Raw genomic sequence first — 54,675 nt, 5'->3', positions numbered from 1 at the left:
TGCAGATCACCAGGGGCAGCAAGAGGGGGAGCGCACCGAGTACGTGCGCCCGGTGCTCCAGCCACAGGAAGAGTCCCGCGATAAAGAGAAAGACGCACAGGGTCAGGACGGCGGGGCTGCGCCAACCGCCTCGCTTCCGATCAGGAATTTCGCTCATCTCGATGCTCCAGGACGCCAGTTAAGAATGGACGGGACAATTGGCGAAGATGCGTCCTGAGCGTAGAAAGGCGTCGCTGTCGGGTCAGTTACGCGTCGATTACATTCATGTAATCACCACGTCATCGCGTGGCAGATGGCGGCTTGCAATGTAGGCAGCAAGCATCCTGGCTTACCGACCTGGTCGGGTCGGCGCTCGAAGCCGTTGTGGAGATTGGACGCGATGAAGCAGCACGTTGTCGATCGGAGGGACGTGCTGAGCGGCATCCTGCTCCTAGCGCTCGGCCTCCTCACCATGGGAACTGCGGTGTTCTTCCTAGTGTTGCGCCCCGCGCTTCTGCCCGAGGATATCCGGCACACCGGTATCGATCCGGGCACGTTGGCTCACGGCGTTCCTGGAATGGCTCGGCACCGTGTTCCGCGCTTGGGGCGCTTCATTGCCGGATTGGGCGTCCTGCTGCTGGGGAGTGGAGGCTTCCTGCTCTCCGGCCGGGCGCGATTGCCTGTACTGGGCCACGGCAATAGGCGCCCTCGTCGCGTTTGGGCGCTTCCTGTTCAGCAATATCCTCCTGGATTCGGATTTCCTCTGGTTCATTTCGGCCCTGTTCGCGTTGGCCGCCGCAACCGCGATCAGCCTGCTGCTGAGGCGCGGACGCTGACGCGATTGTTTGGCATTCACTCGTTCAAGGCCGCTCCGGCCCAAATGGTGACGAAATGATTACCAATATGTAATCTTTGCGTCATCCTTATGGCAGCTTCGCCTCGATAGATTCCAGTGACCCATCATGATCCATCCGTCGTGGCGGGGGCCGGAAGCACGAACGAGTGCGGGCATAGGGCTGACATGAAACTTCTGGTTGTCGAAGACGAGCACAAGACGGCGGACTACGTCCGTCAAGGACTGATGGAGGCCGGGTTCGTCGTCGACTTGGCGCGCGATGGGCCCGACGGCCTGCATATGGCCACGACCGAGCATTACGACCTGATCGTGCTCGACGTCATGTTGCCGGGCATGGATGGGCGGAAAATCCTGCAAACCATCCGGGCGGCCGGCAACCAGGTGCCGGTGCTGTTCCTGACCGCTCGCAGCAGCGTCGACGATCGCGTCCAGGGATTGGAGTTGGGCGCCGACGACTACTTGGTCAAGCCGTTCGTGTTCTCGGAACTGCTCGCACGCGTCCGGACGTTGTTGCGCAGAGGGGGTTCGCCTATTCCGCACGATCGCATCCAGATTGCGGATCTGGAGTTGGATCTGGCGCGCCGTCGTGCCACGAGGGCCGGGCAGCGTATCAACCTGACCAGCAAGGAGTTCGCCTTGCTCGAACTGCTGGCGCGTCGCCAAGGCGAAGTGCTGCCGCGTTCGCTGATCGCCTCGCAGGTCTGGGACATGAATTTCGACAGCGACACCAACGTCATCGACGTCGCGATCCGACGGCTGCGCGCCAAAATCGACGACAGCTTCGAGCCCAAGCTCATCCAGACCGTACGTGGCATGGGCTACACGCTGGACCTGCCGGATGCCTGACCGGTTTGCCTTTCTGCGGCGTCCGGCGTCGCTCTCCGCACGGGTCACCGGCCTCGTCGGCATCGCGATGATGGTGGTGCTCCTTCTGTTCAGTTGGGTCAGCGTGGGATCCCTCGACCGGCATTTCGCCGAAATGGATGAGGAAGAGTTGGGCGTGATCGCCAGTTCGGTCATCCGGGCACTGGGCGAGGTGCAGGACGGAAGCGATACGCAGGCCTTGCGCCGTGCGGTTCGGGGGCATCACGGGGTCTACTACTATGTCGCTGATGCCGGCGGAAAGACGCTGTACGCGCCGAAGGACGGTCCGGACCTGGCGAGCTTCGCCCGGCGCACACCTCCCGTCCCTCTGGCGGACAGGCAAAGCATGACGATATGGGAAGAGAACGGGAAGTCCTATCGAGGTGGCGTCATCCAGGTCGGGGGCGACACCAGTCTGAGCGGTACCTACACGATCGCCGTGGCGATGAACATCGGCGGCCATCTCGAATTCATCCGGAGCTTCAAGCGCATCCAGTGGTGGACCATCTGCGTGGTCATGTGCATCGCGATCCTTGTCGCCTGGTTCGCGGTTCGCTGGGGGCACATTCCGATCCACAGGGCGAACGAGAAGATTCGCGCGATCACCTCGTCCAAGCTGTATCTGCGATTGGATCCCAAGGCTGTACCGGTCGAGCTGGAAGAAACCATCGCGTCCTTCAACGACATGCTCGGGCGCATCGAGGATGGGTTCGAGCAACTGGCGAACTTCTCGGCCGACATCGCCCACGAGTTGCGCACGCCGGTCACGAACCTGACCACGCAGACGGAAGTGGCGCTCGGTCAGGCCCGCTCGGCCGACGAGTATCGGGAGATTCTCTATTCCAACCTGGAAGAGTTCGGGCGCCTGAACCGCATGATCAACGACATGCTGTTCCTGGCTCAGACCGAGAACGATCCGGGCAATCTGAATCTGGAGAGCGTGGTCCTTGAGGACGCCGTCCGGGGGCTGTTCGAGTACTTCGAGGCCTTGGTGGAAGAGCGAGGCGTGAAGCTCGAACTTCGCGGCCGCACGACACCGATCCGCGGTGATCGGGAAATGCTTCGCCGGGCGCTCAGCAATCTGATCTCCAATGCGATCCGGTACACGCCCAGTGGCGAAACCATCACCGTGAGGTTCTCGCAGAAGGATCGGGACGTCATCATCAGCGTGGAGAATCCCGGCGAGAAGATTCCACCCGAGGAGCTCTCGCGCATCTTCAACCGCTTCTACCGGGTGGGGCACGCCGCCCACCGAAAGGGCGAAGGCGCCGGGCTGGGACTGGCCATCGTCAAATCCATCGTCGAGGCGCATGGCGGGTCGGTCAGCGCGCTGTCCGACGAGAAGCTGACCAAGTTCTACATCCTCTTGCCGTTGACCGAGAGCTGAAAACACGTTCTTCATCGCCGCGCGCAGGCGGGTGATGGGGCATCGAGAGCTGCGGACTTCTGCCGTGCCGCGAGGTTCAGGGACGGGGACAATCGGGGGAGCCAGCGCCGCGCTGGGGCCAGAGCCGTGAAAGGCTGAGCGTCAGCATGAGCGAAGCCGCGGCCAGCCCCCAGGCAACGACAAACTGCCCATCCGTGCTGATGGCGGCGACGGCGATCGGCGCCAGAATCGGCCCGATGCTGGTCGCCGATTGCTGCGGACCGAGCCTCGATGCAGAAGGCGTGCCTTCACCGCCGATCCACAGGCTGGCGACCAGCCTGCCATCGCAACGAGAACCGCCAGAGTGATCGGGCTCCTTGCCAGCGGAAACAGGAGCATAGGCGTGCCGAACAGCATCAGCATCAGGAAGGCGAGCATCGCCGGTCGCGCAATCAGCCAGGGAAGATAGATGTGGAAGAGCTGAGCGGCGAGCATCGCAAAGCCGCACAGGGCGAGGGTGAATCTACGTATCTCTCCACGCATCGTGGCGGCGTCAGTGGGTTCTGAACAATTTCCTTGATATGGGATTGCTAACATAAGCGCAAACTGGACCGGCCAGCCTTTCGTAGACATCCGGTTGCCATAATTGATGGCAATGACCGAGGTGTTTATGAGCAACAGCAAGCAGTACACGGATGAGTTCCGGGCCGAAGCGGTGAAGCAGGTGATCGAGCGTGGCTTCACGGTGGTGGACGTCGCCTCCCGGATCGGGATTCCCAAGCACACGTTGTATGGCTGGGTGCAGGCGGCCAAGAAGACGATGCCGGCCGCTGGAGCCACGGTTGCGCCGAGCGACTCAGCCGAGATCCGCCGGCTCAAGGCCGAGCTACGGCGGGTGACCGAGGAGCGCGACATCCTAAAAAAAGCCGCGGTGAGTTCAACCCGTCGACGCAACGGCTTGGCTCAGCTTAGCGGCTGGCGTCTGGAAGCCCAAGGTCTTACGAGGTCTTTCGTTGAGACGTCTGGCGATCTTGTTCAAGAATGCCTGCGAATGGCGGGATAGATCCGTGCCGTCGGGGAAGTACTGCCGCAGAAGGCCATTGGTGTTTTCGTTCGAACCGCGCTGCCAAGGGCTTTGCGGATCGCAGAAGTAGACCTGCGTGTCGGTCGCCACGGTGAAGTTCTTGTGGCTGGCCATCTCACCGCCTCGATCCCACGTCAGCGATTTTCGCAGCGCGGTTGGCAGTGTTTTCACTTGCCGGCTCAGCGCCGAGACGACGCTGTTGGTGTCCTTACCCTTCACTTTCACCAGCATCACGAAGCGCGAGTGCCGTTCCACAAGCGTCGCGATGTGGGAATTGTTGCTGCCCGTGATCAGATCACCCTCCCAATGCCCTGGCACGGCGCGATCTTCGACCTCCGCCGGACGCTCCCGAATCGATACCGCGTCGATGATCCCGCCGCGAGGCATCGCGGTGGCCAGCTTTGAGTGGCGCATACGACGACGCGTGCGCAGGTGCGCCAGGAGTTCCTTCTTGAGCAGGCCGCGCGCCTGGATGAACAAGCTCCGGTAGATCGTTTCGTGCGACACCTGCAGTGCCTGGTTGAGCGGGAACCTCAGCTTAAGCCAGCCGGCGATCTGTTCCGGCGACCACTGCTGGCCCAGCTTGCAAGCCACCAACCAGCGCAGACGAGGGTTATCGGCCAACCGGCAAGACTGTGGCCTCCGGGCTGCCTCCCAAGCGGCCTCATCGGCATGTGCGGCCCGATATCGGTCACGGTCACCATGCCGTGCCACTTCCCGGCTAATCGTCGAGGTAGGCCGCCCTAGGCTGAGCGCAATCTGGCGAAACGACTGGCCAGAAGCTAGGCATCGAGATATCTCTTCGCGGTCCATTAAGCTCAGCGACCGGGCGGATCGGCGACGTTCCCTCGGCGCGATCCCGCCTTGCGCGGCCAGAACCCCGAAAATCGAACCCGGATTCTTGTCAAAGAAGCGGGCAATGTCGCTGAGCGACTGGCCGCCCTTCCATCGTCGCCATAGATCTCGCTTCTGGGCTCGAGACATGCCGGGCCGTCCCATCCTTGCCATATCGTTCGCTCCTATCAGTGCAACTGTTGATCATGTTGCATTGACGGGTTGAACTCACCGCCGCGTACTTTGCCAAGGGGTAAGGGCGAAGTACGCGTTCATGCGTGCGCACGCCCGGGAGTTCCGCTTGGTGGCGATGTGCCGGGTGCTTGGCGTGCAGCGCAGCGGCTACTACGCTTGGCTGCGCCATGGCGCCAGCGCTCGTGAGCGCGAAGATCAGCGCCTGCTGGGGCTGATCAAGCACCACTGGCTGACCAGCGGCACGGTGTATGGCTACCGCAAGATCACCCTGGACCTGCGCGAGGCCGGCGAGCGCTGCAGCCGGCACCGCGTCCTTAGGCTGATGAAGGCAGAAGGCCTGCGTGCCCAAGTCGGCTACGGCCGCAAGCCACGTCATCGCGGAGGTCCCGTGGGCGTGGTGACCAATGTGCTCAACCGGAACTTCGCGCCACCGGCGCCGAACACGGTCTGGGTGACGGACATCACCTACATCCGGACCTACGAGGGCTGGCTGTTCCTGGCAGCGGTGATGGACCTGTACTCGCGGCAGATCGTCGGCTGGGCGACGGCGCCGACGATGACCAGCGATCTGGTGCTGCAGGCGCTGGTGGCAGCGGCTTGGCGGCGCAAGCCGGGCCCAGGCGTGCTGGTGCATTCGGATCAGGGCTGTCAGTTCACCAGCAGCGATTGGCAGTCGTTCCTGAAAGCGCACCGGATGGTGCCGAGCATGAGCCGACGCGGGAACTGCCACGACAATGCCGTGGCCGAGAGCTTCTTCAGCGTGCTGAAGAAAGAGCGGATCAAGCGGCGGATCTACCCGACACGCGCGATGGCAGCATCGGACGTGTTCGACTACATCGAGATGTTCTACAACCCGATCCGCCGGCATGGTTCCGCTGGCGGACTGTCACCGGTAGAGTTTGAAAGGCGCTACGCGCAGAGCGGCGACTGAGTGTCTACAGAACTCTGGCCGGTCCAGTCCGCTTTTGGCCGATAGTAAAAAAACGCTACACAGTTACACCTCAAAACTTTGCGTTGGCTGACGTAGCGTCGAAAGAATCGTGCACTCGGCCCGCTGTCCCCCGTGGCAACTGATGATGACACGCTCAAGTTCATCGGCCATCCGGCGAAGATCTTCCTGGCGCGCACGAATATCGGTCAGATGTGTACGCGCCAGGCGATCGACGTCGTCGCAGGACAAACGCTCATCGCTGGCCAGTTGCAGGAGGCTGCGGATCTCTTCCAGACTGAAGCCCAGATCCCGCCCTCGCGCGATGAACCGCAGGCGCTCGATATCGGCGCTCGTATAAGCCCTATAACCACTGTCCGTGCGAGTGGGGTGGGGCAGCAGCCCGATCTTCTCGTAGTAGCGGATGGTTTCAAGGTGGCATCCGCTGGCTTCGGCAGCCTGACTGATCTTCATGGAAGGATCGCTTGACTCTGTAGTTACTACAGACTTTACGCTAGCCGGGCCCAAACTGTGATTTTCCGGTTGCAGGAGTGGCCCCTCAACGGAGCGCGTGATGTCTGAATGCTGTGGCTGCGGCAAGGTAGTCGATGTAGCGGGTATGCAAGCCAAGCAGCGCAAGGTGCTGGTGATCGTGCTGCTGATCAACCTGGCGACCTTCGTCATGATGGCCCTCGCCGCGTGGCACTCCCACTCTTCGTCCCTGTTGTCCGGAAGCCTGGACAACCTCGGGGATGCGCTGACCTATGCGGTGAGCCTGGCGGTGGTGGGCGCATCGGCACACCTGAAGGGCCGGGTGGCCCTGCTCAAAGGCTTCTTGATCCTAGGGGCCGCGATCGCGGTAGGCGTACAGATCGTCTGGCGCTTGGCCCATCCGGGTGTTCCGATCTTTGAGAGCATGGGGGTGGCTGCGTTGCTTAACTTGGCGGCCAATGCGGTCTGCCTGTGGTTGCTGAACCCCTATCGCGCCGGCGATATCAACATGGCCTCGGCGTGGGAGTGTTCGCGCAATGATATCTACGAGGGCGTCGCCGTCATCCTGGCCGCGGCGCTGGTGTGGGCCTTCGGCGCGGGGTGGCCCGACCTAGTGATTGCTGCAGCGTTGCTGGTTCTGTTCCTGCGCTCGGCGGTGCGCGTGTTGCGGGCTGCGTGGCGCGAAAGTCGACCAAGCGCGCAGCCCAGTGCCACGATCTAGCAGGAGTGATCGTCCTCGGAAGGGGACGAGGCGGGTTTGGCTACGGCGCTCGTACCAATGCTACGGTGATGGCGTATGTCCAGATACAGGCTATACGCGGCGGTGAAGGCCGGCAGCAGGTTCTGCACGACGCCCACGGCATCCTGCTTGGACGAGAACAGGAAGTAGCTCAAAGCCATCAGGCTGCCGCACAAACTCATGTACCAGAACAGGCGCGGGATCACCGGCCGGCCGGCGCGTTTGGACGCCACGAACTGGATCAGCCAGCGCACGCCGAAGAAGGCCGCACCGGTCAGGCCAATGAGCTTCCAGGGCGTTGTATGTAGGCCCGTCCAGCTCAACCATAGGATTTCCTGATCCATTACGTTCATGACTTGGAGCCAGCACTGAGCTCGCTGGTGGCGGTTACATGGCTGCGCTGGATCAGCCAGGCCACGCCCATCAGGTCGCGGATGCCCACCAGCGCACGGCCCAGGTTGGTGTACTTGGACTGGCCCGATCCCCGCGGTCGGTGGGAGACCGGCACACTGAGTGTCTTCCAGCCGGCGCGCTGCATCAGTGCCGGCAGGTAGCGGTGCATGTGATCGAAATAGGGTAGGTCCAAGAATGCAGCGCGGTCGAACAGCTTGATGCCACAGCCGGTATCGGGCGTGTCATCCCGCAACAGTGATTGCCGGATGCGATTGGCCCAGCGCGAGGCCCAGCGCTTGCTGGCCGTGTCCTTGCGCTCGGTGCGCCAGCCAGCGAACAGGCGTATCTGCGGCGAAGCCGCTTGGCGAGCGGTCAGTAGTTTCAGGATGTCGGCCGGATCGTTCTGGCCGTCGCCATCGAGCGTGGCGATCCAGGGCGAGAGCGCGTGCTTGACGCCATTGCGGATGGCGGTGCTTTGCCCACTGCGTTGATGGTGCAGCAACACCCGCAGTTCGGGCACCTCGGCTTTGAGCCAGACGAGTACCTCACGCGTGTCATCGTCGGAGCGATCGTCCACACAGATGATGTCGAAGGCGATCTTGCCGCGCAGGTGATGCACCACCTCCTGCACGAGCGGCCCGATGTTGCCGCGTTCGTTGAAGACGGGAATGACGACTGACAGACTGGGCATCCGGGGCAGGGACGGGCTTTGCATGGCGAAGGACTCAGCAGAAGGGCGTGCGGGAAAGGAGAAGGATGACTCAGTCTTCGCTGACATCGGCTGACCACGTGGCCGGGACTTCGCAGTCCAGAATCCAGGCCGTACCCGGTGCCAGAATCCAGGCGCGTCGATTGGAGGCGCCGATGTCGATGACCTGCATTGGATCCAGGCAAGGCCCAATGGCTTCCTTGCGCAGGAACAGCCAGCGTCGCGTCGGGTCCTGCAGCAGCCAGGTGTGCGCCTGCTGCCACTGCTCCACCCAGGGCTTCTTGAAACCGAACTCGGTAACCGGCCGGTCGGCCTGGAGCAGATGCTGTTCGCGCCAGCCGAGCATGGCCAGTTCCGCATCCAGATCGATGGTGGCCTCCACGCGTTGCATCAGCGCTTTGGCAGAACTGTCAGGACTGAGCGCCGGCATGAATCCCACGCCATAGGCGATCCACAGCGAGGCGGTGACCGCCACCAGCGCAAACACCACCCTCCGGCGTGCGGCGACCATCACGACCAGGCTCACGACGGTGAAGGCCAGCAGCCAGCCACTGACCTGCTTGACGGTGCTCATGTCCATGCCGCGTCCTTCGAGCAGGCCTTGCACGCGTTCGGGCGAGGCGGTCAGTAACCACAGGCCCAAGGCGCCCGTCAGGGTGATCACCACCGACAGGTACGACCACAGCACCGCGCGTACGCCACGCCGGCGCAGCAAGCCGGCCAACAACGGCGATGCGGCGAGCGCCAGGGCAGGCAGCATCGGGAAGATGTAGACCTCGCGCTTGCCCGGGCTGGCACTGAAGAAGACCAGCACCAGCAGCGCCCAACCGAGCAGTAGCGCGTAACGCGGGTCCACGCGACGCACACGCCGCCACCACGCCGGCAGCAACCACGGCGCGAGCAGCACGCCTGGCAGCCACAGCGTGAGCATGGTCTGTAGGTAGTACCAAGCGGGTTTTACGTGGTGCCAGGCATTGGCGTAGCGGGTGCCGGTCTGCTTGAACAGCATTTCCCGCGCGTAGGTGTGCAGGGCCGGATCCGATGAGGCCGCCACCGTGGCCAGCATCGGTACCAGCCACACACCCGCGCCCAGCACAAAACCCGCAATGCCGGCCAGCACATGCACCCCTCGGTGCGAGGGCAGGAGGTGGGGCGACTTCCACCGCACCCACAGCCAAGGCACGAACACCAACAACGGCAGAAAGCCCACGCCCTTGGTGACCGTGCCCAAGCCAGCGGCGAAGGTGCCCACCATCAGCAGCCAGGGGCTGGGCTTTTCAAGCAGGTAGCGCACCAGCGCCCATAGCGAGAGCGTGGTCATGCCCACCAGCACCATGTCGATCTGCGCGCGCTTGGCTTGCAGCACGAACTGCAGGCAGACGAACAGGCCCAACACGGTGTAGTCGGTCGTGCGCTTTCCCCACAGGCGCCGAGCAAGATCGCCGGTCAGCCACAGCGTCAGCAGCGCGGCCAGCAAGGACGGCAGCAGGAATGCCACATCCCAACTGCGCACCAGCACATAACTGGCCGCCTGCAGCCACATGAAGGTGGGCGGCTTCTCGGCGTAGAGCTCAATCCCGCGCTGCGGGAACAGCCATTGGCTGGTCTCCACCATGGTCTTGGCCGCCAGTACGAAGCGCGGCTCGTCTGCGGGCATCGGCTCGCGTAAGCCCAGGCCGGCCAGCAACGCCGCGATGACCAGCAGGATCAGCAGCCACGTCTGGCGAGGGGAGAGGTCGCTAAGGGAATGACGCATCGGCGTATCGCTCGTGCAAACAGAGGAAGAGAACGGGAAACCTTCGGTGCGGGATCGCGCGATCTAGAAGCGGCGTCGACGCTTTCGTCCGCCGTGCGGCGGCGGCCCGGACGGCCCTTTGCGCAAAGGCGGCGACGTCCCGTCCGGTGGGGACGGCCGGTTCTGATGGCGGGGAAAGGGATTGCCGAAGCTCTCGATCACCGGCGATGACAGGGCGCGTGCCTGCTCGATCGAAGCTCTGAATTTGGCCGCCGACACCCAGGCCGCGATCGCTGCCAGGGCCGACGTCACCCCCAACCACGGCGCGGCGCCCTGCATGCCCGTGCGGGTGGCGACAGCCGACTGCAGGACCGCGGTGATGGTGAACAGGGCGCCGTAGATCACGCTCAGCACAATGCCCGTGCGCCGCCGGCGCACGGGTATGGCCTGCAGGGGTCTGGCCATCAGCGCCGACGCGATGGCGAGCGCGTAGAACGGCGCCTCCAGGGCGGCGACCACGGTGCCGGCGGTGCCCACGGATCGATAGGCGATGAGCAAGCCGAGCAACATCACCGGCGCGGCCACCAGCAACTCACGCAGGCGTGGCCGCATCGCGGCCGCGAACTCGGACAGATACCGGCGATCGTCGCGCTTGAACGCCACCAGCAGATCCAGCGCGTGCAGGGTGACCACCACCCAGAACAGCGCGCCCGTCAGCACCACGGTGCTGCTGAGAATCACGGTGAGGCCATCGGGGTGGGGAATCGACATCGCCGACTTCAGTCCCCAGCCCAGGGCAATCACCAGTGCGGCTAACAGTACGTATGCCATATCACGCTCCAAAGGCGTCGCATCAGCTGGCCAAGATGGCCAGCCATGTCAGCGCCGCCATGGCCAAAGTCAGGAAGACGGCGGCCGAACCCATGTCCTTGGCGCGACCGGCCAGTTCGTGGTGTTCGGGGCCGTAGCGCTCGATCACTGCCTCGATGGCCGAGTTGAGAAGCTCCACGGGCAGTACCAGCAGGACGGAGATCGCCAGCAAGGCGCGCTCCACACCGTTCTCACCCAGCAGCAGTCCCAGCGGTGCCATCACAAGGGCGATTACCACTTCAAGTCGGAAGGAGGATTCATGCAGCCAAGCGGCGCGCAGTCCTTGAAAAGACCAGCACGTGGCCATCATCAAACGCTTGGGACCACGCGGCAGGTGGCCATACCCATCAGCCATGGGACGTTCCTCGAGAAAGAGTGAGTGCGCGCTTCGATCGCAATCTCGCGCAAAGCATCGGAAGGCCCGGCGATGTTCGCCGGGCAGAGGTGGGAGTACAGTCGGAAGGCCTCATGGCGAGGCTCCCGCCGTGGCCTGACATCCGAAGAACACATCCAGCGTCGGCTCGTAGGCCTCGGTCTTGACCTGCATCAATGCCAGGACGGAATGGAACAGGTTGTCGTGGCTGATCGGCTGGCTTGCCCGACTGCGCACGCACGCGGTGTTGACGCCCTTACCGCCGGCCATGCCCGGTGAAAGCCAGGCCACCATCGGCACCTTGATCTGGGTGTCCGGCGCAATGGAGTAGGGCAAGCCGTGCAGATAGACGTTGCCTTCGCCCAGCGACTCGCCGTGATCGGAGACATAGATCATCGCCGTGTCGTGCGTGGTGTCTTGCGAGAGCATCTGGATCGTCTTGGACAGGAAGTCATCCGTTTCCAGGATGGCGTTGTCGTAGGCGTTGACGATCTCTTGCCGCGTGCAGCTGCCCAGATCCGAGGAACGACAGTCAGGCCGAAACTGACGGAGTGCTTCCGGATAGCGTTTGAAGTACGCCGGCCCGTGATTGCCCAGTTGATGCAGAACCACCACCGTGTCGCCGGGGTTGTCATCGATCACATCGTGCAAACCTTGCAGCATCACCGCATCACGGCAGGCCTGGTCATCGCACAGCGAGCTCTCCGGCGGCTTGCGGTAGGACTCGAAGGACAAACCATCGCAGACGCCCTTGCAGCCGGTCTGGTTGTCCCGCCACAACGTCTTGACGCCGGCCCGCTCCAGCACGTGTAGCAGCGACTCGGAACCCACGATGTTCTCGCGGTCGTAGTTGCGCCGGCCAGCAAGGGAGAACATGCAGGGCACGGAGACTTCCGTGTTGGACCCGCACGCAGTGACGTCGCTGAAGTTGATGACGTTCAACTTCGACAGCTGAGGCGTGGTCTGCCGTTCGTAGCCGTTTAAGCCCCAGTTCTGGGCGCGCACGGTCTCGCCAACCACGACCACCAACAGGTGGGACTTGGTCGAGGGCGCGTGCGCCTGCTGCCGGGCATCGGCCGCCACGACCTGGCGCGGCAGCTTTGGGCTCCCGGCCTCTTGGCTGAGCACGCGCGTGATGGACGCCAGGTAGTTGCCCGGCGCGATCAGGTAGCGCAGCGCTTTGTCATTGCGCATCAGCGAGGACACGTCCTGGAAGGTGGCCATCACCCCCACGCACGTGAGTAACAACATCGCACCCAGGAACAGCATCCGGCGTAGCAGGGCCTGCTTGAGCGTGAAGCGCGGCAAGTGCACCAGCCACAAAGCGGCCGCCGGCAGCACGCCCATCAGCGAGACCGTGCCCACCATGTCCCAGGTCAACAGCTCACGGGCCTCTGCCACATCGGTCCGGATCACGTTGCGGACCATGCTCGGATCCAGATAGACCGCGTACGTGCTGGCGAAGTAAGCCGCCGAGGCGGTGGTCACCAGCAGGATCGCCAGAACAGGTCGGGCAATCCAGCGGTTGAGCACCAAGCCGAACAGCAACGCATGCAAGCCAACCAGGGCAGCGGTCACCCCGATGTAGAAACGCAGTTCTCTCGCCCCGCTTAGGACGTCTGACTCTTTGACACTGGCCCAGAAGGCGCCGTTTGCGGTGAACGCAAAGAAGACGGCAACCGTCAGGATGACCAGCTCCAGGCTCAGCGCCACCCGCCAACGCGGACGGTGTGCGCTTGTTGAACCTCGGAGCGATGTGTCTTGGAATCGGGCGAAAACCTTGCGGAAACTCGCTCGATTCCGGTCAGGCATGGCCCACCTCGCTTTTGCACGAAGTGCGTTCCACCTGCAAAGTCACGTCGTGGATATCGAACTGCTGCTCGATCACCCGGGTGAGCTCGACTTGGATCGTGTCCGGATCGGGCACTCCCGCCGCCAGTACGATGTGAGCCGTCAGCACGACCTGCCCAATCCCCAACGACCACACATGAAGATCATGGACCTCTTGCACGGCCGGCATCTCGATCAGCCGCTTGCGGATGGCCGCCACATCCATGCCTTCCGGCACACCCTGCATCAGGATATGGCCCGCCTGCTTGAGCAGGGTCCAGGTACGGGGTAGCACCCACAGGCCGATCAACACCGCAATGATCGGATCGACCAGCGTCCAACCCGTGACCTTGATGACGATCGCGCCAATGATGACGCCCACCGACCCGAGCATATCGCTCCAAACCTCCAGGTAGGCACCCTTCACATTCAAGCTGGTGCCGCTGCCAGCGCGTAGCAGGCGCATGGAGATCAGGTTGACGATCAAACCCAGCATGGCGATGACCAACATGCCCGTGGACGCAACTTCCGGCGGCTCACGAAAACGTCCCACCGCCTCCCACAGGATGTAGCCGGCGACCACGAACAACAGACCGCCGTTGATGATCGCGCCGATGGCTTCCATACGGGCATAGCCATAGGTGCGGCGAGCATCAGCCGGACGTCGACTCATACGCACCGCGATCAACGACACGGTGAGGGCGATGACATCGGTCATCATGTGCGCCGCATCGGATAGCAGCGCCAAACTATTTGTTACCAGACCGCCGATTATCTCGGCGATGAGGAACGTGGAAGTCAGGCCGAGCGCCCACCATAGGGGCTTCTCGTACCGGATCTCGGACGTTCCATGATCATGCCCTGTGCTCATGCGTGTTCTCCTGGGAACAGATGCAAAAGAGCGGCTAGGAACGGGGTAGGGCGGCGGTGCGTACACCGCCGCCGTGCCCTGTCACGATTTCATGTGCGCCGGGGTGCGATTGAAGCGGGTGTGCACCCATCGGTAGAACACCGGTAGTACCACCAGCGTCAGCAACGTGGAGGAGATGATTCCGCCAATGACCACGGTGGCCAGCGGACGCTGCACTTCCGAGCCCGCACCGACATTCAGGGCCATCGGCACGAAGCCAAGCGAGGCCACCAACGCCGTCATCAGGACCGGTCGCAGACGCGTGAGCGCACCTTCGCGGATGGCTTCGGCCATCGGCTGACCGCTCTCGCGGAGGCTTCGGATGAAGCTGATCATCACCAGGCCGTTGAGCACCGCCACACCTGAGAGCGCGATAAAGCCCACGCCCGCCGAGATCGACAGAGGAATCCCGCGCAGCGCCAACGCCAGCACGCCACCGGTCAAGGCCAGCGGAACACCGCTGAAGACGATGAGCGCGTCCTTGGCCGAACCAAAGGCCATGAATAGCAGGGCAAAGATCAGCACCAGGGTCACCGGCACCACGATGGACAGACGCTTACTGGCCGAGATCAGCTGCTCGAAGCTGCCGCCGTACTCGATCCAGTAGCCGGTAGGCACCGTCACCTGTTGATCGATGGTGGACTGCAGTTCGGAGACGAAGCTGCCCAGATCGCGGTCACGGACATTGGCGGTCACGATGATGCGCCGCTTGCCGTTCTCACGATTGATCTGGTTGGCTCCCTCGGAGATCTCCACGCGTGCCACCGAACTCAGCGGTACGACCTGCGCCTGAGCGGCGTTGGCCTGTGTACCCACCGACTCATCAGCCTGGTTGGCCGCGATGGCCGCCGTCAGCGAGATGGGCAATGCTGAGAGCGCAGTGGGATCCAGTCGCTGCTGTTCTGGCAAACGGACCACGATGTCGAAGCGTCGATCACCCTCAAACAGCTGGCCGGCGACTTCACCCCCGATGGCCGTGGCCACGTTGCGCTGCACGTCAGCCGGATTCAGGCCATAGCGTGCCAAGGCATCCCGATCGGGCAGCACCGAGAGCATGGGCAGGCCAGCAGCCTGTTCCAGGCGAACGTCAGCTGCACCGGGTACCTTGCGGGCGGCGGCCTCGATCTTCTGGCCCACTTCCAGCAACGTATCCAGGTCATCGCCGTACAGGTTGATCGCCACGTCCGCGCGCACGCCCGAAATCAGCTCGTTGGTACGCATTTGGATCGGCTGGGTGAACTCGTAGTTGTTGCCGGGGATCTTCTTCATCTCCGCCTCAACTTCCGCCACCAGGTCCGCCTTGAGCTTGCGCGGGTTGGGCCACTGATCACGCGGCTTGACCATCACGAAGGTGTCAGCCACCGACGGCGGCATCGGGTCGGAGGCGACCTCAGCCGTACCAATCTTCGACCACACTCGCTCCACTTCTGGGAACTGCAGCAAACGTTCTTCCACGATGCGTTGCATGCCCAAGGACTGGGTCATGCTGGTGCCGGGAATACGCATGGCCTGAAGCGCGAAGTCGCCCTCATCCAAGCTGGGAACAAACTCGCTACCCATGCGAGAGGCGAGCAGCCCACTGCCAACCAGCAGGGCGATCGCACCGATGGCCACCAGCTTGCCGCTACGCAGGCTCAGATCCAGCAAAGGTTCGTAGCGCCCACGGAACCAGCGCATCAGCCAGTTCTCTTTCTCTTCGACCTTGCCACCGAGCAACATCGCCACGGCAGCGGGCACGAAGGTCAGGGACAGGATCATCGCGCCCGTCAGCGCCAGCACCACGGTGATGGCCATCGGGTGGAACATCTTTCCTTCCACACCGGTCAGGGCAAAGATCGGCAGGTAGACGGCGGTGATGATGCCCAGACCGAACAAGCTCGGTCGGATCACTTCGGCCGATGCGCTGGAGGCCACTTCAAAACGCTCTTCCAGCGTCATCTCACGCCCGAGTTCATGCTGACGTTCGCCAAAGCGACGCAGGCAGTTCTCGATGATGATGACCGCGCCGTCGACGATCAGACCGAAGTCCAGTGCGCCCAGGCTCATCAGGTTGGCCGACACGCCACCGCGCTCCATACCGGTCAAGGTGAACAGCATCGACAGTGGAATCACCGCAGCCGTGATCAGAGCAGCTCGGAAGTTGCCTAGCAGCAGGAACAGGATGACGATGACCAGCAACGCGCCTTCGATCAGGTTCTTGGCGACCGTGGTAATCGTGCGATCCACCAGCGAGGTACGGTCGTACACCGGCGTGGCAGTAACGCCCTTGGGCAGACTCTTGGCCGCTTCCTGAAGCTTGGCGGCCGCGGCTTGGGAGACGTCACGGCTGTTGGAGCCCACGAGCATGACCACCGAGCCGAGCACGACCTCGTGGCCGTTCTGGGTTGCCGCACCAGTACGCAGTTCTTCACCGTCGGCCACATTGGCCAGATCACGAACCCGAATGGGCACACCGTCACGACGGGTGACGACGATCTTCTGAATGGCAGGAATGTCCGAGACCTGTGCCGGCACACGCACCAGGAACTGCTGGCCGTTACGTTCGATGTAGCCGGCGCCCACGTTCTGGTTGTTGGCCTGCAGGGCCGTCACTACATCTTCAAAGGTCAGGTCCAGCGAGCGCAGCTTGGCAGGATCAGGCGTGACGTGAACCTCACGCTTGAAGCCGCCCATGGTGTTGACTTCGGTCACACCCGGAACGTTGCGTAGTTGCGGACGAATCACCCAGTCTTGCAGCGTACGCAGATCGGTGGCGGTGTAGGGCGTGCCATCGGGTTTGCGGGCTTTGGGATCGGCATCGATGGTGTAGGAGAAGATCTCGCCCATACCGGTGGCAATCGGACCCAGGGTGGGTTCGATACCTTCGGGCATTTGCGCCTTCACTTGCGCCACGCGCTCGGAGACCTGCTGACGCGCAAAGTAAATGTCCGTCCCGTCCTTGAACACGACGGTGACCTGGGACAGCCCGTAGCGGGAGATCGAGCGGAAGTACTCCATCTTCGGCAGACCGGCCATGGCCGTCTCGATGGGGAACGTGACGCGTTGCTCGGCCTCCAGTGGCGAGTAACCGGCCGCTTCGGTGTTGATCTGAACCTGGACGTTGGTGATGTCGGGGGTGACATCGATAGGGATCTGACGGGCACTCCAGATGCCGATGGCGATCAAGGCCACCGTCAACGTCATGACCAGCCAGCGATGATTAATCGCGACTTTTATGATTTTTTCGAGCATGACGGTCTCCTTTAGTGCGCGTGTGTCGCGCCGGACTTTTCGATGTCCGCCTTGACCAGGTAGCTCTGGGTCACCACGATGTCCTCGCCGGCCTTCACGCCTTCCAGCACGGCCACTTGCGTGGAGTCACGATCACCCAGCTTCACCGGCCGCGCCGTGTAGGTATCGCCGTCACGCACAAACACCACGTCCTTGCCGTCCATGCTCTGGATGGCCGACTGCGGAATCACGACGCCCGCATCGCTGGTGGACATCGTGATTTGCGCCTTGACCGCGGTGCCTGGACGCCAGAAGCCATCCTCGTTGGGCAGTGCGGCACGGGCGACCAGGCTCTGGCTCGCCGTTGACGTGCTGGGCAGCACGCGTTCGATGGTCGTCGTAGCGCTGACGTTGTCGTACAGGCGACTGACCGTGACGGCCACGCCCGGACGCAGGTACTGCGCATCGGCCCCGAACACATGCAGGTCGACCCACACCTTGGACAGATCGCCGATCTCAAACAGCGGCTGGCCTTCGGCGGCTACGCCACCGACACTTCCTTGTCGACTGAGGACGACGCCGCTGATCGGTGCGGTGATGGTGTAGGTGGTGAGGCTCAGATTGCTGTGCACCACGGCCAGCGCCTGGCCTTGACGCACGGTATCGCCCACATTGGCGCGCAGGGTACGCACCACGCCGGGGTAGCGCGCAGTGACCTGGGCCACGCCGCCTTCCATCGGCGTCAGCACGCCTTGGACTTCCAGTTCGTTCTTGATGGCACCCTCACTGACTTTGGCCACTTTCACGCCACTCTTGTCAGCTTCTTCCTGCGGGATCGTGGTCTTCTCGGCACCTTCTTCTTCATGACCGCCGGCTTCCTCACCGTGGCCAGCTTCCCCTTCCTCGTGCCCGGCTTCGCCTTCGGCGCCGTGATCGTCACCCTCAGCGCTGGCCTCTTTGGCAGGCGCCGTTTTCTCTTCCGTGGCGTCCTTGGAACCACCGCAAGCGGCCAGCATCAGGACAGCGCCCAGCAGCAACGTCGGAGCTGCAATCTTTGCAACGTTCTTCATGTGGAAATCCTTATGGAGTGGTGGTGCCGCTGGCGACGATCGGCTGCCCGGTCAGGCGCTGGATCTCGATCAGGGCAGCTTGTGCATCGACGGCCACTTGCAGCTGGCGCACGCTGGCTTCCACGCGTTGCGCCTGCAGCTGCGACCACTCCAGATAGCTGATCGCACCGGCTTTCCACGCGTACTCGGCGGCCTTCTCAGCCTTCTCCAAGCGCGGGATCACGTCGGTACGCAGGCGACCGACTTCCAACCGTGCCGTGGAGTAATTGCCGTAGGCGTTGGTGAGCGCGGAGTACAGATCGATACGCAGGGACTCGCGTTCGATCGGCGTCATGGCCAGTTCGGCTTCAGCCGCCCGGATGCCCGGTGCGGCACGGCGTGCCGACCCCAGCGGAATGCTGATGCCGGCCATGAACCCCACATCACTCGTAGATCGGTTGTAGCGTCCACCGGCCTGCCACTGCAGATCAGGCGTAGCTTGCGTACGAGCCAGACGTAGCTGGGCCTCACGCACACGCTCCACGCCCGCCAACTCAGCAAGCTCGGGCGTGTTCTGCAGGTAGTCACTCAGTGCATTGAAGCTCTGCAGTTCCGGCAGCACCAAAGGATTGCCCGCGGCCACGGTGAAGCTGGGCGTGCGCTCATTCCACAGGGCCGCCAGGTTCTGGCGCGTGGCCGCTTCATCGGCAATGGCACGATCCCGATCCAGCTCGGCCGTGGCCAAGGCCGCCTGTGCGGTGAGCACGACGGACTCAGGTGACGCACCTGCGGTCAGGCGGGTACGTGCTGCATCGACAGCGCGCCTACGTTGAACAATGTCCAACTCGGCGATGCTCTTGCGCTTGGTCGCCGCGGTGACCGCCAGATAACGCTGCGCCGTCTCGGCCAGCAGGTCCAGCCTTGCCATCTCACGCTGCGGCGCCAACGTATCAATGTTAGCCAGCGCCAGGGCTTGCCGGGCGTTGAGCTTGCCGCCGCGCTCGATCACCCCAGCCAGGGTGACCGTGAGCTCGGCCTCGCTGAAACCGCGATAGTTGCCGGTGCCGAGCGTGTTTTCGATGGTTGCGCCGAGGGTCATCGGGGGCTTGAGGGCCGCCGATGCCAAGTTGGCATCCAGGACCTGACGACGTCCGTCGAAGATGCGCAGGTCAGGGTGTGTCGTGGCAACGCGCGCAATGGCGTCGTCCAACGAAAGGGTAGAAGAGGGCGCCGTCCCCGTCTGCGCGTACGCAACGGGCACGACCAAAAAGGCAGCGCACGCTGCCAGTCGCAACCACATGAGGTATCTCCGATTAGGCGAAAGAACGATGCACCGGCAAGCCGGCGTGCAGCGTTAGGCCGTAATCGGGGGACGGGTTAGGGACAGCGGCTGCAGGGAATCCAGCGGCTGGATCTCGTGCACAGGCGCGATCGCCTGAGGAGCGAGCGGATCGACCACAAGGGCGGGCGAGGGAATAGCCACCGGGTGGCCGCACGCATGGGCGCCATGGACCAGCGCGTGCAGCAGATCGCCGGCCGAACCCTCGTCCTGATCGCCGGCATCCTGATCAACCACCGCGCTGGTGGCGTCATCGCTGACATCGCAGTGCTCCGGATCGGCATGATCGGCCACGGCCTGGGCCGACTCGTGGATATCGCCCACGGCCGCCAGCACCGGATTGGCCACCACCGCGAACAACAGCAGTGCCAGCGCCGGCAGGCGCAGGAATCGGCTGAGTTGGCGTAGGGCACGCGTCATGGTGCGCGCATGGTAGTCAGTCCCTTGCGCGTTAGACAATCACGCAATTCAGGAAACTGTCATCGCGCTGCAGCGTTAGGGTGTAACAGCGCTTGGCGTGCGCGACCGGGTTGGGTATCGTCGGGCCATTCGTGCAGCCCGGGACCTCCGCGTGCGCCTTCTGACCGCCCATCCCCGATCCTGGCTCGCCTTGGGCGCGCTGTGGCTGGTCGTGGCGGCGGTGCTGGCCCATCCGGTCCTGACCCAGCTCGGGCAGCTGCATGGTCTGGAGCACAGCGTACCGCACCTGCGCGCAGCCGCGCATGCGCACGATGCCAAGGGCGAGGTGCCCGATGAGCACGCCAAGGGGGCGCACAGCCTGTTCCATCACTCGGACGTGTGCGCACACGCGGTGATCCTGCCGGACTTCCCGGCCCCTGGGCCGCTCATCCCCGGCCAGGCCTATACGCCCATCGCCGCGGTCTTGGCGCTGGCCCAGCGCTCTACGCATCCCTTACGCCCACCCATCGCGTGATCGCGCCGGCGCACGCCGCCTTGGCGTAGCCGCTGCTTCGGGATCGCGTGCGCCGGTCGCAACGACCGTGCTGTCGCGTGGCACTCACTTGCGCTGTGGACACTCAGGTTCATCTGCGCAGCACTGACGAGATCGATATGGATACCTCCCTTGGCAAGTTGCGCCTGGACATTCCCGTTGTGCTTCCCCACGTGCGAGATGCCGCCGATGCGTGCATCGAGCGCCTGCAGAGCGAACTGCTCGCACGCCCCGGTGTGGATCGCGTCCACATTCGACCTGCCGAAGGGGAGGGGCTGGGCCAGCTATGCGTGCACTTCGATCCGCAGGTGATGTCGCTGGCCCGCATTCGCGAGCTGACACAGGCCGCGGGCGCACGCGTCACCGAAAGCTTCGGTCACCTCACCTGGACGGTCACCGGCATCGGACATGAGCGACGCGCCCGCACTGTGGCCGAACAGATGAGCTCGGTGTTCGGCGTGCTGGAAGCCCGCGCCAGCTCGGCCGGCACGGTGTACCTGGAGTTCGAGCGCGAGAAGATCGACGAGAGCGGGTTGGAGGCCTCTCTCAAGCGCATGGGCGTTACACGCGTGGTGACGGGCAAGCCGTCCCAGCACGAGGATCATGCCGGTCATGCGCATGACGGCAAACAAGGGGAGCACGGAGAGGAGAAGCACGACCACGACCACACCGGCGGCCTGCTCGGCCCCAACACCGAGCTGATCTTCGCCCTGACCTGTGGTGCGTTGCTGCTGGTGGGCTTTCTGATCGAGAAGTTCGCCGCTTCATTGCCGGGGTGGTTGCCCACAGCCTGCTATATCGGTGCGTATGTCTTTGGCGGCGCCTACACGCTGCGCGAGGCCTACGACAACCTCAAGCTCAAGCGCTTTGAAATCGACACCTTGATGCTGGTCGCCGCCGCCGGCGCCGCCGCGCTGGGCTCCTGGGCCGAAGGTGCGTTGCTGCTATTCCTTTTCAGCTTGGGTCATGCGCTGGAGCACTACGCGATGGGACGCGCCAAGCGCGCCATCGAGGCGCTGGCCGAGCTCGCGCCGGATACGGCGATCGTCATCCGCGGCGAGTCCACCACCGAGATTCCGGTCGGCGACCTCCAGCTCGGTGATCGGGTACTGGTGCGTCCCAACGAGCGCCTGCCGGCCGATGGATTCCTGCTGAAGGGCAACTCTAGCATCAACCAGGCACCGGTGACCGGCGAGTCCATCCCGGTGGACAAGCGGCCGGTGGAAGATGCCGCGCTGGCACGAAGCAGGCCCGACAGCGTCGATGCGGCCAGTCGGGTCTTCGCAGGCACCATCAATGGGGCCGGTGCGATCGAAGTGGAAGTGACCAAGCGCGCCGAGGACTCCGCGCTGGCGCGGGTGGTGAAGATGGTGAGCGAGGCCGAGACACGCAAGTCGGCCACCCAGCGCTTCACCGATCGCTTCGAGCGGATCTTCGTACCTGCGGTACTGGCGCTGGCGTTCCTGCTGCTGTTTGCCTGGGTGGTGGTGGATGAGCCGTTCCGCGACAGCTTCTATCGCGCCATGGCCGTGCTGGTGGCCGCCAGTCCGTGCGCGTTGGCCATCGCCACCCCGAGCGCGGTCCTGTCCGGTATCGCCCGCGCGGCGCGTGGGGGCGTGCTGATCAAGGGCGGCGCGCCGCTGGAGGATCTGGGTTCGTTGAAGGCGATGGCCTTCGACAAGACCGGCACCCTGACCGAAGGGCGCCCGCGCATCACCGATGTGGTGGCGGTTGACGGGGCGTCGGAGACCGAGCTGCTGCAGGTAGCGGTCGCGGTGGAGTCGCTGAGCGATCATCCGTTGGCCGCCGCGATCGCGCGTGATGGTCGCAGCCGATTGGATAGAGGCAAGTTGCCAACGGCCTCGGACTTGGAAAACCTGATCGGCCGCGGCGTCAAAGCCCGTCTGGGCGATCAGCCGGTATGGATCGGCAAGGCCGAGATGTTCGGCGCGGACGGGGTTCCCGCCCTGGGTGCCGCCGCGGCAGCGGCCATCGCCGCGTTGCGCGAGCAGGGCAGGACGACCATGGTCGTGCGGTTGGGCGATCGGGAGCTCGGCGCGATCGGCTTGATGGACACGCCACGCGAGGCGGCCAAGCAGGCGCTGATGCGCCTGAAGGCCATGGGCATCGAGCGCATGATCATGATCTCCGGCGATCACCAGAAGGTGGCCCAGGCCGTGGCCAAGGAGGTCGGCCTGGACGAGGCGTGGGGCGACCTGATGCCCGAAGACAAGGTCGAGGCGATCCGCAAGCTGCGCGATCAGGACAAGGTCGCCATGGTTGGCGACGGCGTCAACGATGCGCCTGCGATGGCCAATGCCACCGTCGGCATCGCCATGGGCGCGGCCGGCTCGGACGTGGCCCTGGAAACGGCCGATGTGGCATTGATGGCCGATGACCTGAAGCACCTGCCATTCGCCGTGGGTTTAAGTCGTCACACGCGCGGCATCATCCGGCAGAACGTCTTCGTCAGCCTCGGCATCGTCGCCTTCCTGGTGCCGGCCACAATTTTCGGGCTCGGCATCGGTCCGGCGGTGGCCGTGCACGAAGGCTCCACACTCTTGGTGGTCTTCAACGCACTGCGTCTGTTGGCCTATAAGGACAGGTCCTAGCGCCACAGCCTCAAGCTGATGACATCACGGTCGCGGCGGTGCCACATCGTGATCCTTCGCCGCGTCGTCATGGCCTGCCGAGTACCTCGGCAGGCCGCGCCAAGATCAGGGCTTCTTTCGGGTGCGCTGGAGCTCGGCTGCCACGAGCGCGCTCAATTGCTGAGGACCCAGTTCGGATAGCAGCTTGCCGTTGACGAAGAACGTTGGCGTGCCACGAATGTCGGCCGCTTCCACAGCGGCCACATCGCGTTTGATCAGGGTCTCGACCGCCCCGGTCGCCAGATAACGCTGTGCACGCGCACGGTCCAAACCGACGGCGACAGCAAACTCCCATACCTTTTTCGGATCCGGCGCGCCATGGCTGGCCCACACAGGCTGGTTTCTCATCAAGGTCTCCAGCACCGGCTCGAACTTCTTCTGTTCCCGGGCCGCTTCCAGCACACCAATGGCTTCCTTGGAGACCTGTCCATGGAAGGGCACATAGCGGATCACCAGACGCACGTCCTTAGGATGGGCGGCCAGCAGTTGCTTCACGTGGGGATACATCGCACGGCAGGAGTCGCAGAACTCCACGATCGTGCCTGGCGCAGTCACCGGCCCCATGGGCGGTGCGCCGGCAGGCCAGTAGAAAGAGCGCGCGGAATCAATCAAGGATACCGGCCGCACCCCGGCTTTACATAAGCGACGTTATGCGAAGTAAGTTATTGATTATATTAGTTTAAGTTGGAATTCGCAAGATCCGTAACTGCGCCGTGCGCTGGCTGGCCACAGACGCGATAAGCTAAGCATTCCTTAGTTTTAGTCATTCTTGATGCCATGACGATGCCATCTGAGCGCACCCGCAATGTGCTGCAGGCAGGCGCGTTCCTCAGGCAGCTAGCCGCCAGCCAAGCCGTGCCCAAAGAGGTGCGGCAAGAGGCATACCGACTGCTGCGGCACTATCCAACGGTCAGCGACATTGAGGCGATTGCTGAGCACGAAGAGCGGCTGCGAGCGCTGACCCAGTCGGCCTTCGTACGACCCTACTTGAGCACCGAGATCGAGGCGGACTGGTTCTCCGGATACCCGCTTGGCCCTCATCGCATCTGACCATGAAGCAACCGAGCAGGCCGCGTGGAAGAGGGACTACGTCTGCGGAGGCAGCGCTGGAGGCTTCCTTTGAACGGGCCCGCGACAGCGCAGCCGAGGAACGCGCATTCTTCAAGCGACTGATGGATGCGATCGTGTACGTGCATGCGCCCGTCTCGGACGACGCGCGGACACTGCGGCTAGTCCAGTTCCGCCATCCTGACGGTTTCGACGCGATCCCTTTCTTTACCTCGCTCGACAAGGCGCAGGCGGCCAGCTCGGCTGCTGTCAGAATTCTGGGAGTTTCAGGCCGTGAGCTGCTAACCGGTACTCGCGGCGCGACGTTGATGCTCAATCCCAACGACGGCGGCGTTGTCCTGTACCCGGAAGAGGTTGCGACATTGTTGGATACGGGCTTTCTGGCCAGGGTAGAACGGCTGTCGCCGGCTGAGTTCGCGGTAAGACCTGCCCCGGCGGCACCGGCTTGGCTCGCTCCGGCCATCAGCGCCAGCCTTGAGCACGCCGACTTCGTCTCGTCGGCTTATCTCCTGGAAACTCACTCGTCAGGAGGCGTCGAACAGCCTCCCGGTCTGTTGATCTGGCTGGTGGTCGACCTGGCTTTCGCCGAGCGGGCCGCTCGTCTGGTGACCACCGCCATACAGCCCTTATGCTCAAATTTGGACGTCATCATCGACTTGGCGGTCCACGACGTATCGCAGCCTTTGCCGGCGGGCCTGGATGATCCCCAGATCCTGCCCATATTCACGAGAATCAAGTCAACTTGAGCGCAGCTCATCGGCCTATGAGCCCTGAAGACAAGCTACTAGCACTCCTTCCGGAATTGACCGAGGAAGAGAAAGATCGGCGAACGCGCAAGGGTATGGCCGACGTCGACGCTGGACGTACGATCCCGCACGAGGAACTGCTGCAATGGATCAGGCGACGGTCGGAGCCTTCTTGAGTGTTTTCGTTGGGTCAGGAGCGTGGAAACTCTTGAATCCAATATTCAAGAAGGGCACGCGTGCCTGAGCAGTACTCCAGGAATGCCTGTGTCACACGGTTTCTGGTTCGATCAAGCCTAGTTCTGTAATCCACGAACTGCCTGACGTCGAGGGGTGTTTCCTCGTTGAATCATGGTGTTAGAGCCGATTCGGCTGTTTTTCTCACGAATCCCTGCCGACCCTCTTCATTGCCTGCGCTGCCGGCGTGATCACGTTGGTGGCTTACGGCGCACTCGCCTGCTGGTCAATCATCGCGGACTACCACTACACCCAGCGCCGCGCGCATGCCGCGTTCGTTCGCGAAGTGGTGCGCCAGCATCAGCGTGCACGCGAAGCCCGCGAGGCCACAGAACGTGCGTGACGGCTACTTCATCGAAGAGGTTGGCGGACTCGGCATGGTGGCCGCATACGGCACCGATGAGCCAGGCGCCGTATCCAACTGCCGTTGGTACAACTTCCTTACCCGTGGCCGTCGCGTGTTCCGCGTCGTGCTGCGCGTCGCCGATCACGTGGCGGTGATCCATGGCTGACGGGACCGGGACGGGACTCCCCGCGTCTAACAGGGGAGTCAGTGAATTCAGGAAGTCCGCGCGGCCTATCTCGGTCGGAATCGACTGGCTTGCCGCCTCTGTCGATCTGAGCGCGGTGCTTGATGAGCAGGGCTACGAAGGCAACCGAGGCGACTTGTGCGCCGATCTGGCAGGGGAGGGCGTGCAGGCCCGGGCCGTTGCCGAGATGGTGGCGTGTCACTTCTTCGCCGGGTGCGGCATCCGCGTCGCTGACGTGGCAGGGAAGGGCAGGTTCTACAAGCAGCGCGTGAGCCTGCGCGATGCTGACGACAACCATGTCGGCCTGATCGAAATGGGTGGGCCTCACACGATCCGGCAAGACGGCATCTACACCGCACGCATTGAGCTAACCGGTGACGGCTGCCGACTGTACGTAGGCGCGGCGGGCTCCGGCCATGCGAAGCGGTGGCTGGAGCTTCGAGCAAAGCTCGAAAGCTGCGCCGGAAGATTGACCCGTGTGGACGTTGCTGCCGACGACCTCGACGGGGAGTTCCCGCTCACCTGGGCGATGCAGATTTGGGAAGCGGGCGAGTTCGACAACCGGGGCCAGCGTCCCAAAGCACGCCACATCAACGACTTCGGCAGTGGCGACGGCCAGACCTTCTACGTGGGATCGGTGTCCAGTGAAAAGCAGATGCGCGTGTATGAGAAGGGCAAAGAACAGGGCGACCCAGAAAGCCCGTGGGTCCGCTACGAGGCTCAGTTTAGCGCTAGCCGGCGTAAGGAATTGCCCCTCGACATGCTGCGCGATCCTGCGGGCTATTTGCTCGGAGCGTACCCCGTTCTCCGATTCATCAACGCGCTCGCGTCGCGCATTGATGTGACCGATGCCGCAATGGCTGCGACGTGGAAGAGCGCACGCCGTCACCTGCGTCGCCAGTACGGCGCAACGCTGACCTTCATCTGCAAGAACACACCCAGCGACGAAGCATTGGCGCGGGTTATCCGAACACTCACGTCGCCAAAGCTGCCGGCGTGGGCGAGTAAGCAAGCAGCTGAATCATGGCCCGAGATAGTGGCCATCAACGCAGGAGCAGAGCAATGAGCGGAATCAAGGTGACGGTACTGGAAGAAACGCCCATCGAGCGCAGCGGAACGTTCGACGGTCGCGATGGCGAGCAGATCAGCTACACCACGCGCAAGCAGAAGGCCAAGCTGGAAGCCGGTGGCTTCGCGTATCCGCTGGATGTGCGGCTTGAAGAGGGCCAGAAGGCGTATCCCAAGGGCGATTACACCCTCGACCTCGAAGCGATGATCACTGTCAACAAAGGCGTGATCAACCTGAGCAAGTTCACCGCGCTCAAATCGCTCGCCTCGGCGAAGGTCTGACGCATGGCCCTGTGCGTAGCCCTTGCCTCGGACGGGACGCTGGTTCCCACGGGCCAGCCTGTCGCCGAGTGCACGGGCTACGTGCTGATCAGCGGTACCGAACACGCCGTTTACGGCCTCATCAATCAGGTATTCGCCACACCCACCCCCGAGCAAGCCGCCGGGTGGTTCGTGGGTTCAGCGGGTGCCGTCATGTTCTGGTTCGTCGTCGCGCACATCGCCGGCCGCGTCGCGAACTTCTTCAACCAATAGTCGGCGAAACAACTCAGGAGTAATGCAATGGATTTCTCGGGCATCTTGACCGGCCTGTCCGGTGCCACCGCCACCGAAGCCATGATCGGCGCCGCTGCGATCATCGCCCTGGTCGGCTTCGCCGGCTGGGCATCGAAGAAGGTCGCGAACTTCTTCAGCCGTTGATGTACGTGGGGGCGGTGCACCGCCCCCTTTCTATTTCCGGGGTGAGCCATGAACTTCGATTCGATCATCAGCACGATCAACGCGCTTGGGCCTGCTGCCGCGATTCTCGGCGCTGCCGCGCTGGTCGTGCTGGGTAGCTTCGTGCAATGGCTCGCTCCCAAGGTTGCACGATTCTTCGTGATGCGGGGGCGGTGATGATCCTGTGCCTGTTCTGTGGCTTTCTCGGCATGACCTGCGGCTTTGCTGCCGTCAAGGGGCTGGCGAAATGATGCGTCGCATCGTCGCGTGCTGCTGCATTCTTGCGCTCGCTGTGATCGTGATGGCGGACGTTCGTGCCCAGGACTATTCACAGTGCAATGTGCCTACAGCGACCAACGCACTGTGTCCTGATCGCGGCGCTGCCGTAGCGGCTGCCAAGGCGTCCGCGCAGCACTATTGCAGTCAACTTTCAAACTGCAACGGGCTTGATGACACCATCGAGACGTTCAACGGTTCGGACACGTGGAGCTATCGCACACGCTACCGATACGGTGAAGCGAACAACGGGTCCTTCGGTGTCTACAAGCGCACAATGATCAGCTGTCCAGCTGGGCACACGTGGAACGCTGCAACGATGACGTGCGACTCGGGCTGTAATTCCAAGCCGCCCATGACGAACGTGCGTTTTCAGGTCGCCGGCGGGATTGCCGGTTCTGCGTGTTCTGGTGGGTGTGAGTACATCGTCGATCTGCAATCCGGTAGTGGTCCCGCAGGCCTGACGACTATCGGCGGCGTTCAGTTCTACCGTGCCCCTTCGATGGTGCCCAGCGGTTCAACCTGCACGAATGGCAACCAGCCAATCACAAATGACAGTGAAGCGTGTGCCACGCAGGGGAATCTCACCCAATGCGTTAAGCCGGATGGTCAGCATTGCGCCACCGCGTCCAGTGGCAAGCAGTTCTGCTGGCAACCGGGCGAGAACGGCATCAAGGCGTCCGGCAATGATGCCGCCACCAAGTCTCCTGACGGCACGACACCCAAGCCGCCGCCACTGCCACCAAACAACGGTGGTGAATGGACACAGACGGGCCAAAGCACCGTCACCACGACGATCAACGACACCACGCAGACGAGTAACGTCACGGGATGGCAGTCCAGCTACGGGTCGCAAGGGCAGGGTGCTAACGGCAATGGTGCAAGCGGGGAGGGCAACAGCGGCAGTGGTTCCGGCTCTGGCCTCGGCAACGGCAATGGCAACGGTGATGACGAAGGCGACGATGACGGCCCCGGTAGCCCAGGTGCGGGCGTGGATGATCTGTACACGCCCACTGACAAAACCATTGCCAGCGTGTTCGCTGCCTTCAAGGCGCGCGTGGGTGAGTCGCCCCTCGTTGACGCTATCGATGGCTTCTTCACCGTCAACGCCAGCGGTGGGTGCGCCACATGGACAGTTCCCGCGTCCGAGTATTGGGACTCGATGACGTGGGATAAGCACTGCTCGGGCGACATGCTCAGCAGCTTGCAGGCCATCGGTTTCGTGCTGATGGCGATTGCTGCCTTCCTCGCAGCCATATGGGCGCTGTCGTGATGCTCCTGCGCGCGGGGTGGCTGCAGGATCTGACCAACTGGCTACGCGGGCTGGTACAGAAGCTGTGGGAGGCCATCGAGCAGTTCTTTACCGACCTGATCATTCTCGCCATTGAAAAGCTGCTTGATCTGGTCGCTACGGCCTTTGAATCGCTGCCCGTTCCGGAGTTCATCGCACAGAACAGCATCGGCTCTCTGCTGGCCAGTGCCGGGCCGACCGTGGGCTGGATCGTTCAGACCTTCAAGATTTCCGAGTGCATGGCCTTCTTCTCCGCGGCTGCCGTGTTCCGTATCAGCCGCAAGATTCTCACGCTAGGGAAGTGGTGACATGCTCGTTTTCAACGAAGGCGTGCCGCGTGCCGGCAAGAGCTACGACGCGGTAAAGAATCACGTTCTGCCGACCCTCAGGAAGGGCCGGCGCGTGTTCGCCCGACTCAACGGGCTGGATCACGTCAAGATTGCTGAACACCTGAAAATGTCGCTTGCCGACGTACAGGCGCTGTTGGTCGTGGTGGACACCAACGACGTGCGCAAGCTGTTTGCCTGTTACCAGGACGGCAGCGGAAAGTGGTGCATTCCCGACGACTTTAAGGATGCGCTGATCGTCGTAGATGAAGTCCACGAGTTCTACGTCAAGCAGCGACTGCCGCTGCCCGATGCGGAAGAAAACTTCTGGGCGCTGCTGGGTCAGAACGGCGGTGACGCGGTGATCATGACGCAGTGGATCAACCGTGTGCATCAGGCCCTTGTCGCGCGCATCGAGCGCAAGAACGTATTTCAGAAGCTGACGGCGGTCGGGCTTAAGAACCGCTACCGGGTGACGTATTACCACAGCACGTCACCGGGCAAGTTCGAGAAGGTGGGCGGCAAGACGGAAAAGTACGATCCGGCGATATACCCGCTGTACCACGGCTATGCGCCGGGCTCGGATAACACAGAGGTGTACGAGGAGGGCGGCACGACGGTCTGGAAAGCCATGGTCGTCAAGGGCGCACTGTTCGGCGTTGCTGGCCTTGTGGGTGCCTATTTCTTTCTGAGCTTCTTCTTCTCTGCTGGCGGCACGGAGGATGCGCCGCCGCAAGGGGAAGCGACGCAGGTGTTCGACACGGATGGCAGGTTCCTGCGGACTGAGCTCGATGCTCAGAGTACGGCTGCATCGCTGAAGGAGCCGCCTAAAGATGAGTTCGCCGACCTGTCGCCGGATCAGCGCTTCGTCGCCAAGTTGTCCGATCTTGGCCGTGCGCGCCTTGCTGCCCGCGCGGAAGTAGGGGGGCGCATTCGCGGCTGGGTAGAGTGGGTGAACGATTCTGGCGAGACGATGGAACAGATCGAGGTCGCGGCCATCGAGGCGTTGGGCTACACGGCCACCTGGGCGAATTACGGCGTCAAGCTCGTGGCAGGGGATCACGTCATCATCGCCACGCCGTGGCCTCGTGAGATTCGCGTCCGGGAGTCAGACCATACGCTTTACAACCTCAGCTCGCGCGACGGCGCTGCCGGCCTTGCGAGCGGCGCGAGTGAGGCCGGCAGCGCCGACCGCGCAGGCGTCACGATCGACTATGCCCCCGGCCAACGCCCAGACGTGTTCCCACGCAGCCCCGGCTACCAAGCGACGCAAACGTACACTGGTCCGGTATCGTCGCTTTGAAAGTAAGTGGCTGGTGATATCAGTCTAGAAACTCATACGGGTGAGATTCGTCTGTGAGCGCAAATCTGTGCGGAATCGTTGCCTGTAAACGTAGCCCATCGAGCATAGCGCTTAGTGACTCGTCCGATGATATCGAGCGCCCAGAGCCCATGTATGGGTATTCCGAGTGCTTAAAAACATGCACAGCCCCGCTGTAGCTATGCTTCAAACTCTCGCCTGAGTGTCTGTCAGGAAGATCGCTGAAGACCACCACCGCCGGGGGGAGGGCAGCGTGTTCTGGAAGGCGGGAGATATGGTCTATAGATTTTGTTGCGGCACGCAGGCGGCGTACAAGTTCCTCTTGGCTAGCCGCCGGGGCAAGATTGAGGTCTATACAGACAACTCGTGTCCCACCAACCCGTAGCCGCTTTTCCAGCGCGGATGTGAAGAGAGTTCCAAAAGTTCTCCACCTGCGCAGAACGGGGCCAAGATTGTCCGGCTGCTTCATTCGGCATTCGACGATGAAGGTGCGATTTTTCCGCCAGTGGGCCAAGAATTCGCCGTGCTGTGAACTTCCATCTGTTTCGTCTTCCCACTCGATCTCGAACCCACCTCTCAGAAAAGCCGCCGCCATTGCAATTTCTTGCCTGGCTGAAATGAAGCCGGACTTTGTTCGCAGTCTGTCATTGATTCGCTTGATCTCTTGCGGTGATTTGATAAGAGAATCGTTCGCCGTAATGGTAAGAAGGTCGTTTCCTAGACGAAAGAAGGCTGACGCGAATCCGGAGATCGGAAAAAACGAATAGTCGCCTCCCGGCATCACTGGCGCGTTTTTGCGCGCATGATCCAAGTGCGCTTTCCACATAGCAACCGGATGCCGCTCTTGGATCGGCTTTGTCGTCTCTTGTTCGATCCATGCGTTACCAAACCAGTCGCAGACAAAGAACGTTAGAAAATCAGTGAACGTTGCCCCGTCCGGTCCGGCCATGAGTTGGCCCCCGAGTAGCAGGAGCCTTCTTCCCTTGTGGCGCACCACCTTAACTTCTCGTCCCCGGCCAAACAGTCGCCTATCGGCAGCTTCCTGAGCTCGAATTACTGCGAACAGATGTGCACCGACTGAGGCAGAGTCATTTTGATCTAAGATCTTGCCGTGGCAGGCTCGATAGCGGAACCCACTTCCACATGGACATGGACCTAGTCGCCTAGGCTTTTGTTTGAAGGTGATTGGACATGCTGGCTGAAGTTGCATAGTTACCCCCGCGTAGATGATAGCCGGGGTGTAGGGGCAGCGCCCCTACGGTGAAAGCGACTGGAAGGAGCGGGCTCTTATCCCGCGCGGCTGCCGAAGTGGCGGGCCTGCCAGTCGGCGAGTTCTACGACGACGACCTTCACGCACCCCTGCGAAACCTTCGCTTTGGCGTTCCGAGCCCGGGCATTGTCCCGGCGGGCTTCGGCCTCCATTCGCCACATGATCCCGCGCATCCGTTCCGGGCTGATCCGCTGGCCATCTGGGGCAACCAGGTATCGGCCGCGCTGCTTCCAGCCCAGCCAGTCCGCGCGCAGTTCGGTGTGGCCGTGCACAACGCGGTTGTAGTGCGCCAAGGCGCAGGGATTTTGCTTCTGTCCGTCCTGCCAGCACGGGGGCTGATCCATCAACATGCAAATGCCTCCAAAGTGTCCTTTGAAGGGGTAATCCCCCCGCGGATTAGCTGACACCAGAAGTGGAATTTTCTCGTACGCTTTCCCGAGGAGGTTCCATGAAGAAGTCCCGATTCACCGACAGCCAGATCATTGCCGTGCTCAAGCAGGCCGAAGGCGGTACGCCCGTGCCTGAGCTGTGCCGCGAGCACGGCATCAGCTCGGCGACGTTCTACAAGTGGCGCAGCAAGTTCGGCGGCATGGAGGTGTCCATGGTCGCGCGGATGAAGGAGCTGGAGGAAGAGAACCGGCGCCTGAAGAAGATGTACGCCGACGCCCAGCTCAGCGCCGACCTGCTGAAGGAGGCGCTGTCAAAAAAATGGTGAGGCCATCTCAACGCCGGGAGATGGCCCGAACAACGGTCGAAGGCGGACGCACGAACATCCAGCACGCCTGCCGGACATTCGAGGTGAGTCAGACCTGCTACCGGTACCAGGCCAAGGCTTCGGACGAGAACGCCCGGATCGCGGACTGGCTGGTGCGATTGACGACGACGTATCGCGACTGGGGCTTCGGTCTTTGCTTCCTGTACCTGCGCAACGTGAAGGGCCTGGGCTGGAACCACAAGCGGGTGTACCGCATCTACCGGGAGTTGGAATTGAATCTGCGGATCAAGCCAAGGAAGCGACTTGTGCGCGAGAGGCCCGAGGCGCTGGCCGTGCCGGAGTCGATCAACCAGATCTGGTCGATGGACTTCATGCACGACCAGCTGGCCGATGGCCGCAGCTTCCGGTTGTTCAACGTCCTGGACGACTTCAATCGCGAGGGGCTGGCCATCGAGGTGGACTTGTCGCTGCCCTCTGCCCGGGTGATCCGATCGTTGGAACAGATCATCGAATGGCGTGGCAAGCCGCGTGTCATTCGCTGCGATAACGGACCTGAATACATCAGCGGGGCACTGCTGGCGTGGGCGGAACGCAACGGCATCCGGATCGAGCACATCCAGCCGGGCAAGCCACAGCAGAACGCCTACGTTGAACGTTACAACCGCACGGTCCGCTACGCCTGGCTGGCCCGTACCCTGTTCGACACCATCGAGCAGGTGCAGGACAAGGCCACGCGCTGGCTATGGACTTACAACCATGAGCGCCCGAACATGGCGCTCGGCGGCATCACACCAGCCATGAGGCTGGCGATGGCCGCATAGCTCCACTTTTGGCGACTGCTAAAAATGGGGGGATTACCAAGGCTTATCGGCACGGGCAGGGCCTTTCAGGAACCAGCCCACCAGCCGTATCCACCAGCCCAACTCGCCCCACAGGCTATTTCGCATAATGCCTATTATGTCAACGTCGGATTGGGGCTGGTGGTGGCAGCTGCTCCGCTGGTGGCTGGCATGGAAGCTGCGTGGCTCCAAGCTCATCACAGGGAGCTTGACCGCATGCCGCGCACCGTAAACACCACTGCCCCCCGGATCGTGGAGATCCGCACCGACGTACCCAGCCAGTGGACCGGGTGGCGTTTTACCGCCTCAGGATCCTCTCTGGTGTCGCCTGACGGCCAGCATATGACGCCGCACAGGCTCGCCGGGCTTCTCTGGCGGGATTCCATGGAACTTCGACGCGCCGGCCTCAGATCACGCCGGGAAGCCGAAAAGCCGATTCGGCGTGGACCGGTCAAGGTGGTCATTGTTGACCTGGCCGACTGGCACGCCCGGAACGTGGGCAGCCGTGCCGGCTGAATGTTGTGCCCCTACGGGGCGCGCTCGAAGCCTTGCCCGGTAAGCCGGCGCTTCCCCTGTCAAACGGGCTGATACGAGGCTCTTAAGCCCTTAGACCACGATTCCCGACGACTACGGGTGTCTCCCTGCGGTCGCCCTTGCGATGGCTGGACCGTTTGACAGCGCACCGTCTCACCTCGATTCGCTCGCCATGGCGAGCATCCGGAACCAAGCGCCCGGATGCGCGCCATAGCCCACTAACAGCGAGGAATGACCATGTACATCGTCCTGTCACGCCAGAACGCCTTTGAAGAGACCATCGAGGAGTACTACTCCAAGCTGGAGGACGCCCAAGCACACGTGCAGCGGAAGATGGCACAGATAGGCGATTACGCCGACCGGCTACACCCGGAGGCTTTCAAGATCGTGCAGCTGATCGAGACGGTTGGCGGGCCGCAAGAATAGGCACGCTGCCCTGCCCCTCGTACCCGGGGTATGATCGGGTCGGGGGTAACCATGGACCGGAAACGCGAAGAACCTACATTAGGCACGCCTGACCTGGCTGATATGGAGTTCAGGCCACGAAGCTATCGTGGACAACCGGCCAGACGAGGCCCCGACGAGACACACGTGTGGATCAAAGGGGCTATAGCTACAGCCGCCTTTGTGCTGGTCGCAATGGGTCTGATCGAATGGAACGCTAAACGCAGCGCCGCCGCGATGATGGCCGAACTAAGTAGACCGATGACGGAGAAAGAAAGGGCGGCATTCGATGCCGAACTTCGCAAGCTAACAGAGGACTCAGAACGCGACGTTCAGAACGCCGCTCGAACGATTTACATGACTCCGGATACGGAATACGCCGCCCCTGCTCCACTTAAGATTGGAGAGCGCTGCATTCGCGGACGCAGATACGAGAGACTACCAAATGGCTGGCGAGATAGACCCAACGAGCCCTGCCTCTGAAGACGAAGAGTCCGAAGCCCACTCGCTACGCTTCATTCCAAATACTACTGATATAGGCGAGTTCGGCATTGACACTCGCAATCAGGCCTGAGGCAACCCCATCGGACTCGTATAGCTTCGCATTCCGAACATCAAGAACGGCGAAGCATGTATCAGGACTCGATGCAGACAATACGAAATGCATCAGGTCAGTAATGACTTCTGTCTTGGCGCTAGTGAGTTTTTCATCCTTCAAGTAGAGCTTAATTACAAGCTTCTTGTCGCCAAGCTTCAATCCTAGCTCGGGATTAATGATGATCTCGACACCTGAAGACGCATACGTAGAACGTGGGGGATTGAACCAGACGGGCTGCTTCCTACCCCACCATCTCTTATAGCCATCGACGATCGAAGGATACGCCTTTGCCTTCTTGGGATCGACCAAAGACTTAAGTACGTCTGAAACGGCTTTTCTGTCGAGCGCTTTGCGATGAACGTTAATTACATGCTCGCGAAATGCCTTATAGAAATCGAATGCAGGCTCATAATCTGGTCGTTCGCGAACGTGCCTAACCTTAGTGGCTTTCGGGCGCCCAGCTTTAGCAACTACGTCTACAAAATCAGTCAATGAAATTGTGGGCATAAAGCCTCCTGTAAGACGGGCAACGACAGAAGCAGATCAGTAGTGCTAGATGCAAGGCAAGATCAAGTGACGCCTGACGACCACCCCCAGCTGCTACCAGAAAACACGAATATCTCCGAAACGAAAGACCTGGCTTTAAACCGCGTCTGTACAGCAGCGCGGACTCGAGCTGCCACGTCAACTCCACTAGATCCTTCGAAAGTACCGAACACCGTGGTCGTCGGTATTACGACATTACTCTTGTTATCACCGACAACTACCCTCTTTAAACCTAACGCCTGCAAGTCAGCGTAGGCAGTCTCGTAGTCCTTTGAGGATGCGCCCTTCAAATCGAAGGTAACAATAGTGCCATAACTCATCATCATTCCTTCCGAGGGGTCAGGTATGGATAAGTATACCTGCCCGATGCGCTATGGATTAACGAACAACCTACTTAAAAGGCCGCCAAGGAAAGGGCAGCTAGGTGCGCCGGATAGATGACATAGAAAGCCCACGGATGCCGCTGTAGCCGCCAATGGCCGATTGAGGCGAGCGCGATCACCGGAATGGCCAGCAGCGCCCACAGGTTATCGTTGACGAGGTACAGGGCCAGCAGGAAGGCAGCCGGCGCCACCAGTCGACCTGGGCGCGGCTCCCGGAAGTAGAACCAGCAGGCCAGCACCAGCCCCACCCCCATGAACCCGTAGTCGACGAAGACGCCAGCCACCGCCCAGACGAGCAGCACGCCGACAAGGCTGCGTTGCAGGATCAACCACATGACCAGGACCGCCGCGGCGAAGGTAAACAGCACGTTGAGCGGCAGCAACCCGTAAGGAAACGCGATCACGTGGAAGGGCTGCGCGATCACGGCGACGATCCCGAGGCGCGTGGCCACCCGCAGCAGATCCACACCGGGGCGCGCGGTGTTGTAGGCCAGCAGAAAGGCATAGATCGGGAAGACGATCCGCGCCATCTCGCTCAACGCCGGCAGCTGGCGGTCGAACAAGGCAAGGTTGATGTGGTCGCCGAACATGAGCGGCAGCGCGAGCCACTTCAAGAACTCAATGGTTCCGGTCGACAGGCGCAGGGTCATGGCGCGGTGCCCGGGTTGCCGGCTTCGCCCATAGAGCCGACCTTCTTCATATCGCCATCGATCACCGACGCAGCCGGCGCAGGCGCAGGCGCGTTCGCCATCATTGACGGTCCTGAATCGGACTGCGCGCCGCCCTCCCCTCGGCGTTCCTTGTACGGGTTATAGACCGGACCACGACGCGCGAGCGTGCGGCAATCGGCCTGCGAAATATCGTAGGTGGTGCCCTGCTCGGTCAGACACGTGCAGCTGTAGTCCAGGTGCGTACCGTGGGCATCGCCACCGGGGCTGGACGCCATGCAGTACAACTGCGGATCAGCCGTTGGTGCGCGCTCATCGAAGACCTCGGCGGTCCATGGCATCGCAGGGAAGCGCGGTAGGTGCGTTCTGGCGTACTCGCTGGGCGTGCCGAGACTTTTGCGGGGACCGGAGGCACCGCCCACCGCCGGCACCTTCGCTGTCGCTCCGTTACCGGCGGCGGCCGATGCTCCCGCGACGCGATCGCTATCGAACTGGTCGCTCATCCGCCAGAACGTCCATACCGTACCACCCGCAATGGCGACCACCAGCACGCCAGCGGCGTAGTAGTACCAAGGAACGCGCTTCTCCGTGGTGTCCAGCTCGGTAGATTTGTACAAGCCCTGTGGACGCTTGGGCAGACGCGTGCGCTTGAGGATCAGCGGATGCGCTTTCTCGGGGCGCGGCTCATACCGGTCGAAGATCCGCAGGTGCACGAAATTCATGCCGAAACGACGGCGGACGTGCGTGTGCTGCTCGATCAGGTCATGCACGAAGGTGTGCATCTGTTTCGATGGCGACTGACACACGAAGATGAAGTCAATGCCACGGTGCCGATGCTTGGCCAGCTGCTCGACATGGTGCGGCACCTTCACGCCCGGACCGAGCTTAGGCAGCATTTCGTGCTCGTAACACTCATCCACCAGCGCCACGGCGCCATCGGGCAAGAAGTTCGGCCAGTCACGGAACTGTTCCGGCGTCATCGGCAGCAAGCCCGAGCGCTCATAGTCCAGATCACGCACGTTGCAGGCGTACACCACCCTGCCCTGATCCTTGAACTCCAGCGCCTGCAGCAGCGCGTGCAGCGTCTTGCCGTGTCCGGGCTGGCCGGTAAATTGATAGATCACGTGCCCTGCTCCTGACCGATCAGGCCTTCGAGCGCGGTCAACGACGTTGTGATAGTGCGCATGCCTACCCGGGCCACGATGGCGCTGATAATCAGCGTCATGAAGATGTCCACGCCGGTAGCCGCGAGGAACTGGGTGACATTCGGCGGCAGGCCGGTGAACTTGTCCGACACCCAGCTTTTAACGGTCGGCAGCGCGTAGGTGAAGTTCACCCACGTCAAGCCGATACCGGCCATCGCACGCCCCACCAGACTGGTTGCCCCAAGCTTCAGGCCGGTCACGAGCAAACCGGCCAGCTTGACCAGAATCGATTCCATTACACGACACCCCTGCCGGCGACGATGCCGAACGCGATAAAGCCGCCGAGGCCGATCATCACCACACGCACGGCGGCCAAGAAGTCACAGATCCAGTCGTAGCCGTCCAGATCCACGGATCCGAAGATGCCCAGGTCAACGCTGCCGAAGGACGGGCACGAACCGCCGCCGAGAAAGCCACCGTCATCGAGCATGCCCAAGCCGAGCGAGCGCGTCTGATGCGGTTTCTCGGGCTCCTCGCCTTGCCCTTCAGTGCCGGTGCCGGTGACCTTCGTCCAATCCGGCTGGCCGTCTGCGGACTCGCCTTGATTCTTCGCCATCTTCTCGACAGCACACGTCGTGCGCCATTGCTGGAGCAGTGAGGCGTATTCCATGGCGTTGCACTTGTCACCCGTGCAAAGCGGCACCTGAGTACAGCTGCCACCGCTGACGTTGACGTTCTTACGCGTGTTGCAGTCGATGCGCCACTGGATGCGCGCCTGTCCACACATGATCGGGCCACCGGCACAGCTAGGCGGCGACGCACACGAGTCACCGCCGGAGAATGATTCCTTCTCGCTGTCGTTATCAGGATTGTCGTCGTCATCGTCGGCCGTACCGTCGCCGTCCGAATCCTTGCCGCAGGTGCCATCAGCCCGACGTGCTTCACCGGCCGCACACTGCCCCTCACCGGGCAAGCACTGGCCGGACGGCGATTTGACGTTACCCGGCGGGCACTCATTCTCCGCCGGCTTGCAGTGCAGCGCGCCCTGGGCGATGGCACCGGGCGTGCTGGGCGACACAGACACCATGCCGTCGGGGCAAGAATTCTCCGGCCTGCATTGACCGCCCTGCTCAACCTGCCCTTCTGGGCAATCGGGTTGTATGGGCTGACACACGCCCATGTAGCTGTTCCAGACGAAGCCAGCGCCGCATTCCTGCTTGAACTGCTCGTTACTACACATCGCGCCGCTGTAGCTACGCGTAGAGGTTTCATCGTCGCCGTTCTGCATGTAACTGACGACGCAGCCGTTAAAACACTGCTTGGAACCACTTAGCGGGAGAAAGGGCTGAACTGTAGAAGGGCGACCGGCACAGGACTGCTGGCATTGCTGAGAATACGAGTTATATACCTGCCCAGCAGAGCACTCAGCCGTCGAACGCTTGTAGTTACCCCACGCACCGTTGTTGGCAGCGCCGTATCGGTAGCGAGTACGCACTTGCCAGAACGTTCCCGTCCATGTTTCTTGCCTGTCGTCTGTGCCGTTGCACTCAGCTTGCTGATTGCAGTAGTACTGCGCAGACGCGTCCGCCGCCGTGCGAGCGGTTGGCAAGTCAGGACACAGTGCATTAGTGGCCGTTGGTGAAGAACACTGAGAGAAGTCTTGCGCCTTAGCGGCATCCAAGCCCAGCCACGCCAATGCACCCGCCACGATGACAAAGGCAATGCGCCGTGCAACTGCATTAGCGAGGATGCGCCCGAAGTTCATATGGCCTCGTAGCCCAGCCACACGGCGCCGAGGACGCCAACGATGATGATGTAACCGATCATGGGATTCTCCGGTGTAACGAGGGCGGGGCCCCGCCCTCGGTGTTACCGACGCGGGATCAGCGCGCCTTCTTGATCAGGTTGTAGACGACGAAGCCGATGGCGATCAGCACCAGCGTGGTGAGCAGACCGATGATGATGGTCTGCGCGGAGGTCAACTCCGTCTGAGCGCTGCCGCCGATGGACGAGGCGACGGAACCGGACGCCAGCGCCATGGTGCTCGCGCCGAGGGTCGCCATGCCGGTACTCACCTTGGCGGCGGTGGACTTGAACGCCTTGTGCAGACCGGCGTTGAACTTCTTGATGTTGGTACGCATGAAGCAATCTCCGTTGTTGGTCATTGGTTGCGGCCTTCCTGTTGTGTAGCCCGGATGTAGAGGCGCGCGACTACCCCGAGCGTCCAAGTGCCGACGATGGCAAACGCGATTTGCAAACCGTCTTCGGCATTCAGATAGGGAAAAAGAGTGGGCGGGTAGCTGTAGAACGGCGCGGAACACTCGCCGGTGGAGGCATCGAAATCAGCGACCTTGCAGGTCAGGACCAGCGTTTCCGCGACCTGGCTGCCCTCCTCGCCCTGCGACATGGTTTAAGCCTTCACCGGGGCAGGCAGCTGCACACCGGTTTCCTTGAATGCGACCGCCAGCGGCCACAACTTGACGCGCTTCAACTGCGGTTCGCCGTACTGGCTGGTGCCGTAGCTGTCCGGATGCACGAGGTAATCGCCCACCTGATACACGGGGCCAGTTCCGAGACTGACGTTGAAGGTGGTTTCGTACCCACCACCGAGCAAGACGCAAGCGCGCTGCTCACGGAAGATTTGCGGAACACCCTTGATGGTGACCTGACGTTCGATGACACGGTCATCTTTGACCCTCACGATTGACATAGCTGTACCCTTTCAGCGTTGATGGTTTCCCGCACATAGGCGGCGACGTTGGATGCCTTGCACACACGCTTGAACCGCGAGGGCATCCCTTCTCGCAGCACGCATTCCCGCAGGAAACTTTCAAACTGATCACCGAACGCCTCGGCGAGGACGTTCAAGAACGGGCCGCATTGGCGACGACCCCACCGAACGAGCGCAGCGCCGGTATGCTCCACAGCGCGCTTGGTGTACTCGACCGCGCACGCGATGCCATCACCGATACCGGCAAGCAGCATGTGGATGTACTCATAGGACCCGCGCAGATACTTCATCGGGTCCGTGAGGATGTCGGCCGGAATCTCCTGATGCTTACCGTACAGGCGCGCTTCGTACCGCACCCACGGCGACTCGGCGACGCCTAGCTGCTTTCCCTTTTCGTAGATGCACAGCTGCTTGTGACCCTTGGAGCCGACGTAGAGCGTGGATCCACTGCCACTTTGATGATCGTCGAGGAACTTTGTTTTGGGCGGTGTGCCGCCACTGGCGAACAGCATGCAGCCGCCGTGTTCCGTGAGGCTGGCACGGGCGCGAGCTTCATGTTCTCGCACGGTGCCAAATACACCGTCGTAATCGTCATAGGCTGCATCACAGCGAGAAATGCGACCACCGAGCGCTTCGATCTGCATGCGGACGGCGTGCCAGTTGCGGATGTAGGCGCAGGCAGTGCCGGACAGGCTGATACAGACGGTATCGCCGTTGCCTTCGGTGCCGATGCGGCCAACGAGTTCGCCGTTGCCGTCGACCAGCACGGCGCTGGAGCGGTAGAACTGCCAGCGCTTCGCATGCAACTCCCCTGCCCTCACGTCCGAGGGCTGCAATCCGAAGATGCCAGGCAGGAACAAGGACACGCGGGTGAGACCGCGTTCGACAAGGCGGTCAGAACTGAAAACAACGGTCAAAAAGTCCACCCGTGCGCCGTGCTGGGGGACCGGCTTGGACTTTTGGCCCGTGTTACTCCCCGGGCCAGTCGCACCGCTTACCACCGCATTTTCCGGGGAAAAGGTCGCTTCACGCATTTGCGGCCTCCTGTACGATCAGCAGTCCATCCGACAAGGAGTCCACAGCAATGAAGCCCCCTGCCCTGAATGCCGAACACTTGGGCGCCGTAGTCGACGCGCTGGCCACCACGAATGCACTCATGTTCATGAGCCTTGCCTCCCAAGAGGAAAGCGATGCTGTGCTTGGATTACTTGAGAAGATGGAGCACGCGTTCGATCAAGGCTCTGGTCTGGACCAGCTTCGGGGCATGGTGATGCACGCGACGGTGAAGGCGATGCGCGACATGCAGTCATTACGCGAAGGCAAACTCCCAGTTGGCGGCGCACGAACTCAGTGATGTCATTTGCCACGGAGTGAGCCCTCCGCAGCGGCACGCGCGATGGGCCACCAATCGCCCAGGCGGATATCCTCGCCGTCAACGGTGATGATGACGTCCACCAGATCGAAGCTCTCAATGCGGGGCGTGTAGCGCGGCTGCAAAACGCGCGGCGGACGCGGGACGGGGGCGCGGGACTCACGCACGAATCACCCCCTTGGCGCGGCGGCGTGCGAGGCGACGGGCGCGGCGACGGCGCCACTGGAACCTGTCCCACATAACGAACAGATCCCAGCACAGGAATGCACCCATGAAGCCGCCAAAGAGCAGCGACACAGCGAGCGCTTGGATCAGCACATCCCAATGTTCGGCGGTGACGGTAAAGCAGACCGGGGCGATCATGCGCGCTCTCCCGCTTGGCGGGCTTCGCGTGCACGCTGATGCTGGCGCACCACTTCGCGAATGAACGCGGCATGCGCGCGGCGCTGGGTGTACTGGTAGTCCGAAACGATTGACCAGCACCAGAGTGCGCCGTAGGCCACCAAAGTGATAGCGCCGGCAACGCCGACAATGAAGAGGTCCACACCACCCGCAACGAGCAGGACGCAGCCTACGAGAATGAGAAGAACGGTCATGCGACGACCTTCCGCACGATGACCTTGAAACCCTTGGGATCGATGCTGTGCGCGCAGCGGCACGCGGTCTGGTAGCTGGCGAACGTTGCGATTACGGCCCACTCGCCGCCGCAGTTCTGCAGAACATTGAACATGTTGGTGCCCCCTGCCCTAGCGCCCTAGACCCCGGTCACCCCAGCTAGGGCGCTGGGGGCCGGGTGGTCCGGGGAGGCCGGGCCAATGTCGAGTAGAACTCGACAGGCACCGTTGTAAAGTAGAACTCGACTCCCTGTCAAGCACAACTCGACATGAAAGCGATAAACGGTTTGATCGACCAAGCAGCAGCCAAATGCACTCCGGCCAACGACTCCACGCTGGCGAAGCGCATGCACGTGAGCAGGTCAGCAGTGAGCCTCTGGAGGCGAGGCGGTGCGATCAAGGAAGCACACTTGACAGCACTCATAGTCCTTGCGGACGTGGACGAAGTCGTCGCGCTCCAGGTGCTTGCCGAACAGGCAGAAACGAAGCACGGCAAGGGCGTATGGTCCACCCTGCTAAACCGTCTAGGGACAGCGGCAGCGATTGCGTTATGCGCAGTCGGTTTCTCAGGCGCGCTGCCCGGGAAGGCCTATGCCGTAAGCCTTTCAAAGTCGGAGATCTCCGACGTACGCGGGTCAATGCCTATTATGTCAAATAGGATTCCCGGAACTCGGCATGCGTCGGCAACACCAATTGATGTCACTTTGCCGAAGATCGCGCCCCTCGTTGATCTGGAAGGGATTTTGTTCGCGTCATCTACTCTTGCGCTGCTTCCCTCGCGCTTTGGGGGCCATGGTGTCGATCAGGCGCGTTGCGCCATCCAAGTCCTGTCTGACCTTCGTCCATGCACCCCACGGATGGGCCTTCATGCGTTCCATGCGGCGACGCGCCGACACCAGGGCATAGGCATCGCCTGCCTTCACCCGCCCCAGCTCGCTCCAGCGCAACGGCATGGCCACGGGCGCACCCGGCCTGGCGCGCAACGAGAACGAGGCGACGCTGGTGGCACCGCGGCCGTTGCGCAGGTAGTCGATGAAGATGCGGCCCTTGCGGAATTTCTTGCTGGCCGTCGCAACGTACGCCAGCGGTTCCGATGCGGCCATGGATTCGGCGAAGGCATGCGCGAACGGCTTCACCTGCGTCCATGGGCATGCCGGTTTCAGCGGCACCACCACATGCAGTCCCTTGCCGCCTGATGTCCGCACGAACGAATCCAGTCCCATCGCTTCCAGCCGCTCACGCACCTGCCGCGCAGCTTCCACCACCTGAGGCCATGCGACATCCGGACCGGGATCCAGGTCGAAGACCATGTAGTCAGCCTTGTCGGGCGAGGCCGCGGTGGCACCCCACGGATGGAATTCCAGCGCATTGAACTGGACCATCTCGAGCAGCCCGGTTCCCTCCTCCACCACCAGATAGTCCGCGCGCTCGCCGCTCTCTTCCTCGATGCTGACGGCGCCCACATGCTCCATGCCGGCCGTGTGGTGCTTCTGGAAGAAGCACGGCCGATCCGCGCCCTGGGGGCAACGCACCACCGACAGCGGCCGACTTACCACCTCGGGCAGCAGCCAGGGCAGCATCGCCTGGTAGTAATCGAACACTTGCGCCTTGGTGATGCCACCTTCCGCGAACACCACCCGACCAGGACTGCTCAACGTCACCGCGGAAGCCGAACGCTTCTTCTTTTTCTCCGTTGTTGAGGGCTGCGACTTCTCTGTTAGGTTGCGCATTCCAGCCTCCTGCAAATCGTCTGCCGTCTTGTCCGCGCGGATGGTTTTCAGCGACGACTGCCGCAACAGCCCCTGGCTGCCCCAGCCATGGAAGAACACTTCCGCCACGTGTCGCGGCCGCACCCATCGGGCTTGGCGCAGCTCGGGATCATCCACCGCGATGTGCACCATGGGCTTGGCACGCGCATTCCGGCCGAGCTTGGTCGACAGGTCCGCCAGCAGCTGCGCATTGAAGCCGGTACCTACGCGACCCACGTAGCGCCATCCATGCTCGGGATCCGGTGTGGCAAGCAACAGGGCGCCCAGACCCGCGCGGCTTCCCTTGGGCGGGGTGAAGCCGACGATGGCGAACTCCTCCGCGTTGCGCTGCTTGATCTTGCGCCAGGCATCGCCACGACCGCCGTGGTAGGACGCACCCGCACGCTTGGAGATGATGCCTTCCAGGCCGCGTTCGATGGCCATGGCCAGGGCCTGCTCGCCACGGCCGATGATGTGCGAGCTGTAGATCAGGTGCGGCGGCGGCTTCTTCAGGATCTCCGCCAGCAGCGCCTTGCGCTGGTACTGGGGACTGCGCGACAGATCCACGCCGTCGATCTGCAGCACATCGAACAGCAGATAGGACAGCACGGCATTGCGCTCGCCGGACAGCACGGCCTGCAGCAGGCTGAAGTCTTCCTGGCGCCCTGCCCCTGCCACCAGTTCGCCATCGAGCACGGCGTCCTGCAGCCCAAGTGCCTCGAGCGCGCCGACAATCTCCGGCACCTTCTTCGTCCACTCCAGTTCATTGCGCGACCACAGACGCACTTTGCCGCGGTTGATCTGCGCGATGAGGCGATAGCCATCCCATTTCGCCTCATGCAGCCACTCGTCGCCCACTGGCACGGTAGCGGTCAGCTTGGCGAGCTGGGGCGAACGGAATGACGGCGGATCGTCCGTCGCCCTGGCACCCTGCAGCTTGGCGGCGCGTGCGCCCCAGGGGTCGGAGCGTTTCGGCGACCTGCGCGAGGACGAAGGCGCCTTTGGCGCCTTTGACGCCTTTGCCACCTTTGCCGCGTTTGCCGCGTTTCCCGCCCTGGGCCGCGCAGGTTTCGCCGGCGCACGGATAACATCCTCCAGCAGGTCGTCTGCCTCCTGCTTGCTGGCATAGCGGTCACGCTCCTTGAAGAGTAGCCATTGCGGCGTGCCCGCAGGCTTCTGCGTCCGCACGAGATGCCAACCGCCTTTCAGCTTGTCGCCGAACATCTCGAAACGCAGATGGCCCTTGGCAAGCTGTTCCTCCGGATTGCCCTCGGTAGTCCAGATGCCCTTGTCGAATGTCGCCACGTGACCGCCGCCATACTCGCCCTTCGGTATTTCGCCCTGGAAATCGGCATAGTCGACGGGGTGGTCTTCCACTTCCGCCGCCAGGCGCTTGACCGCCGGATCCAGGCTCGGGCCCTTGGGGACCGCCCAGCTCTTCAGCGTGTCTCCAACCTGCAGCCGGAAATCGTAATGACGATGGCTGGCGTGATGCAGCTGCACGACGAAGATGGGGCGGCGCCCGCGTGGCAGGCGGCTGCCTGGCGCAGGCTCGGGCGTGCTGTCAAAACGGCGCTTGCGCCGATATTCCACCAGGCTCATCACCGCCTCCTTCAACGTTCCCTTTTATGCGACTCGGGTCGTCAACGCGATGTGCATGCGCGTGCATGTGCCGTCTTCCCGCTCAGGGAGGCAGCAGGCTGCTGCGCCGATGCCATTCCCGCAACGCGCCCGACACGACGTCGGAGAACTCGACCTCCAACTCACGACAGGCATCGAGGCAGTCGCGGATGGCTGCCAGTGGCGTGCGCTCCACCTGCCAGGGCCAGAATTCGATGGGGCCCCATTTCGCCACCGCCGCCTGCTCCATTGCCGCCAGTCGCCACCGCTCGGCGAACAGACGCTCCCGGGCCCAGGTCCGCAGACTTGCGTGCACGGTGAACCCTTGGCGGATGAAGTCGTCGCGCGCCGCTTCCAGTGCGGCCTGCGCTCCGCGCAGCCATTCGGTATGGCCCGCCGCTCGACGCGGCACGAGCAGCGGCGGCGGCGCGGTGTGTGCATGCAGGCGCCTGCGCCACGAGGTTTCCCACTGCCTCGCCTCCCGCACGGAGTCCGCACGCACCAGCCAGCCACGCTCCAAGTCAAAGAACTCGAAGTAGCGAGGTGCGAAGGCGGACAGCCGGGCGAACGGCTCCTTCGACATGCCGAGCTTGGCGTAGTCCTCGTAGGCGCACGGGAACACGTAGAGGAACGCACCGCCCGACGCACCGGTGCCCACGCCATCCAACGGGACGATCGTCCGTCCGGCCATGGTGCGGCGTCAGCGGCGGACCAGGATGCCGACCAGCTTTCCGTCGTGGTCCACCACGGGAAGCCTGTTCGACGCCAGCATCGCCATTCGCAAGAGAACGTCAACAACGTCTTCGTCGTCGATGCAGTAGATCGCCCTGGATGTCATGACGTCACGGACGCAGGTGGATGCACTCCGACCCTCAGCGACGACATTCAGAGCGATGTCGCGATCACTTACCATACCGGCCAGCCGACCTTCGTCAACCACGGGCAGACTGGCGATGTCGTTCTCGGCCATCAGGATGGCGGCCTGCTGCGCGGTGTCATCCGGGGATGCCACGCAAGCATCCGGATTCATGGCATCACGCACCTTCATGCGAACCGTCCTTCGTTTCCTTGGCCATGGTCTTGACGCATCCGTCGATGCGTCGGGACGCGACAACCCACGGCAACGCCACCAGTGATGCAGACGAGAACCGGTAGCGGCTAGTCGCTGACCTGGCGTTCCCGGCCATCGCTACCCGGGCAAAGCGCATGGATTCCCAGCCTGCGTGCATCACTGGCGCCTACTTCGCCGCCGCCCGCTTCGTCGCCCGCTTGGCGGGAGCCTTCTTCTTTGCAGCCTTGCCGGTCGGCACCTTGCGCGTGGCGGTCTTCTTCGCTGGCGTCCTGCTCTTGCTGTCCAGGCTCTTCTGCAACAGCGCCATGAAGTCCACGACGTTGGTCGCCGCGTCTTCGTGTTCAACCGGCGCATCGACGAACTTCGTAGTCGCGCCCTTCGCCTTGATGCGCTTCTTGATGATCGCCTCCAGGCGCTTGCGGAATTCGTCCTGATAGGACTCCGGCGCCCATTCTGCCTCCATGGACTGCATCAGGCTCTTCGCCATGTCCACTTCCTTGGCCGTGATGCGGTAGTCGGCGGCCTTGCCGGAGGGCAGCTTGTACTCTTCCGGATCGACCAGTTCCTGAGGGTAGCGCAGCATCATCAGCACAAGCGCGTCGCCTTCGGGGATGACCGCGCACAGGTATTCGCGCGTTCGAATGACCACGCGGGCCACACCGATCTTCTTCGTGCTCTTCAATGTTTCGCGCAACAGCACGTATCCCTTCTCGGCCTTCTTGCCAGGGACGAGGATGTAGGGTTTCTCGTAGAAACGGATACCGATGCTGTCGGCATCGACGAAGGCTTCCACGTCCACGGACTCGTGCGTCTCCGGGGCCGCGGACTGGATATCCTCCTTCTCGACGACCACGTAACTGCCCTTGTCGTATTCGAAGGCCTTGACGATGTCCTTCCAGGGCACCTCCTCGCCGGTCTCCGCATTCACCCGCTCGAAACGGATGGGCTTCCTGTCGCGCGAGTCCAGCATGCGGAAACTGATGTCCACCTTCCGTTCGCCCGACATCAACGACACCGGGATGTTCAACAGGCCGAAAGACAGGGTTCCGGTCCAGATGGGACGTGGCATGGCGACACCTTGGGCGCTAAGGCTGAGGCCTGATCTTCATGCGTGCGCGGGCAAGACCATGTGAAGCGCGATGGCGCTACCGTGGCCCGGCCTCTTCCCGCTTGCGCGCACGGTGATCGCTCAGCAGCGAACTGATAACGATCCCGCACCCCAGCATCACGCCCACGAGGAACAACACTAACGCCACCACGGGATATCCCCACACCGTGTGCGGGGTGGAAACGCGCATCATCAGCGACGAGGCCATGATGAGTGCTGCGGTGATGACCCCGACCGAAATGCGGTTCGCGATCTTCTGCAGGTTCTCCATCAACCGCGACTCCTCCAACCCGGTGACGCGCATCTGCAGGCGGTTCTCAGCGACGAGCGACAGGATGTCGGATACCTTGCGCGGTCCGTCGCGCATCAGCGCCTGCACCTCCATCATCTCGCTGGCCAGGTTGGGCGAGGACAGGGACTTGCGCAGGCGCGCACGCATCACGTGCTGCAACTGGTCTTCCACCAGCCGCTGCGTGTCCAGCCCGGGGGCCAATGCATGGCATACGGTATCCAGATTCAACAGCGTCTTGCCCAGCAAGCTCAGTTCCGGCGCAGTACGCAGACCGCACTGCGTCGCGATGCGGACCAGTTCCAGGACGACACGACCCTCCGACATCGAGGCCTGGTGCGCGCTGTACCGCGAGATCAACTGCCCTACCTCGCGCAGGTAGCGCGGCTCGTCGTAGTCATCAAGGCGGACGCCCAGCGAGATGCTCTCCTCGGCGACCTGCTCGCCCCTGCCGTCCACGGCGGCGAACAGCAGCTTCAACAGGCGGTCGCGCTGACGCGGAGGCACATTGGCCACCATGCCCAGGTCGAATATCGCCAAGCGTCCGTCATCGGTGACGCGCAGGTTGCCGGGATGCGGATCGGCGTGGATCTCGCCATGCACGAAGATCTGGTCCAGGTAGCCGCGCAGCAGTTCCTCGGCCAAGGGCGTCATCGACTCCTCGGTGCGGCGCAACCCGGTGATCTGGTCGACCCGCGTGCCCTGGGCCAGTTCCATGGTCAGCACACGCTTGCTGGTGTAGTCCCAGATCGGCGCGGGCACCCACAGCCGTTGGAATGGCAGCAGGTGCTGGCGGAACCGCTCAAGGTTCTCCGCCTCGGCCACGTAGTCCAGTTCCGCCATCAGCGAACGCGAGAATTCCGCCAGCCACTCGGAGAAGCGCACGTGCCTGCCAAGCTCGGTCATGCGGTCCGCGGCGTCGGTGACACCGCGAAGCAGTTCCAGGTCACTCAGTAATTGTTGTGCCACGCCCGGCCGCTGGACCTTGACCGCGACCTCGCGCCCGTCGCGCAAGGTCGCGCGGTGCACCTGCGCAAGCGACGCGCATCCCAACGGTGTTTCATCGAAGGACTCGAAAGCCTTGCCGATCCGCACGCCCAGCGCATCCTCGACCTGTTCACGCACCAAGTTGTAAGGAATCGGCGCGACGTCTTCCTGCATCCTCTCCAAGGCGACGGCGTACGCAGGTGGCACGAGGTCGGGGCGCGTGGAGAGCATCTGGCCCAGCTTCACGAAGGTCGGACCCATCGCCTCCAGTTCGTCGGCGAAACGCTCCGGACTGCCTTCGTCGGTCACATCCTCCTGTTCGAGGCTCGCGTCCAACGCCAGTCCGTTGAAAACCCCGGATTTCCGGTATCGGAACAGGAACCGCAGAATGGTGGCGCGACGTGCCAGACGGCCGGTCTGCGGAGTCGATTCTGTCTCACTGCTCATGCCGAACCTCAATGATGCTGTTCCGGATTGTGATGATCGAGGTAGTGAGCTTGTCGTGAACGAACACGCGGCACGATCACGGTCCGATAACCACTAGGGAGTGCTCAATGCGTATACGCCCGTTCCGGGCTCTAACGAATGCAGGTTTCCAGATGAACCGGACCCCCGCGCATCGCGATAACGCTCACAGCGACAGCACCAAGGCGGACACACCCGACAAGCACAGGAACGAAAAGGCACGCTGGAAGGATCACGATCAACTCCAGGATCGCGACAGCCCAAAACCCGATCCGGAACGGGACTACCCCGGGGCACGCGACGCAGTACCGCGTTGAGTGCGGCCTCAGGTTTCGGTGGGTGTCGTGTCACGCGCGCCACCCGCCGCCTCACTCGCGCCGCTTGCAAGGCGAATATGGAAACGGTGGTCTGGATCGCGGACGCGAATCTCGCGCGGTCACGGCGTAGCGATGATGACGTGATCGCCGGCTATGGCGGCCCTGCCGATATCCCGGCCTCCGTCTGCCGTACCGGCTTCAAGGTTCCGTCTGGGTTGTACTGCAGATACTCGACCGTGACCGCGCGCCGTCCGATCGCACCGTTCTGGTCGCCGATGGCGAGTACGGCGTTGTGCAGGAACAGGTACCAATGGCCTTTGAACTCGGCGATCCCCGGATGGATCGTGAAGCTGTACTTGCCGGAGCCCGTCAGTTCGCCGCGATACGTCCAAGGGCCGGCCAGTGATGTCGCCGTGGCATAGGACACCTTCTCGTCGCGGTGCGTGGCACGGTCCAGGGAAGCGTACGTGAGGTAGTAAAGCTCGCCCCGCTTGTGCAGCCACGGGCCTTCTTCGAAATGCGGAGGCGTGATCTCGGTGATGGGGCCGTCCAGCTCGATCATGTTCGGCTTGAGCCGCGCGATGTAGCACTGCCGATTGCCCCACGCGATCCAGGTGGTGCCGTCGTCGTCGGTGAAGACCGTGGGATCGATGTCCTCCCAGCTGTGCGTTCCCTTGGGCGTCATCCGGTTGGTGATCAGGGCCTCGCCCTTCGCATCGACGAAGGGGCCTGTCGGGGTGTCGGACACCGCTACGGCAATGGCCTTCCCGGGCTGCGTGGCGTCATGTTCGACGGCCGCGTAGAACCAGAACCGCCCGTCCTTCTCGATGGCCTGCGACGCCCACGCGTCCGCCTTGGCCCAGGTGAAATCGGCCACCTTCATGATCGGTCCGTGGTCGACCCATGTCGCCATGTCCGTGGTCGAATAGACCAGCCACTCGCGCATGTTGAACATCTCGTCGCGCTGCGCCTGATCGTGCCCGACATACAGATAGAGACGGTCGCCGACCACGAGCGGCGCCGGATCGGCGGTGAACTTGTCGCGGATCAGCGGGTTCGACCGCGGCTTGGCGGCATGCCTCCCCTCCCCGATCGCCTGCGCCGACAACGGAAGCGGAAGCGGAAGCACGGTCGCTAACAGCAACACGCACGCAAGGCGATGGACGTTCATCGCGTCTTCTCCTCCATTGCGGGTTGACGTCCCTGCCCGCCCCGCTCCAGCCAACCATGCATCGCCATCCAACTCGCGAACGCATCGAACCAGCCCGTGCTCGTCGTCGGCTTGCGATACATCCCGAACCCGTGGCCACCCTGTTCGTAGAGATGGAATTCCACCGGCCGCCGTGCGGCGCGCCATCCTTCGACCAGGCCGAACCCGCTGTCGGAGAACAGGCCATCGTCAGCCGCGATCGCGACGAACAGCGGCGGTGCGTCCGCGGGCACCGCCATCGCGGCCAACGGCCCATAGATGGTGGCGATGAAAGCAGGCTTCGCGTCTTCGACGGCCAGCGTCGTGGCGAGCGTCAACATGGCGCCCGCAGAGAAGCCGACCATGCCGATGCGGTGCGGGTCCACGCCCCATTCGGTTGCGCGGCTGCGCACCAGGGCGAATGCCGCACGCGCATCGGCGAGTTGTGGACCAAGCCGCGGAATCGAGGCCGCCGGATCCACGCGATGCGGTGGCACGGGCCCGGACAGCATCGCCTGCACCGATTGTGCGAAGCCATCGAGGTCATCGGGTGTTCGCTCCAGCCGGTACTTCAGCACAAACGCGGCGATACCGCGGTCCGCCAATGCGCGTGCCACCTCCCACCCCTCGTTCTGCATCGACAACGAACGGAAGCCTCCGCCCGGCGCCACGATCACGGCAGTGCCGGTCGCCTTGGCGGGATCCGGCAGGAACGGCGTGAGCGTTGCCCTGCTGACATTGCGCACGAACACGCTGCCGTACTGGCGGTGCCAGGCTTCGGCATCCTTGCTGTCCGGCGTTGGACGGAAGACGAGCGGAATGGCGTCGGGCTGCAGCGGCGTGGCGATTGCGGTCATCGCATCGTCCTGCGCATGCACAGGCGCGGCGAGGATCCACACCATCGATGCGAGCACAACACAGCGGACGACAACCGTCCGAACACCGACTACCAGCGACGCGAGGCGAGAGACCCATTGCAGATGAACCTTCATGCCGCCCTCCCCTCGCCCCTCTGCCAGGCGAGTTCGAACGTCAGGTGCAGGCGCTGGCCCGGCGACAACACGCGCGGCGCAAGCGTGAACGCATCGGGTGGTCCGGTCTGCGGTTCGACGCAGGTCGAATGGGCGGCACCGTCGTACACCACCCAGTGATCGGTGTCGGCGCGCAGCTGCAACACCTGGTCGGCACGATGCAGGGCGATCTCACCGCCCGCCACGAAACAGTCATCCCACGGGCCGGGGCTGGGCGGTATGCGCGGCAGCGTGGCGATACCTTCGGCGTCGCGCGGGTACATGGCCTCGGGTTCGAAGACCAGTCGATCGGGTTTGCGGAACCAGGGGTGCCAACCGAGCACGGCGGGCATCGCCTGCTTCCCCGCCTGCACAGCGAGTCGCAGCAACAGTCGATCGCCTTCAATGCACACCGATTGCGTCGCGGTGCCTCCGAAGCGCCAGTAGTCGTCTTGCGGAAGCACGAGCGACATCTCGGCGCGGTTCGCATCTGGCGCATCGATCTGCCAAGCCCGCGAGAATCCGACGCCATGGATCGCATGACCACCGAAGTTCACCGGCACGGCATGGGACGCGCCGGCGAGGTCAAAGTGTCCACCACGCAGACGGCCCGCCCACGGCACCATGGGGTAGCAGCCCCAGGCGATGGTCGCGGGCCAGCCGTCGTCCGGTCCCACCAGCCAGTCCATTCCGTCGAAACGGATCTGCGCGAGACGCCCCCCGGCGTCCGGCGCCAACGCGACCTGCAGCCGACCTGCGCGCAACCAGTGCAGCGGACCGGCCGGCATGGGCGCAAGCGCATCGTCGCGCGGCGACAGCCGATCAGCCGCCATAGGGATCGATGGTGCGGATGCGCCCGTCCGCGTCGTGGTGCAGCACGGTGCACTTGGCGGAACGCAGGTGCGTCACGCCGCCCGACATCAACGCATCGTGATAGAACAGGTACCACTGCCCACCGAACGCACAGATGGAATGGTGGGTGGTCCAGCCGACGACAGGCTTCAGGATCACGCCGCCGTAGGTGAACGGGCCATACGGGTCATCGCCCACGGCATAGCACAGCAGATGCGTGTTGCCGGTGGAGTACGACAGGTAGTACCGGCCTTCGTATTTGTGCACCCAGGGACCTTCGAAGAATCGGCGCGCGTGGTCGTCGGCGCGCAGCGGCTGCCCGTGTTCGTCCAGGATCACGATCTCGCGCGTGGCTTCGGCCAGCGTGGTCATGCCCGCGTCCAACCGGCCGACGCGCGGCCCCAGCGCAGGCGCATCGCCCACCGGCTCCTCGTGGGCCGCGTCGTAGCGGTTGTCGCGGTACTTCTGCAACTGGCCGCCCCAGATGCCGCCGAAGTACAGGTAATGCGCCCCGTCGTCGTCCTCGAACACGGCCGGATCGATCGAGTACGCGCCTTCGATGGGATCCGGTTCGGCGGTGAACGGCCCTTCCGGTTTCTCCGCCACCGCCACGCCGATACGGAACAGGCCACCGCCGTCCTTGGCGGGGAAATAGAGGTAATAGCGACCCTCGCGGCTCGCGGCATCCGGTGCCCACATCTGCTTGTCGGCCCATGGCACATCATGCACGTGCAGAGCCATGCCACAGTCGATGGCCTCGCCCTCCGGTGTGTCCATCCGCAGCACGTGGTAGTCCTCCATGCCGAAGTGGCCTCCCTCGTCGTCGAAAGCCCCGCCGCTGTCGATGTCGTGCGAGGGATAGATGTAGAGCCGTCCCTCGAACACATGCGCGGAGGGATCAGCCGTGTAGATATGGGTGACCAGCGGCTTGGAGATGGCGCGTTGCACCAGTTGTACGAGCTCGGCTTCGCCCGGCTGGGTTTCGTCGTGGATGGCAGTGTCGTTCATGGTCAGAGATGTGGGAGTCACGCGGCTGCGCCCGCTGCGCGGCGACGCTGGTCGAGGTCGTGTTCGATGCGCGTCTCCATCCGCTTGTCGATCTGGTAGATGAAGAGCAGCGCCACGGCGACCAGGAAGGGAATCGAGCAATAGACGCTGACGGTCAGCCGGATGCCGTCGACGACCGCATCGGGCTGGCTGGCAGCCCCCGCCTGGTAGCCGTAG

General features: G+C 62.8%; 62 protein-coding genes and 2 pseudogenes (2 of these 64 running past the window's edge). 24 read left to right on the top strand and 40 right to left on the bottom strand.

Annotation, left to right across the window (positions count from 1 at the left end; genetic code table 11):
• Positions 1-157, bottom strand: the 5' portion of a protein-coding gene (locus tag OY559_RS10080) for a DUF2933 domain-containing protein (RefSeq protein ID WP_277726186.1). 89 nt of this gene lie to the left of the window's left edge; the window shows 157 of its 246 coding nt (coding positions 1-157); it begins with the start codon at positions 155-157; its stop codon lies off the left edge, out of view.
• Positions 158-379: 222 nt separating this feature from the next.
• Here OY559_RS10080 and OY559_RS10075 point away from each other — a divergent pair, with 222 nt between their 5' ends.
• The 5 genes and pseudogenes from OY559_RS10075 to OY559_RS10055 all read left to right on the top strand — a co-directional run.
• A complete protein-coding gene (locus OY559_RS10075; RefSeq protein WP_277726185.1) occupies positions 380-874 on the top strand; it encodes a hypothetical protein in 495 nt (164 codons plus the stop codon).
• Between the two features lie 126 nt (positions 875-1,000).
• A complete protein-coding gene (locus tag OY559_RS10070) occupies positions 1,001-1,681 on the top strand; it encodes a heavy metal response regulator transcription factor (protein WP_054665569.1) in 681 nt (226 codons plus the stop codon).
• Positions 1,674-3,086, top strand: a complete 1,413-nt coding sequence (locus OY559_RS10065; protein ID WP_162407215.1) for a Cu(+)/Ag(+) sensor histidine kinase — start codon at positions 1,674-1,676, stop codon at positions 3,084-3,086. The genes OY559_RS10070 and OY559_RS10065 overlap by 8 nt, the downstream gene beginning before the upstream one ends.
• Before the next feature lie 146 nt (positions 3,087-3,232).
• Positions 3,233-3,433 (top strand): hypothetical protein, encoded by a 201-nt coding sequence (locus tag OY559_RS10060; RefSeq protein WP_155944466.1) that lies wholly within the window; start codon positions 3,233-3,235, stop codon positions 3,431-3,433.
• A 302-nt stretch (positions 3,434-3,735) separates the two neighbouring features.
• Positions 3,736-3,990: pseudogene (locus tag OY559_RS10055) on the top strand (transposase); the annotation flags it as partial.
• Between the two features lie 12 nt (positions 3,991-4,002).
• Here OY559_RS10055 and OY559_RS10050 read toward each other — a convergent pair.
• Complete coding sequence (locus tag OY559_RS10050) at positions 4,003-5,148, bottom strand: IS30 family transposase (RefSeq protein WP_277729946.1); 1,146 nt, start codon at positions 5,146-5,148, stop codon at positions 4,003-4,005.
• Between the two features lie 67 nt (positions 5,149-5,215).
• Here OY559_RS10050 and OY559_RS10045 point away from each other — a divergent pair.
• Positions 5,216-6,109, top strand: a pseudogene (locus OY559_RS10045) (IS3 family transposase); the annotation flags it as partial.
• Between the two features lie 63 nt (positions 6,110-6,172).
• Here the strand turns inward: OY559_RS10045 and OY559_RS10040 are convergent.
• Positions 6,173-6,580, bottom strand: coding sequence for a MerR family transcriptional regulator (locus tag OY559_RS10040; protein WP_162407216.1), 408 nt, complete (start codon positions 6,578-6,580; stop codon positions 6,173-6,175).
• 100 nt (positions 6,581-6,680) lie between these two features.
• On the opposite strand from OY559_RS10040, the gene OY559_RS10035 reads away from it, so the two are divergent.
• A complete protein-coding gene (locus tag OY559_RS10035) occupies positions 6,681-7,319 on the top strand; it encodes a cation efflux transmembrane domain-containing protein (protein WP_162407217.1) in 639 nt (212 codons plus the stop codon).
• Here OY559_RS10035 and OY559_RS10030 read toward each other — a convergent pair.
• The 11 genes from OY559_RS10030 to OY559_RS09980 all read right to left on the bottom strand — a co-directional run bounded on the left by OY559_RS10030 (position 7,316) and on the right by OY559_RS09980 (position 20,175).
• Entirely contained in the window at positions 7,316-7,690 is a 375-nt protein-coding gene (locus OY559_RS10030; protein ID WP_162407218.1) for a lipid-A-disaccharide synthase N-terminal domain-containing protein, read from the bottom strand. The genes OY559_RS10035 and OY559_RS10030 overlap by 4 nt on opposite strands.
• Positions 7,687-8,421 (bottom strand): glycosyltransferase family 2 protein, encoded by a 735-nt coding sequence (locus OY559_RS10025; RefSeq protein ID WP_277729974.1) that lies wholly within the window; start codon positions 8,419-8,421, stop codon positions 7,687-7,689. Before OY559_RS10025 ends, OY559_RS10030 begins: the two co-directional genes overlap by 4 nt.
• A gap of 70 nt (positions 8,422-8,491) precedes the next feature.
• Positions 8,492-10,195 carry an ArnT family glycosyltransferase gene (locus OY559_RS10020; protein ID WP_343228713.1) on the bottom strand — a complete coding sequence of 568 codons (1,704 nt, stop codon included), beginning with the start codon at positions 10,193-10,195 and terminating at the stop codon, positions 8,492-8,494.
• Positions 10,196-10,258: 63 nt separating this feature from the next.
• Positions 10,259-11,005 (bottom strand): hypothetical protein, encoded by a 747-nt coding sequence (locus tag OY559_RS10015; protein WP_162407220.1) that lies wholly within the window; start codon positions 11,003-11,005, stop codon positions 10,259-10,261.
• 22 nt (positions 11,006-11,027) lie between these two features.
• Positions 11,028-11,399 (bottom strand): diacylglycerol kinase, encoded by a 372-nt coding sequence (locus OY559_RS10010; RefSeq protein ID WP_162407221.1) that lies wholly within the window; start codon positions 11,397-11,399, stop codon positions 11,028-11,030.
• A 111-nt stretch (positions 11,400-11,510) separates the two neighbouring features.
• Positions 11,511-13,130, bottom strand: coding sequence for a phosphoethanolamine transferase (locus OY559_RS10005; RefSeq protein ID WP_246194443.1), 1,620 nt, complete (start codon positions 13,128-13,130; stop codon positions 11,511-11,513).
• Positions 13,131-13,221: 91 nt separating this feature from the next.
• Complete coding sequence (locus OY559_RS10000) at positions 13,222-14,118, bottom strand: cation diffusion facilitator family transporter (protein WP_277726184.1); 897 nt, start codon at positions 14,116-14,118, stop codon at positions 13,222-13,224.
• Between the two features lie 81 nt (positions 14,119-14,199).
• Complete coding sequence (locus OY559_RS09995; protein ID WP_277729868.1) at positions 14,200-17,388, bottom strand: efflux RND transporter permease subunit; 3,189 nt, start codon at positions 17,386-17,388, stop codon at positions 14,200-14,202.
• A gap of 11 nt (positions 17,389-17,399) precedes the next feature.
• Complete coding sequence (locus tag OY559_RS09990; protein ID WP_277729867.1) at positions 17,400-18,437, bottom strand: efflux RND transporter periplasmic adaptor subunit; 1,038 nt, start codon at positions 18,435-18,437, stop codon at positions 17,400-17,402.
• Positions 18,438-18,447: 10 nt separating this feature from the next.
• The gene (locus OY559_RS09985; protein ID WP_162407226.1) at positions 18,448-19,716 is read right to left on the bottom strand and encodes a TolC family protein; all 1,269 of its coding nucleotides are present in this window, start codon (positions 19,714-19,716) and stop codon (positions 18,448-18,450) included.
• Between the two features lie 54 nt (positions 19,717-19,770).
• Positions 19,771-20,175 carry a hypothetical protein gene (locus OY559_RS09980; RefSeq protein ID WP_277729866.1) on the bottom strand — a complete coding sequence of 135 codons (405 nt, stop codon included), beginning with the start codon at positions 20,173-20,175 and terminating at the stop codon, positions 19,771-19,773.
• A 151-nt stretch (positions 20,176-20,326) separates the two neighbouring features.
• Between OY559_RS09980 and OY559_RS09975 the strand changes: the two genes are divergently transcribed.
• Both OY559_RS09975 and OY559_RS09970 read left to right on the top strand, forming a co-directional pair.
• The gene (locus OY559_RS09975; RefSeq protein WP_162407228.1) at positions 20,327-20,689 is read left to right on the top strand and encodes a hypothetical protein; all 363 of its coding nucleotides are present in this window, start codon (positions 20,327-20,329) and stop codon (positions 20,687-20,689) included.
• Between the two features lie 137 nt (positions 20,690-20,826).
• Positions 20,827-23,319 carry a heavy metal translocating P-type ATPase gene (locus tag OY559_RS09970; RefSeq protein WP_162407229.1) on the top strand — a complete coding sequence of 831 codons (2,493 nt, stop codon included), beginning with the start codon at positions 20,827-20,829 and terminating at the stop codon, positions 23,317-23,319.
• A gap of 105 nt (positions 23,320-23,424) precedes the next feature.
• Here the strand turns inward: OY559_RS09970 and OY559_RS09965 are convergent, their stop codons facing one another.
• Positions 23,425-23,865: a DsbA family protein gene (locus OY559_RS09965; protein ID WP_246194445.1), complete on the bottom strand. Its 441-nt coding sequence runs from the start codon at positions 23,863-23,865 to the stop codon at positions 23,425-23,427.
• Between the two features lie 270 nt (positions 23,866-24,135).
• Here OY559_RS09965 and OY559_RS09960 point away from each other — a divergent pair, with 270 nt between their 5' ends.
• The 11 genes from OY559_RS09960 (at position 24,136) to OY559_RS09910 (ending at position 30,917) form a co-directional block, all read left to right on the top strand.
• Positions 24,136-24,408 carry a BPSL0761 family protein gene (locus OY559_RS09960; RefSeq protein ID WP_046935214.1) on the top strand — a complete coding sequence of 91 codons (273 nt, stop codon included), beginning with the start codon at positions 24,136-24,138 and terminating at the stop codon, positions 24,406-24,408.
• A 2-nt stretch (positions 24,409-24,410) separates the two neighbouring features.
• Positions 24,411-25,172, top strand: a complete 762-nt coding sequence (locus tag OY559_RS09955) for an SseB family protein (protein WP_056878762.1) — start codon at positions 24,411-24,413, stop codon at positions 25,170-25,172.
• Between the two features lie 500 nt (positions 25,173-25,672).
• The gene (locus OY559_RS09950) at positions 25,673-25,918 is read left to right on the top strand and encodes a hypothetical protein (RefSeq protein ID WP_277729865.1); all 246 of its coding nucleotides are present in this window, start codon (positions 25,673-25,675) and stop codon (positions 25,916-25,918) included.
• Positions 25,911-27,002, top strand: coding sequence for a replication initiation factor domain-containing protein (locus OY559_RS09945; protein ID WP_277729864.1), 1,092 nt, complete (start codon positions 25,911-25,913; stop codon positions 27,000-27,002). Before OY559_RS09950 ends, OY559_RS09945 begins: the two co-directional genes overlap by 8 nt.
• Positions 26,999-27,286, top strand: coding sequence for a single-stranded DNA-binding protein (locus OY559_RS09940; RefSeq protein ID WP_277729863.1), 288 nt, complete (start codon positions 26,999-27,001; stop codon positions 27,284-27,286). Before OY559_RS09945 ends, OY559_RS09940 begins: the two co-directional genes overlap by 4 nt.
• Before the next feature lie 3 nt (positions 27,287-27,289).
• Positions 27,290-27,538, top strand: coding sequence for a hypothetical protein (locus tag OY559_RS09935; protein WP_277729862.1), 249 nt, complete (start codon positions 27,290-27,292; stop codon positions 27,536-27,538).
• 27 nt (positions 27,539-27,565) lie between these two features.
• Complete coding sequence (locus OY559_RS09930; RefSeq protein WP_277729861.1) at positions 27,566-27,703, top strand: capsid protein; 138 nt, start codon at positions 27,566-27,568, stop codon at positions 27,701-27,703.
• A 48-nt stretch (positions 27,704-27,751) separates the two neighbouring features.
• The gene (locus OY559_RS09925; protein ID WP_277729860.1) at positions 27,752-27,898 is read left to right on the top strand and encodes a capsid protein; all 147 of its coding nucleotides are present in this window, start codon (positions 27,752-27,754) and stop codon (positions 27,896-27,898) included.
• A gap of 70 nt (positions 27,899-27,968) precedes the next feature.
• Positions 27,969-29,270, top strand: coding sequence for a hypothetical protein (locus OY559_RS09920; RefSeq protein WP_277729859.1), 1,302 nt, complete (start codon positions 27,969-27,971; stop codon positions 29,268-29,270).
• A complete protein-coding gene (locus tag OY559_RS09915; RefSeq protein ID WP_277729973.1) occupies positions 29,270-29,596 on the top strand; it encodes a phage coat protein in 327 nt (108 codons plus the stop codon). The genes OY559_RS09920 and OY559_RS09915 overlap by 1 nt, the downstream gene beginning before the upstream one ends.
• Position 29,597: 1 nt before the next feature.
• Positions 29,598-30,917, top strand: a complete 1,320-nt coding sequence (locus tag OY559_RS09910) for a zonular occludens toxin domain-containing protein (RefSeq protein ID WP_277729858.1) — start codon at positions 29,598-29,600, stop codon at positions 30,915-30,917.
• A gap of 19 nt (positions 30,918-30,936) precedes the next feature.
• On the opposite strand, the gene OY559_RS09905 is transcribed toward OY559_RS09910, so the two are convergent.
• Complete coding sequence (locus OY559_RS09905; protein ID WP_277729857.1) at positions 30,937-31,884, bottom strand: hypothetical protein; 948 nt, start codon at positions 31,882-31,884, stop codon at positions 30,937-30,939.
• A 338-nt stretch (positions 31,885-32,222) separates the two neighbouring features.
• Positions 32,223-32,555, bottom strand: a complete 333-nt coding sequence (locus tag OY559_RS09900) for a DUF3653 domain-containing protein (RefSeq protein ID WP_277729856.1) — start codon at positions 32,553-32,555, stop codon at positions 32,223-32,225.
• Positions 32,556-32,653: 98 nt separating this feature from the next.
• On the opposite strand from OY559_RS09900, the gene OY559_RS09895 reads away from it, so the two are divergent.
• The 3 genes from OY559_RS09895 (at position 32,654) to OY559_RS09885 (ending at position 34,719) form a co-directional block, all read left to right on the top strand.
• A protein-coding gene (locus tag OY559_RS09895) for an IS3 family transposase (RefSeq protein WP_277727764.1) occupies positions 32,654-33,741 on the top strand; the annotation gives its coding sequence in 2 pieces (ribosomal slippage) (positions 32,654-32,906 and positions 32,906-33,741; 1,089 coding nt in all).
• Between the two features lie 234 nt (positions 33,742-33,975).
• On the top strand, positions 33,976-34,275 hold the full coding sequence (locus tag OY559_RS09890) for a DUF3653 domain-containing protein (RefSeq protein WP_277729855.1): 300 nt from the start codon (positions 33,976-33,978) through the stop codon (positions 34,273-34,275).
• A 255-nt stretch (positions 34,276-34,530) separates the two neighbouring features.
• The gene (locus OY559_RS09885) at positions 34,531-34,719 is read left to right on the top strand and encodes a hypothetical protein (protein ID WP_277729854.1); all 189 of its coding nucleotides are present in this window, start codon (positions 34,531-34,533) and stop codon (positions 34,717-34,719) included.
• A 526-nt stretch (positions 34,720-35,245) separates the two neighbouring features.
• Here OY559_RS09885 and OY559_RS09880 read toward each other — a convergent pair.
• From OY559_RS09880 to OY559_RS09840, 9 genes are all read right to left on the bottom strand, one after another.
• Positions 35,246-35,842 (bottom strand): hypothetical protein, encoded by a 597-nt coding sequence (locus OY559_RS09880; protein ID WP_277729853.1) that lies wholly within the window; start codon positions 35,840-35,842, stop codon positions 35,246-35,248.
• Positions 35,843-36,275: 433 nt separating this feature from the next.
• Positions 36,276-36,914, bottom strand: coding sequence for a TraX family protein (locus OY559_RS09875; protein ID WP_277729851.1), 639 nt, complete (start codon positions 36,912-36,914; stop codon positions 36,276-36,278).
• Complete coding sequence (locus OY559_RS09870) at positions 36,911-38,056, bottom strand: zonular occludens toxin domain-containing protein (protein ID WP_277729850.1); 1,146 nt, start codon at positions 38,054-38,056, stop codon at positions 36,911-36,913. Before OY559_RS09870 ends, OY559_RS09875 begins: the two co-directional genes overlap by 4 nt.
• A complete protein-coding gene (locus OY559_RS09865) occupies positions 38,053-38,373 on the bottom strand; it encodes a DUF2523 family protein (RefSeq protein WP_277729849.1) in 321 nt (106 codons plus the stop codon). The genes OY559_RS09870 and OY559_RS09865 overlap by 4 nt, the downstream gene beginning before the upstream one ends.
• Positions 38,373-39,842, bottom strand: a complete 1,470-nt coding sequence (locus OY559_RS09860) for a hypothetical protein (protein ID WP_277729848.1) — start codon at positions 39,840-39,842, stop codon at positions 38,373-38,375. Before OY559_RS09860 ends, OY559_RS09865 begins: the two co-directional genes overlap by 1 nt.
• 118 nt (positions 39,843-39,960) lie before the next feature.
• Complete coding sequence (locus tag OY559_RS09855; RefSeq protein WP_277729847.1) at positions 39,961-40,218, bottom strand: hypothetical protein; 258 nt, start codon at positions 40,216-40,218, stop codon at positions 39,961-39,963.
• Positions 40,219-40,238: 20 nt separating this feature from the next.
• Positions 40,239-40,484, bottom strand: coding sequence for a hypothetical protein (locus OY559_RS09850; protein WP_277729846.1), 246 nt, complete (start codon positions 40,482-40,484; stop codon positions 40,239-40,241).
• Between the two features lie 3 nt (positions 40,485-40,487).
• On the bottom strand, positions 40,488-40,787 hold the full coding sequence (locus tag OY559_RS09845; protein WP_277729845.1) for a single-stranded DNA-binding protein: 300 nt from the start codon (positions 40,785-40,787) through the stop codon (positions 40,488-40,490).
• Complete coding sequence (locus OY559_RS09840) at positions 40,775-41,842, bottom strand: replication initiation factor domain-containing protein (protein WP_277729844.1); 1,068 nt, start codon at positions 41,840-41,842, stop codon at positions 40,775-40,777. The genes OY559_RS09845 and OY559_RS09840 overlap by 13 nt, the downstream gene beginning before the upstream one ends.
• Positions 41,843-41,892: 50 nt before the next feature.
• Here OY559_RS09840 and OY559_RS09835 point away from each other — a divergent pair, with 50 nt between their 5' ends.
• A complete protein-coding gene (locus OY559_RS09835; protein WP_277729843.1) occupies positions 41,893-42,162 on the top strand; it encodes a hypothetical protein in 270 nt (89 codons plus the stop codon).
• 2 nt (positions 42,163-42,164) lie between these two features.
• On the opposite strand, the gene OY559_RS09830 is transcribed toward OY559_RS09835, so the two are convergent.
• The 14 genes from OY559_RS09830 to OY559_RS09765 form a co-directional block, all read right to left on the bottom strand.
• On the bottom strand, positions 42,165-42,347 hold the full coding sequence (locus OY559_RS09830; RefSeq protein WP_277729842.1) for a hypothetical protein: 183 nt from the start codon (positions 42,345-42,347) through the stop codon (positions 42,165-42,167).
• Entirely contained in the window at positions 42,340-42,543 is a 204-nt protein-coding gene (locus tag OY559_RS09825) for a hypothetical protein (RefSeq protein ID WP_277729841.1), read from the bottom strand. Before OY559_RS09825 ends, OY559_RS09830 begins: the two co-directional genes overlap by 8 nt.
• Positions 42,540-42,776, bottom strand: a complete 237-nt coding sequence (locus OY559_RS09820; RefSeq protein ID WP_277729840.1) for a hypothetical protein — start codon at positions 42,774-42,776, stop codon at positions 42,540-42,542. Before OY559_RS09820 ends, OY559_RS09825 begins: the two co-directional genes overlap by 4 nt.
• Entirely contained in the window at positions 42,773-42,910 is a 138-nt protein-coding gene (locus tag OY559_RS09815; protein WP_277729839.1) for a hypothetical protein, read from the bottom strand. Before OY559_RS09815 ends, OY559_RS09820 begins: the two co-directional genes overlap by 4 nt.
• A gap of 636 nt (positions 42,911-43,546) precedes the next feature.
• Complete coding sequence (gene ligD / locus OY559_RS09810; protein WP_277729838.1) at positions 43,547-46,144, bottom strand: DNA ligase D; 2,598 nt, start codon at positions 46,142-46,144, stop codon at positions 43,547-43,549.
• 82 nt (positions 46,145-46,226) lie between these two features.
• Positions 46,227-46,853: a hypothetical protein gene (locus tag OY559_RS09805; RefSeq protein WP_277729837.1), complete on the bottom strand. Its 627-nt coding sequence runs from the start codon at positions 46,851-46,853 to the stop codon at positions 46,227-46,229.
• A 9-nt stretch (positions 46,854-46,862) separates the two neighbouring features.
• On the bottom strand, positions 46,863-47,210 hold the full coding sequence (locus tag OY559_RS09800) for a CBS domain-containing protein (RefSeq protein WP_277729836.1): 348 nt from the start codon (positions 47,208-47,210) through the stop codon (positions 46,863-46,865).
• A 190-nt stretch (positions 47,211-47,400) separates the two neighbouring features.
• Positions 47,401-48,303: a non-homologous end joining protein Ku gene (locus OY559_RS09795; protein ID WP_277729835.1), complete on the bottom strand. Its 903-nt coding sequence runs from the start codon at positions 48,301-48,303 to the stop codon at positions 47,401-47,403.
• Between the two features lie 76 nt (positions 48,304-48,379).
• Complete coding sequence (locus OY559_RS09790) at positions 48,380-50,065, bottom strand: ABC1 kinase family protein (protein WP_277729834.1); 1,686 nt, start codon at positions 50,063-50,065, stop codon at positions 48,380-48,382.
• Positions 50,066-50,551: 486 nt separating this feature from the next.
• Complete coding sequence (locus OY559_RS09785; RefSeq protein WP_277729833.1) at positions 50,552-51,571, bottom strand: glycoside hydrolase family 43 protein; 1,020 nt, start codon at positions 51,569-51,571, stop codon at positions 50,552-50,554.
• Positions 51,568-52,446 carry an alpha/beta hydrolase gene (locus OY559_RS09780; protein ID WP_277729832.1) on the bottom strand — a complete coding sequence of 293 codons (879 nt, stop codon included), beginning with the start codon at positions 52,444-52,446 and terminating at the stop codon, positions 51,568-51,570. Before OY559_RS09780 ends, OY559_RS09785 begins: the two co-directional genes overlap by 4 nt.
• Before the next feature lie 131 nt (positions 52,447-52,577).
• Entirely contained in the window at positions 52,578-53,432 is an 855-nt protein-coding gene (locus tag OY559_RS09775; protein ID WP_277729831.1) for an aldose epimerase family protein, read from the bottom strand.
• On the bottom strand, positions 53,422-54,459 hold the full coding sequence (locus OY559_RS09770) for a glycoside hydrolase family 43 protein (RefSeq protein ID WP_277729830.1): 1,038 nt from the start codon (positions 54,457-54,459) through the stop codon (positions 53,422-53,424). Before OY559_RS09770 ends, OY559_RS09775 begins: the two co-directional genes overlap by 11 nt.
• Before the next feature lie 17 nt (positions 54,460-54,476).
• On the bottom strand, positions 54,477-54,675 hold the end of the coding sequence (locus OY559_RS09765; protein ID WP_277729829.1) for an MFS transporter. 1,286 nt of this gene lie beyond the right edge of the window; the window shows 199 of its 1,485 coding nt (coding positions 1,287-1,485); its start codon lies beyond the right edge, outside the window — the gene reads right to left on this strand; it ends in the stop codon at positions 54,477-54,479.

Origin of the sequence: Pseudoxanthomonas sp. SE1 (genome assembly GCF_029542205.1) — a bacterium.
Lineage (GTDB): Bacteria > Pseudomonadota > Gammaproteobacteria > Xanthomonadales > Xanthomonadaceae > Pseudoxanthomonas_A.
This window is presented reverse-complemented; position numbering and strand designations above follow the sequence as displayed.

Excerpts from the sequence above, each read along its gene's own strand:
- OY559_RS10020 (WP_343228713.1), bottom strand. The coding sequence starts at position 10,195 with ATGCGTCATTCCCTTAGCGACCTCTCCCCTCGCCAGACGTGGCTGCTG.
- OY559_RS10070 (WP_054665569.1), top strand. The coding sequence starts at position 1,001 with ATGAAACTTCTGGTTGTCGAAGACGAGCACAAGACGGCGGACTACGTC.
- OY559_RS09865 (WP_277729849.1), bottom strand. The coding sequence starts at position 38,373 with ATGGAATCGATTCTGGTCAAGCTGGCCGGTTTGCTCGTGACCGGCCTG.
- OY559_RS09885 (WP_277729854.1), top strand. The coding sequence starts at position 34,531 with ATGTACATCGTCCTGTCACGCCAGAACGCCTTTGAAGAGACCATCGAG.
- OY559_RS09785 (WP_277729833.1), bottom strand. The coding sequence starts at position 51,571 with ATGAACGTCCATCGCCTTGCGTGCGTGTTGCTGTTAGCGACCGTGCTT.
- OY559_RS09825 (WP_277729841.1), bottom strand. The coding sequence starts at position 42,543 with ATGATCGCCCCGGTCTGCTTTACCGTCACCGCCGAACATTGGGATGTG.
- OY559_RS10030 (WP_162407218.1), bottom strand. The coding sequence starts at position 7,690 with ATGAACGTAATGGATCAGGAAATCCTATGGTTGAGCTGGACGGGCCTA.
- OY559_RS10065 (WP_162407215.1), top strand. The coding sequence starts at position 1,674 with ATGCCTGACCGGTTTGCCTTTCTGCGGCGTCCGGCGTCGCTCTCCGCA.
- OY559_RS09820 (WP_277729840.1), bottom strand. The coding sequence starts at position 42,776 with ATGACCGTTCTTCTCATTCTCGTAGGCTGCGTCCTGCTCGTTGCGGGT.
- ligD (WP_277729838.1), bottom strand. The coding sequence starts at position 46,144 with ATGAGCCTGGTGGAATATCGGCGCAAGCGCCGTTTTGACAGCACGCCC.
- OY559_RS10035 (WP_162407217.1), top strand. The coding sequence starts at position 6,681 with ATGTCTGAATGCTGTGGCTGCGGCAAGGTAGTCGATGTAGCGGGTATG.
- OY559_RS09950 (WP_277729865.1), top strand. The coding sequence starts at position 25,673 with ATGCCGCGTTCGTTCGCGAAGTGGTGCGCCAGCATCAGCGTGCACGCG.
- OY559_RS09800 (WP_277729836.1), bottom strand. The coding sequence starts at position 47,210 with ATGAAGGTGCGTGATGCCATGAATCCGGATGCTTGCGTGGCATCCCCG.
- OY559_RS09805 (WP_277729837.1), bottom strand. The coding sequence starts at position 46,853 with ATGGCCGGACGGACGATCGTCCCGTTGGATGGCGTGGGCACCGGTGCG.
- OY559_RS10015 (WP_162407220.1), bottom strand. The coding sequence starts at position 11,005 with ATGGCATACGTACTGTTAGCCGCACTGGTGATTGCCCTGGGCTGGGGA.
- OY559_RS10025 (WP_277729974.1), bottom strand. The coding sequence starts at position 8,421 with ATGCCCAGTCTGTCAGTCGTCATTCCCGTCTTCAACGAACGCGGCAAC.
- OY559_RS09930 (WP_277729861.1), top strand. The coding sequence starts at position 27,566 with ATGGATTTCTCGGGCATCTTGACCGGCCTGTCCGGTGCCACCGCCACC.
- OY559_RS09900 (WP_277729856.1), bottom strand. The coding sequence starts at position 32,555 with ATGTTGATGGATCAGCCCCCGTGCTGGCAGGACGGACAGAAGCAAAAT.
- OY559_RS09990 (WP_277729867.1), bottom strand. The coding sequence starts at position 18,437 with ATGAAGAACGTTGCAAAGATTGCAGCTCCGACGTTGCTGCTGGGCGCT.
- OY559_RS09880 (WP_277729853.1), bottom strand. The coding sequence starts at position 35,842 with ATGCCCACAATTTCATTGACTGATTTTGTAGACGTAGTTGCTAAAGCT.
- OY559_RS09890 (WP_277729855.1), top strand. The coding sequence starts at position 33,976 with ATGCCGCGCACCGTAAACACCACTGCCCCCCGGATCGTGGAGATCCGC.
- OY559_RS09925 (WP_277729860.1), top strand. The coding sequence starts at position 27,752 with ATGAACTTCGATTCGATCATCAGCACGATCAACGCGCTTGGGCCTGCT.
- OY559_RS10010 (WP_162407221.1), bottom strand. The coding sequence starts at position 11,399 with ATGGCTGATGGGTATGGCCACCTGCCGCGTGGTCCCAAGCGTTTGATG.
- OY559_RS09860 (WP_277729848.1), bottom strand. The coding sequence starts at position 39,842 with ATGAACTTCGGGCGCATCCTCGCTAATGCAGTTGCACGGCGCATTGCC.
- OY559_RS09965 (WP_246194445.1), bottom strand. The coding sequence starts at position 23,865 with ATGTATCCCCACGTGAAGCAACTGCTGGCCGCCCATCCTAAGGACGTG.
- OY559_RS09835 (WP_277729843.1), top strand. The coding sequence starts at position 41,893 with ATGAAGCCCCCTGCCCTGAATGCCGAACACTTGGGCGCCGTAGTCGAC.
- OY559_RS10040 (WP_162407216.1), bottom strand. The coding sequence starts at position 6,580 with ATGAAGATCAGTCAGGCTGCCGAAGCCAGCGGATGCCACCTTGAAACC.
- OY559_RS09985 (WP_162407226.1), bottom strand. The coding sequence starts at position 19,716 with ATGTGGTTGCGACTGGCAGCGTGCGCTGCCTTTTTGGTCGTGCCCGTT.
- OY559_RS09840 (WP_277729844.1), bottom strand. The coding sequence starts at position 41,842 with ATGCGTGAAGCGACCTTTTCCCCGGAAAATGCGGTGGTAAGCGGTGCG.
- OY559_RS09790 (WP_277729834.1), bottom strand. The coding sequence starts at position 50,065 with ATGAGCAGTGAGACAGAATCGACTCCGCAGACCGGCCGTCTGGCACGT.
- OY559_RS09970 (WP_162407229.1), top strand. The coding sequence starts at position 20,827 with ATGGATACCTCCCTTGGCAAGTTGCGCCTGGACATTCCCGTTGTGCTT.
- OY559_RS09995 (WP_277729868.1), bottom strand. The coding sequence starts at position 17,388 with ATGCTCGAAAAAATCATAAAAGTCGCGATTAATCATCGCTGGCTGGTC.
- OY559_RS09960 (WP_046935214.1), top strand. The coding sequence starts at position 24,136 with ATGACGATGCCATCTGAGCGCACCCGCAATGTGCTGCAGGCAGGCGCG.
- OY559_RS09775 (WP_277729831.1), bottom strand. The coding sequence starts at position 53,432 with ATGGCGGCTGATCGGCTGTCGCCGCGCGACGATGCGCTTGCGCCCATG.
- OY559_RS09905 (WP_277729857.1), bottom strand. The coding sequence starts at position 31,884 with ATGGCCGGACCGGACGGGGCAACGTTCACTGATTTTCTAACGTTCTTT.
- OY559_RS09980 (WP_277729866.1), bottom strand. The coding sequence starts at position 20,175 with ATGACGCGTGCCCTACGCCAACTCAGCCGATTCCTGCGCCTGCCGGCG.
- OY559_RS09770 (WP_277729830.1), bottom strand. The coding sequence starts at position 54,459 with ATGAACGACACTGCCATCCACGACGAAACCCAGCCGGGCGAAGCCGAG.
- OY559_RS09855 (WP_277729847.1), bottom strand. The coding sequence starts at position 40,218 with ATGCGTACCAACATCAAGAAGTTCAACGCCGGTCTGCACAAGGCGTTC.
- OY559_RS09940 (WP_277729863.1), top strand. The coding sequence starts at position 26,999 with ATGAGCGGAATCAAGGTGACGGTACTGGAAGAAACGCCCATCGAGCGC.
- OY559_RS09915 (WP_277729973.1), top strand. The coding sequence starts at position 29,270 with ATGCTCCTGCGCGCGGGGTGGCTGCAGGATCTGACCAACTGGCTACGC.
- OY559_RS09845 (WP_277729845.1), bottom strand. The coding sequence starts at position 40,787 with ATGTCAATCGTGAGGGTCAAAGATGACCGTGTCATCGAACGTCAGGTC.
- OY559_RS09780 (WP_277729832.1), bottom strand. The coding sequence starts at position 52,446 with ATGACCGCAATCGCCACGCCGCTGCAGCCCGACGCCATTCCGCTCGTC.
- OY559_RS09875 (WP_277729851.1), bottom strand. The coding sequence starts at position 36,914 with ATGACCCTGCGCCTGTCGACCGGAACCATTGAGTTCTTGAAGTGGCTC.
- OY559_RS10000 (WP_277726184.1), bottom strand. The coding sequence starts at position 14,118 with ATGAGCACAGGGCATGATCATGGAACGTCCGAGATCCGGTACGAGAAG.
- OY559_RS10075 (WP_277726185.1), top strand. The coding sequence starts at position 380 with ATGAAGCAGCACGTTGTCGATCGGAGGGACGTGCTGAGCGGCATCCTG.
- OY559_RS09945 (WP_277729864.1), top strand. The coding sequence starts at position 25,911 with ATGGCTGACGGGACCGGGACGGGACTCCCCGCGTCTAACAGGGGAGTC.
- OY559_RS09795 (WP_277729835.1), bottom strand. The coding sequence starts at position 48,303 with ATGCCACGTCCCATCTGGACCGGAACCCTGTCTTTCGGCCTGTTGAAC.
- OY559_RS09920 (WP_277729859.1), top strand. The coding sequence starts at position 27,969 with ATGATGCGTCGCATCGTCGCGTGCTGCTGCATTCTTGCGCTCGCTGTG.
- OY559_RS10060 (WP_155944466.1), top strand. The coding sequence starts at position 3,233 with ATGAGCGAAGCCGCGGCCAGCCCCCAGGCAACGACAAACTGCCCATCC.
- OY559_RS09910 (WP_277729858.1), top strand. The coding sequence starts at position 29,598 with ATGCTCGTTTTCAACGAAGGCGTGCCGCGTGCCGGCAAGAGCTACGAC.
- OY559_RS09955 (WP_056878762.1), top strand. The coding sequence starts at position 24,411 with ATGAAGCAACCGAGCAGGCCGCGTGGAAGAGGGACTACGTCTGCGGAG.
- OY559_RS10050 (WP_277729946.1), bottom strand. The coding sequence starts at position 5,148 with ATGGGACGGCCCGGCATGTCTCGAGCCCAGAAGCGAGATCTATGGCGA.
- OY559_RS09850 (WP_277729846.1), bottom strand. The coding sequence starts at position 40,484 with ATGTCGCAGGGCGAGGAGGGCAGCCAGGTCGCGGAAACGCTGGTCCTG.
- OY559_RS09815 (WP_277729839.1), bottom strand. The coding sequence starts at position 42,910 with ATGTTCAATGTTCTGCAGAACTGCGGCGGCGAGTGGGCCGTAATCGCA.
- OY559_RS09935 (WP_277729862.1), top strand. The coding sequence starts at position 27,290 with ATGGCCCTGTGCGTAGCCCTTGCCTCGGACGGGACGCTGGTTCCCACG.